56 protein-coding genes (1 of these 56 cut by a window edge) are annotated in these 55,317 nt (G+C 60.7%); 22 read left to right on the top strand and 34 right to left on the bottom strand.

From position 1 onward, the window contains the following. Positions 1-887, bottom strand: partial view of a DUF4344 domain-containing metallopeptidase gene (locus tag C5L12_RS15935; protein ID WP_165924116.1) — the 5' portion only. 19 nt of this gene lie to the left of the window's left edge; 887 of the gene's 906 nt are visible here — the first part of the coding sequence; it begins with the start codon at positions 885-887; the stop codon falls past the left edge of the window. Between the two features lie 239 nt (positions 888-1,126). On the opposite strand from C5L12_RS15935, the gene C5L12_RS15930 reads away from it, so the two are divergent. Then, on the top strand, positions 1,127-2,554 hold the full coding sequence (locus C5L12_RS15930) for an aldehyde dehydrogenase family protein (RefSeq protein ID WP_105373025.1): 1,428 nt from the start codon (positions 1,127-1,129) through the stop codon (positions 2,552-2,554). 25 nt (positions 2,555-2,579) lie between these two features. Here C5L12_RS15930 and C5L12_RS15925 read toward each other — a convergent pair whose 3' ends face one another. Continuing rightward, positions 2,580-3,620, bottom strand: coding sequence for a phytanoyl-CoA dioxygenase family protein (locus tag C5L12_RS15925; RefSeq protein WP_157949060.1), 1,041 nt, complete (start codon positions 3,618-3,620; stop codon positions 2,580-2,582). 171 nt (positions 3,621-3,791) lie between these two features. On the opposite strand from C5L12_RS15925, the gene C5L12_RS15920 reads away from it, so the two are divergent. After that, a complete protein-coding gene (locus tag C5L12_RS15920; protein ID WP_105373023.1) occupies positions 3,792-4,181 on the top strand; it encodes a RidA family protein in 390 nt (129 codons plus the stop codon). On the opposite strand, the gene C5L12_RS15915 is transcribed toward C5L12_RS15920, so the two are convergent. Then, the gene (locus C5L12_RS15915) at positions 4,178-4,753 is read right to left on the bottom strand and encodes a transglycosylase SLT domain-containing protein (RefSeq protein ID WP_105373022.1); all 576 of its coding nucleotides are present in this window, start codon (positions 4,751-4,753) and stop codon (positions 4,178-4,180) included. The two genes, C5L12_RS15920 and C5L12_RS15915, sit on opposite strands and share 4 nt — an antisense overlap. A gap of 54 nt (positions 4,754-4,807) precedes the next feature. Continuing rightward, positions 4,808-6,001, bottom strand: a complete 1,194-nt coding sequence (locus C5L12_RS15910) for a low temperature requirement protein A (RefSeq protein WP_105373021.1) — start codon at positions 5,999-6,001, stop codon at positions 4,808-4,810. A 221-nt stretch (positions 6,002-6,222) separates the two neighbouring features. Between C5L12_RS15910 and C5L12_RS15905 the strand changes: the two genes are divergently transcribed. After that, the gene (locus tag C5L12_RS15905; RefSeq protein ID WP_105373020.1) at positions 6,223-7,509 is read left to right on the top strand and encodes a DUF3422 family protein; all 1,287 of its coding nucleotides are present in this window, start codon (positions 6,223-6,225) and stop codon (positions 7,507-7,509) included. Here the strand turns inward: C5L12_RS15905 and C5L12_RS15900 are convergent. The 6 genes from C5L12_RS15900 to C5L12_RS15875 form a co-directional block, all read right to left on the bottom strand. Next, positions 7,506-8,087, bottom strand: a complete 582-nt coding sequence (locus C5L12_RS15900) for an NAD(P)H-dependent oxidoreductase (protein WP_105373019.1) — start codon at positions 8,085-8,087, stop codon at positions 7,506-7,508. The two genes, C5L12_RS15905 and C5L12_RS15900, sit on opposite strands and share 4 nt — an antisense overlap. Then, positions 8,087-9,493 (bottom strand): FAD-binding oxidoreductase, encoded by a 1,407-nt coding sequence (locus tag C5L12_RS15895; RefSeq protein ID WP_105373018.1) that lies wholly within the window; start codon positions 9,491-9,493, stop codon positions 8,087-8,089. Before C5L12_RS15895 ends, C5L12_RS15900 begins: the two co-directional genes overlap by 1 nt. 1 nt (position 9,494) lies before the next feature. Next, on the bottom strand, positions 9,495-10,808 hold the full coding sequence (locus C5L12_RS15890) for a cytosine deaminase (RefSeq protein WP_105373017.1): 1,314 nt from the start codon (positions 10,806-10,808) through the stop codon (positions 9,495-9,497). Continuing rightward, on the bottom strand, positions 10,808-11,647 hold the full coding sequence (locus C5L12_RS15885) for an ABC transporter permease (RefSeq protein WP_105373016.1): 840 nt from the start codon (positions 11,645-11,647) through the stop codon (positions 10,808-10,810). Before C5L12_RS15885 ends, C5L12_RS15890 begins: the two co-directional genes overlap by 1 nt. Continuing rightward, positions 11,644-12,468 (bottom strand): ABC transporter ATP-binding protein, encoded by an 825-nt coding sequence (locus C5L12_RS15880; RefSeq protein ID WP_105373015.1) that lies wholly within the window; start codon positions 12,466-12,468, stop codon positions 11,644-11,646. The genes C5L12_RS15885 and C5L12_RS15880 overlap by 4 nt, the downstream gene beginning before the upstream one ends. A gap of 167 nt (positions 12,469-12,635) precedes the next feature. Continuing rightward, entirely contained in the window at positions 12,636-13,652 is a 1,017-nt protein-coding gene (locus tag C5L12_RS15875; RefSeq protein ID WP_105373014.1) for an ABC transporter substrate-binding protein, read from the bottom strand. 188 nt (positions 13,653-13,840) lie between these two features. Here C5L12_RS15875 and C5L12_RS15870 point away from each other — a divergent pair, with 188 nt between their 5' ends. Beyond that, positions 13,841-14,818, top strand: coding sequence for a LysR family transcriptional regulator (locus C5L12_RS15870; RefSeq protein ID WP_105373013.1), 978 nt, complete (start codon positions 13,841-13,843; stop codon positions 14,816-14,818). Here C5L12_RS15870 and C5L12_RS15865 read toward each other — a convergent pair. Next, entirely contained in the window at positions 14,806-15,603 is a 798-nt protein-coding gene (locus C5L12_RS15865; protein ID WP_105373012.1) for a creatininase family protein, read from the bottom strand. The genes C5L12_RS15870 and C5L12_RS15865 overlap by 13 nt on opposite strands. Positions 15,604-15,855: 252 nt before the next feature. Here C5L12_RS15865 and C5L12_RS15860 point away from each other — a divergent pair, with 252 nt between their 5' ends. Beyond that, the gene (locus tag C5L12_RS15860) at positions 15,856-16,104 is read left to right on the top strand and encodes a hypothetical protein (RefSeq protein WP_105373011.1); all 249 of its coding nucleotides are present in this window, start codon (positions 15,856-15,858) and stop codon (positions 16,102-16,104) included. Between the two features lie 46 nt (positions 16,105-16,150). On the opposite strand, the gene C5L12_RS15855 is transcribed toward C5L12_RS15860, so the two are convergent. Then, the gene (locus C5L12_RS15855) at positions 16,151-17,038 is read right to left on the bottom strand and encodes a DMT family transporter (RefSeq protein ID WP_105373010.1); all 888 of its coding nucleotides are present in this window, start codon (positions 17,036-17,038) and stop codon (positions 16,151-16,153) included. A gap of 285 nt (positions 17,039-17,323) precedes the next feature. Here C5L12_RS15855 and C5L12_RS15850 point away from each other — a divergent pair, with 285 nt between their 5' ends. Beyond that, entirely contained in the window at positions 17,324-18,622 is a 1,299-nt protein-coding gene (locus C5L12_RS15850) for an adenylosuccinate synthase (RefSeq protein WP_105373009.1), read from the top strand. A gap of 59 nt (positions 18,623-18,681) precedes the next feature. Continuing rightward, entirely contained in the window at positions 18,682-21,192 is a 2,511-nt protein-coding gene (locus C5L12_RS28160; protein WP_157949059.1) for a hypothetical protein, read from the top strand. An 84-nt stretch (positions 21,193-21,276) separates the two neighbouring features. Here C5L12_RS28160 and rpoH read toward each other — a convergent pair whose 3' ends face one another. From rpoH to C5L12_RS15815, 6 genes are all read right to left on the bottom strand, one after another. After that, entirely contained in the window at positions 21,277-22,179 is a 903-nt protein-coding gene (gene rpoH, locus C5L12_RS15835; RefSeq protein WP_105373007.1) for an RNA polymerase sigma factor RpoH, read from the bottom strand. A 203-nt stretch (positions 22,180-22,382) separates the two neighbouring features. After that, complete coding sequence (locus C5L12_RS15830) at positions 22,383-23,168, bottom strand: class I SAM-dependent methyltransferase (RefSeq protein ID WP_105373006.1); 786 nt, start codon at positions 23,166-23,168, stop codon at positions 22,383-22,385. Positions 23,169-23,392: 224 nt separating this feature from the next. Beyond that, positions 23,393-23,707, bottom strand: coding sequence for a DUF1127 domain-containing protein (locus C5L12_RS29125; RefSeq protein ID WP_342588635.1), 315 nt, complete (start codon positions 23,705-23,707; stop codon positions 23,393-23,395). Between the two features lie 78 nt (positions 23,708-23,785). Then, complete coding sequence (locus tag C5L12_RS28425) at positions 23,786-23,947, bottom strand: hypothetical protein (RefSeq protein ID WP_165924114.1); 162 nt, start codon at positions 23,945-23,947, stop codon at positions 23,786-23,788. A 97-nt stretch (positions 23,948-24,044) separates the two neighbouring features. Then, on the bottom strand, positions 24,045-24,878 hold the full coding sequence (locus tag C5L12_RS15820; protein WP_105373005.1) for a helix-turn-helix domain-containing protein: 834 nt from the start codon (positions 24,876-24,878) through the stop codon (positions 24,045-24,047). An 89-nt stretch (positions 24,879-24,967) separates the two neighbouring features. After that, positions 24,968-25,675, bottom strand: coding sequence for a helix-turn-helix transcriptional regulator (locus tag C5L12_RS15815; RefSeq protein ID WP_105373071.1), 708 nt, complete (start codon positions 25,673-25,675; stop codon positions 24,968-24,970). A 106-nt stretch (positions 25,676-25,781) separates the two neighbouring features. Between C5L12_RS15815 and C5L12_RS15810 the strand changes: the two genes are divergently transcribed. Beyond that, a complete protein-coding gene (locus C5L12_RS15810; RefSeq protein ID WP_105373004.1) occupies positions 25,782-26,660 on the top strand; it encodes a DMT family transporter in 879 nt (292 codons plus the stop codon). On the opposite strand, the gene C5L12_RS15805 is transcribed toward C5L12_RS15810, so the two are convergent. Continuing rightward, on the bottom strand, positions 26,657-27,682 hold the full coding sequence (locus tag C5L12_RS15805; protein ID WP_105373003.1) for an RluA family pseudouridine synthase: 1,026 nt from the start codon (positions 27,680-27,682) through the stop codon (positions 26,657-26,659). The two genes, C5L12_RS15810 and C5L12_RS15805, sit on opposite strands and share 4 nt — an antisense overlap. 39 nt (positions 27,683-27,721) lie before the next feature. Between C5L12_RS15805 and C5L12_RS15800 the strand changes: the two genes are divergently transcribed. After that, on the top strand, positions 27,722-28,108 hold the full coding sequence (locus tag C5L12_RS15800) for a hypothetical protein (protein WP_105373002.1): 387 nt from the start codon (positions 27,722-27,724) through the stop codon (positions 28,106-28,108). Continuing rightward, positions 28,108-28,929 carry a TrmH family RNA methyltransferase gene (locus C5L12_RS15795; protein ID WP_105373001.1) on the top strand — a complete coding sequence of 274 codons (822 nt, stop codon included), beginning with the start codon at positions 28,108-28,110 and terminating at the stop codon, positions 28,927-28,929. The genes C5L12_RS15800 and C5L12_RS15795 overlap by 1 nt, the downstream gene beginning before the upstream one ends. A 14-nt stretch (positions 28,930-28,943) precedes the next feature. On the opposite strand, the gene C5L12_RS15790 is transcribed toward C5L12_RS15795, so the two are convergent. Together C5L12_RS15790 and C5L12_RS15785 are read right to left on the bottom strand one after the other, a co-directional pair. Continuing rightward, positions 28,944-30,155, bottom strand: coding sequence for a coiled-coil domain-containing protein (locus C5L12_RS15790; protein ID WP_105373000.1), 1,212 nt, complete (start codon positions 30,153-30,155; stop codon positions 28,944-28,946). Positions 30,156-30,310: 155 nt separating this feature from the next. Then, positions 30,311-30,847, bottom strand: coding sequence for a DUF1134 domain-containing protein (locus C5L12_RS15785; RefSeq protein ID WP_245422930.1), 537 nt, complete (start codon positions 30,845-30,847; stop codon positions 30,311-30,313). A 249-nt stretch (positions 30,848-31,096) separates the two neighbouring features. Here C5L12_RS15785 and chpT point away from each other — a divergent pair, with 249 nt between their 5' ends. Then, positions 31,097-31,744: a histidine phosphotransferase ChpT gene (chpT, locus tag C5L12_RS15780; protein WP_105372999.1), complete on the top strand. Its 648-nt coding sequence runs from the start codon at positions 31,097-31,099 to the stop codon at positions 31,742-31,744. A 105-nt stretch (positions 31,745-31,849) separates the two neighbouring features. Next, entirely contained in the window at positions 31,850-32,212 is a 363-nt protein-coding gene (locus tag C5L12_RS15775) for a response regulator (protein ID WP_105372998.1), read from the top strand. A gap of 130 nt (positions 32,213-32,342) precedes the next feature. Here the strand turns inward: C5L12_RS15775 and ctrA are convergent, their stop codons facing one another. Next, complete coding sequence (gene ctrA, locus C5L12_RS15770) at positions 32,343-33,044, bottom strand: response regulator transcription factor CtrA (RefSeq protein ID WP_105372997.1); 702 nt, start codon at positions 33,042-33,044, stop codon at positions 32,343-32,345. A 425-nt stretch (positions 33,045-33,469) separates the two neighbouring features. Here ctrA and C5L12_RS15765 point away from each other — a divergent pair, with 425 nt between their 5' ends. Further along, positions 33,470-33,820 (top strand): flagellar export protein FliJ, encoded by a 351-nt coding sequence (locus C5L12_RS15765; RefSeq protein ID WP_105372996.1) that lies wholly within the window; start codon positions 33,470-33,472, stop codon positions 33,818-33,820. A 107-nt stretch (positions 33,821-33,927) separates the two neighbouring features. On the opposite strand, the gene C5L12_RS15760 is transcribed toward C5L12_RS15765, so the two are convergent. Further along, entirely contained in the window at positions 33,928-34,206 is a 279-nt protein-coding gene (locus C5L12_RS15760; protein ID WP_105372995.1) for a GNAT family N-acetyltransferase, read from the bottom strand. A gap of 107 nt (positions 34,207-34,313) precedes the next feature. Here C5L12_RS15760 and C5L12_RS15755 point away from each other — a divergent pair, with 107 nt between their 5' ends. Then, positions 34,314-34,781: a paraquat-inducible protein A gene (locus tag C5L12_RS15755; protein WP_105372994.1), complete on the top strand. Its 468-nt coding sequence runs from the start codon at positions 34,314-34,316 to the stop codon at positions 34,779-34,781. A 60-nt stretch (positions 34,782-34,841) separates the two neighbouring features. Here the strand turns inward: C5L12_RS15755 and sciP are convergent, their stop codons facing one another. The 4 genes from sciP to C5L12_RS15735 form a co-directional block, all read right to left on the bottom strand. Then, entirely contained in the window at positions 34,842-35,117 is a 276-nt protein-coding gene (sciP, locus tag C5L12_RS15750; RefSeq protein WP_018327815.1) for a CtrA inhibitor SciP, read from the bottom strand. Between the two features lie 208 nt (positions 35,118-35,325). Then, positions 35,326-35,934: a sugar transferase gene (locus C5L12_RS15745; RefSeq protein ID WP_245422927.1), complete on the bottom strand. Its 609-nt coding sequence runs from the start codon at positions 35,932-35,934 to the stop codon at positions 35,326-35,328. A gap of 253 nt (positions 35,935-36,187) precedes the next feature. Continuing rightward, positions 36,188-37,216: a DUF2793 domain-containing protein gene (locus tag C5L12_RS15740; RefSeq protein ID WP_105372992.1), complete on the bottom strand. Its 1,029-nt coding sequence runs from the start codon at positions 37,214-37,216 to the stop codon at positions 36,188-36,190. Positions 37,217-37,381: 165 nt separating this feature from the next. Further along, on the bottom strand, positions 37,382-38,143 hold the full coding sequence (locus tag C5L12_RS15735) for a hypothetical protein (protein ID WP_105372991.1): 762 nt from the start codon (positions 38,141-38,143) through the stop codon (positions 37,382-37,384). Positions 38,144-38,679: 536 nt separating this feature from the next. Between C5L12_RS15735 and C5L12_RS15730 the strand changes: the two genes are divergently transcribed. The 6 genes from C5L12_RS15730 to C5L12_RS15705 all read left to right on the top strand — a co-directional run bounded on the left by C5L12_RS15730 (position 38,680) and on the right by C5L12_RS15705 (position 44,227). Further along, positions 38,680-39,582, top strand: a complete 903-nt coding sequence (locus C5L12_RS15730) for a branched-chain amino acid ABC transporter permease (protein WP_105372990.1) — start codon at positions 38,680-38,682, stop codon at positions 39,580-39,582. Position 39,583: 1 nt separating this feature from the next. Then, positions 39,584-40,972 (top strand): high-affinity branched-chain amino acid ABC transporter permease LivM, encoded by a 1,389-nt coding sequence (livM, locus tag C5L12_RS15725; protein ID WP_105372989.1) that lies wholly within the window; start codon positions 39,584-39,586, stop codon positions 40,970-40,972. Continuing rightward, complete coding sequence (locus tag C5L12_RS15720; RefSeq protein ID WP_105372988.1) at positions 40,972-41,838, top strand: ABC transporter ATP-binding protein; 867 nt, start codon at positions 40,972-40,974, stop codon at positions 41,836-41,838. Before livM ends, C5L12_RS15720 begins: the two co-directional genes overlap by 1 nt. After that, positions 41,838-42,566 carry an ABC transporter ATP-binding protein gene (locus C5L12_RS15715; protein ID WP_105372987.1) on the top strand — a complete coding sequence of 243 codons (729 nt, stop codon included), beginning with the start codon at positions 41,838-41,840 and terminating at the stop codon, positions 42,564-42,566. The genes C5L12_RS15720 and C5L12_RS15715 overlap by 1 nt, the downstream gene beginning before the upstream one ends. A 39-nt stretch (positions 42,567-42,605) precedes the next feature. Continuing rightward, positions 42,606-42,959: a DUF6867 family protein gene (locus C5L12_RS15710; protein WP_105372986.1), complete on the top strand. Its 354-nt coding sequence runs from the start codon at positions 42,606-42,608 to the stop codon at positions 42,957-42,959. A 140-nt stretch (positions 42,960-43,099) separates the two neighbouring features. Beyond that, positions 43,100-44,227 (top strand): branched-chain amino acid ABC transporter substrate-binding protein, encoded by a 1,128-nt coding sequence (locus tag C5L12_RS15705; protein ID WP_105372985.1) that lies wholly within the window; start codon positions 43,100-43,102, stop codon positions 44,225-44,227. Between the two features lie 495 nt (positions 44,228-44,722). Here C5L12_RS15705 and C5L12_RS15700 read toward each other — a convergent pair whose 3' ends face one another. Then, on the bottom strand, positions 44,723-45,646 hold the full coding sequence (locus C5L12_RS15700) for a response regulator transcription factor (RefSeq protein ID WP_105372984.1): 924 nt from the start codon (positions 45,644-45,646) through the stop codon (positions 44,723-44,725). After that, positions 45,639-49,025: a hybrid sensor histidine kinase/response regulator gene (locus C5L12_RS15695; protein WP_105372983.1), complete on the bottom strand. Its 3,387-nt coding sequence runs from the start codon at positions 49,023-49,025 to the stop codon at positions 45,639-45,641. The genes C5L12_RS15700 and C5L12_RS15695 overlap by 8 nt, the downstream gene beginning before the upstream one ends. A 330-nt stretch (positions 49,026-49,355) precedes the next feature. Here C5L12_RS15695 and olsC point away from each other — a divergent pair, with 330 nt between their 5' ends. After that, positions 49,356-50,189, top strand: coding sequence for an ornithine lipid ester-linked acyl 2-hydroxylase OlsC (olsC, locus tag C5L12_RS15690; RefSeq protein ID WP_425350796.1), 834 nt, complete (start codon positions 49,356-49,358; stop codon positions 50,187-50,189). A 54-nt stretch (positions 50,190-50,243) separates the two neighbouring features. Here the strand turns inward: olsC and C5L12_RS15685 are convergent, their stop codons facing one another. Beyond that, positions 50,244-50,840 (bottom strand): LysE family translocator, encoded by a 597-nt coding sequence (locus tag C5L12_RS15685; protein ID WP_105372982.1) that lies wholly within the window; start codon positions 50,838-50,840, stop codon positions 50,244-50,246. 71 nt (positions 50,841-50,911) lie between these two features. Next, positions 50,912-51,355 carry a DUF488 domain-containing protein gene (locus C5L12_RS15680; RefSeq protein WP_105372981.1) on the bottom strand — a complete coding sequence of 148 codons (444 nt, stop codon included), beginning with the start codon at positions 51,353-51,355 and terminating at the stop codon, positions 50,912-50,914. Between the two features lie 88 nt (positions 51,356-51,443). On the opposite strand from C5L12_RS15680, the gene C5L12_RS15675 reads away from it, so the two are divergent. Next, on the top strand, positions 51,444-52,406 hold the full coding sequence (locus C5L12_RS15675; protein WP_105373068.1) for a GlxA family transcriptional regulator: 963 nt from the start codon (positions 51,444-51,446) through the stop codon (positions 52,404-52,406). 7 nt (positions 52,407-52,413) lie between these two features. Here the strand turns inward: C5L12_RS15675 and C5L12_RS15670 are convergent, their stop codons facing one another. From C5L12_RS15670 to C5L12_RS15660, 3 genes are all read right to left on the bottom strand, one after another. Continuing rightward, positions 52,414-54,075: an alpha-amylase family protein gene (locus tag C5L12_RS15670; protein WP_105372980.1), complete on the bottom strand. Its 1,662-nt coding sequence runs from the start codon at positions 54,073-54,075 to the stop codon at positions 52,414-52,416. 134 nt (positions 54,076-54,209) lie between these two features. Continuing rightward, positions 54,210-54,866 (bottom strand): phytochelatin synthase family protein, encoded by a 657-nt coding sequence (locus tag C5L12_RS15665; RefSeq protein WP_105372979.1) that lies wholly within the window; start codon positions 54,864-54,866, stop codon positions 54,210-54,212. Positions 54,867-54,977: 111 nt separating this feature from the next. Then, complete coding sequence (locus C5L12_RS15660) at positions 54,978-55,286, bottom strand: putative quinol monooxygenase (protein ID WP_105373067.1); 309 nt, start codon at positions 55,284-55,286, stop codon at positions 54,978-54,980. Positions 55,287-55,317 lie beyond the last annotated feature (31 nt).

The raw sequence follows: 55,317 nt of genomic DNA, 5'->3' as shown, positions 1-55,317 counted from the left end.
TTGCCGAACACAAATTTCAGCCCCGGCTTTGCCTCGCCGATTTCTTCTTCGCCGCCCTCGGCATTTTCCCTGAAATACCGGGCGATTGCCTGCGCGTGCCACTGCATCAGTTCGTAGCAATAGGTCACTTCGCGCTCGCTCGGCGACCAATAGGCGTTTGGTTCGCCGCATTCGGCTGCCGTCAGCTTGATGCCGTCGTCAAGCTTGTAGAGGCCGGAGACCAGTTCCTGCAGGATCTCGAGAACCTGAGCCTCCTTCACCAGGTCCGCGTAGTCCTTGAGGTCGTTGTTCTTCGCGGGCTGGTAGGTGATCGTGAACTTGCTCTTCTGGTCGCCGGTCTGCAGATGCGGCTTCAGCACACCGAACCAGCTTGCATGGGCCTTCTGGTATTCACCCACGCATTCCTGCCGACGGCCGGCCGGCAGTTCGAGATCGTCTGCGGATTCGGTGAATTTCTCGGCATCCTTGCCGACCATCAGGCAGACCATATTGAAAGCGCGTTGGCGGTCGAGACCGTGCGCGTCCCAGAGAATTTGCTCATGTTCCGCCGCTTCGCTCGCTTCGGCAGACAATGTCCATCCGTCGACGGAATCGATGAGAGCTGTCTCGAAGACGTCTGCATCCGCCTCCAGAAGCAGGAGGGTGGAGAGCGTATCCACCGCATCCTCCTCGCGGCCAAGGACCGGCAGGTCGAATTCGGAGACCAGCATGTGACCGGCCTCGTGGAAGAGGAAGAACAGCGCGTTGCCGAAGGCGAACTCGACCGTATCGCCGATCTGTTCCTCCGTCAGGCCCTTGAGGTCGTCCTCCAGGGTTTCTGCACCCACATTCGGTGCCGACAGAGCGAGTAGCCCTGCCAAGGCAATTTGAAGAAGACTGCGTCGCATAGGCCCTCGTGACATCGCTGAAAACTGTCTTGATCTGTAACAGGCGCAGTTTAAATCTCAATGAATTCGTATTGTTGCCGAAGTATTAGCGGTATGACGAGAAGTATCGGAGACGCTTCAAGCCCGCTTGATAGGGTTCGGAAGATCCGGGAAATGCCGATGTCGCTCTGCGGCCTTGCGGGGCAAAAATTCATCGCCGATAGTGCTCTTCCATATCCGCCCCGATCCGGAGAGCTTCCATGAGCAACCATCTGAAATTCTTCATCAACGGAATCTGGATAACTCCGGATATTCCCGTCGCGCTCGATGTCGTCGATCCGTCGACGGAAGAGGCCTATACTCAGGTCGCTTTAGGCTCGAAGGCCGATGTGGACAAGGCGGTTGCGGCGGCCAAGGCGGCATTTCCTGCTTTTTCGCAATGGTCCAAGGCGGAGCGGCTGGCGCTCCTGAAACGCATCCTGGCCGAGTATGAAAAGCGATACGAAGACATCGCGCGAGCGGTCTCCCAGGAGATGGGGGCTCCGCTCGCCTTTGCCCGTGATGCGCAGGCCGCGGCCGGCAAAGGGCATCTCGCCGCCACGATCGAGGCGCTCGAAAACTACGAGTTCACCGAGGCGCGCGGCTCAACGATGATCGTCAAGGAGCCGATCGGCGTCTGCGCGCTGATCACACCGTGGAACTGGCCGCTCAACCAGATCGCCTGCAAGGTCGGCCCGGCGATCGCCGCCGGCTGCACCATGGTGCTGAAGCCTTCCGAGATCGCGCCGATCAGCGGCATCATCTTTGCGGAAGTTATGGAGGCGGCGGGCACGCCGAAGGGCGTCTTCAACCTCGTCAACGGAACCGGGCCCGATGTCGGCCAGGTTATGGCCGGCCATCCTGATGTCGATATGGTTTCCTTCACCGGCTCGACGCGGGCCGGCATCATCGTCGCCAAGACTGCGGCCGACACCGTGAAGCGCGTGGCCCAGGAACTCGGCGGCAAGTCGCCCAATATCATCCTTCCCGATGCCGAGTTTGAGAAAGCCGTTGCAGATGGCGTTACAGCCTGTTTCGGCAATTCCGGCCAGTCCTGCGATGCTCCGACGCGGATGCTGGTGCCGGCAAAGCGCCATGACGAAGCTCTGGATATCGCGAAGGCCGCAGCCGAAAAGCTGAAGACCGGCGATCCGCGTGGGGATGGTATCGATCTCGGCCCGGTGGTCAGCCAGACGCAATACGACAAGATCCAGCGGTTGATCGAGGCTGGCATCAAAGAAGGTGCAACGCTGGTCACCGGCGGACCGGGCCGGCCGGAGGGCCTCAACCGAGGCTATTATATCCGCCCGACCGTGTTTGGCCATGTCACCAACGACATGACGATCGCGCGAGAAGAAATCTTCGGGCCGGTCCTTTCTATCCTCTCCTATGAAGACGAAGAGCAGGCGGTGGAGATCGCCAACGACACGCCTTACGGGCTGGCGGCCTATGTGCAGTCCGGAGATATCGGCAATGCCCGCAAGGTGGCCGCGCGGCTGCGGGCCGGTTCGGTGTTCATCAATTATCCGGACTGGGACCTGTTCGCGCCCTTCGGCGGCTACAAGCAGTCCGGCAATGGCCGCGAATATGCCGATTGGGGCATCCACGACTTCCTCGAGATCAAGGGCATCGTCGGCTACGGCGCGTGAAACCGGCGACCACGGGCCTCAGGGATCAGATATGCGGTTCGGAATAGGCGGTGCAGGCTCCAACATCCCTCCAGGTCGGAATCCTGCCGTCCCGTTTGGCTTTTCTGTCCGACAGCGCGAGGAAGATATCCAGCCGACGGTCGCGCAGGCCCGGAACCAGCGCGGTCGCCGAGAGAGGAAGAGGCGCGAACGGATTGCCGCGATGATAGGCATGCAACTCCACCCGAACCGTATGCCGATGGCTGACAGCCCGTGAATGGAATGCGTAGGTATCGGCCACCACGAGGGTGTTTGCGGAAACCACGACCTTGCGTGGGGTAAAATCGCCAAGCGTCGACAATTCTTCGGGCGTGATGCGGAACGATCCTTCGGCATGGTGTGTGCGTCCGTCCGCGCTCGCCACAAGGCTCTGCCGGTATTCCCATTCCAGCCGCTTTTCGGTCAGCCTGTGGCTACCGGGGACGAAGACGAAGGGGCCGTCGTCCGGTCCGACATCATCGAGAAAAAGCCAAGCCTTGGAACTTGAATGGAAGGTATCGGCATGCAGGGCGGTCTGGGGATCGGCTTCCTGGATTGCGGGTTCTGCAATCACGGTCTGGATGAAATACACGGGATCGCCGCCGATACCTCCGACATACCGGATGAGGCCTGCAATCGAGGGATCATTGCTGAACCGCGCCAGATCCGGCAGTTTTCCCAGCGCATTCCGGTTGATCGGGGTCATCCGCGTGACGGTCTGCCCCTGGCGCATCTCGCGAGCCGGCAGAGGCTCATTTTTGAGGTAGTCGCGTATCCGCTGGAACACGTCTGCCGGCAGGGCATTCTCGCGGATCACAAAGCCGTCCCTCTGGAATGCTTCCCGTTCTGCGGCACTTACCGAGACGCCGAGCAGTCGCCGGCGATAGGCGGCCATCCCGGCGGCAAGACGCACGCGTTCCCGATGGAGGCCCAGTTCGTTGAAACGCGGATTGCCGATCACAGGGTTTTTGCGGAAGGATTTTTCGCTTCCTAAGACTCGGAAGGCGTAGCCCGGATAACGCCACCATTGGTCGATAGCTCGCGGCATGGATGGATCCCCCTTTCCATATCCGGAGGATAGGGAGAAACCGTCCCGAGGCAAGAGGGCGCGGTTGGTGACAATCGGAATCATCGGATATCCACGCCTTGAACACAGGCCCGAATGCCGGTCTACTGCTGTCGATTCCAGATATGCCTGAAAGAGAAAGAGGTTGTTGCCATGAAGCGCGTTTTCAACCCACCGGCCGTCCGCAGGCCTTTCGGCGCTTATAATCACGGCCTGCTGGTGCCGCCCGGTGCCAGCCTGCTCGTCACCTCCGGCCAGCTCGGAATATCACCGGAGGATAGGATCCCGCCTGATGTCACGCGGCAGGCGGAGCTTTGTTTCCAGGCGATCGGCGCGATCCTGGAGGAGGCGGGCATGACCTATGCGGATGTGATCCGCATCTCGGGCTTCGTCACCAGCCGCGAGGATTTTCCCGCTTACATGGCGGTGCGCGACCGCTACACGCTCGACCCCAAGCCGGTCTCGACGCTTCTCATCGTCGGCGGATTTACACGCGCGGAATTCCTCGTCGAGGTGGAAGTCACGGCCGCGAAGGTGTTTTAGTAGCCGCAGCGCCTCAGTTGCGCTTCATACTTGGCGGCCATGCCGGCGGACTTCTGCGCTGCCTGCCGGGTTCCTGACGAGAACTGGCCGCGCTCGTATCCCGCCTGGCCGGAATAATAGGCGAGGTAGAGGTTGTAGCTGTCGTTCAACGGGATGCCGTTCTTCACATGGCTCTGGTTGTGGTACCAGCCGACAAAATGGATGGCGTCGCCGAAGTCGGAGCGGCTGGCGCTCCAGCGGCCGGTGTCCTTCTTGTAAGTGAGCCAGGTGCCATCCAATGCCTGGGCGTAGCCATATGCCGTGGACTGACGCTTCCAGGGAATGAAGCCGAGCAGTTTGGTACGCGGCGGGCGGGCATTAGCCCTGAAGCCGGATTCCACATAGATCGTCGCCATCAGGATCGGCACGGGGACGCCGAACTCGCGTTCGGCCTTTTTGGCATCGCGGGCCCAATTGTTGAAGAACCCGTCGCGCTGTTCAAAAACCGCGCAGGCATCGGTAACCCGGCTCGGCGCGGAGGCGCAGGCGGTCAGGGACAGGGCCATGAGGGCGATGAAAAACGCAATACGCATCGCTTAATCACTCGGTTCTGAGAGATTAATAACCGGTAAAATTTAAAGAAAAGTTTAGTGAGCCGCTGCGGGCATCGGAACCGACCGGGTGGCGAGCCAGTTGCGGGCGATGACCCCGAACACCGCGGCCGCCGCGATCCCGCCGATTCCAAGCCCGACCGCGGGTGCAATCAGGCCCAGCAGACCGAAAACGAGGAGCGCATAACGCGCCGCGCCGTTGCAGGCAAAGCGGTCACGCACGAACCAGAGGCTTGCGAAATATATCGCGACCGGAATCCCCACCGCGTAATCGCCGACGATAAGCGGAACCTCGGCATGGTGGGTGATGACGTCGACCAGCACGGCAAAGCCAGCACCCACTGCTGCACCGGAGGTGAAAATGAAGAAATGCCCATAACCCCATTGCAGCGCGCGACTCAGCCTGTGGCTGCCGAGGTGTTCCTGCCGGGCGAAATAGGCCCACCAGAGCGCAAAGACGATAACCAGTGCCGAAAGCGCGGTGTGCACCAGCATCAGATTGAACTCGCCTGTGAACTGGCGGAGCGCGATGGAGCCGGCAAGCAGGGTTTCGCCGAGCACGATGATGTTCAGGAGCCCGTAACGTTCCATGATGTGATGGCGGTGCCAGGGCGTGTTCTTGGTCAGCGGTTCAGCAATGGCGGGAACCGCGAGTTCTAGCAGGGCGCCGAGGGCCCAGAGGGCGTATCCGAACCCGGTCGACAACAGCTGTGTCCCGAGGAAGATCAGCCAGTAGATCTGCACGAGGAAGATTCCCACGGCATAAGCGACATTGGTCCTGCGGTGGGCGGGATCATGGTAGGCAGCGCGCAGCCAGAGCACCACCATGGCGAGACGCATGACGATGTAGCCGAAAACCACCATGGTCAGATCCGGTACTGCGGTAAACAGGAACTGGATGCCGGCCGCCATGGTCAGTGATCCGCCCATCAGGATCATCGTCAAGAGCCGGTAGACGACATCGTCGTTGTCGTAGGCGGACGAGAACCAGGTGAAGTTCATCCAGGCCCACCAAATGCAAAAGAACGCGATCAGGTAGATGACGATACCCTGGCCTGCGTGGTTTTCCGAAATTGCATGGTGCAGCCCCGCGGCGGCGGATGCAATCGCGATGACCGACACCAGATCGAAAAGCAGTTCCAGCGGCGTCGCAGCGCGATGATGTTCGTCGGGATCGCGCGGGAGAAGAGGGCGCAGGATGCGATCTTTCAAGGAATACATGTTGCTCATCTTGCCCCTCCAGCCGAAAAATCCGATCCCCCGTTTTCTGAAGGCAGATCCATCCGATGGCAAGCATGAACCTCGCGACGCTTCATGGGTCTCCGACACACGCTAATCCATTCGGTACCCCCCTCTCTCTTCGTCTGTCTGCGTCAAACGGTCGCTTCGTGCTATGGCTGGCATTTGATAATAGCTAGTTTGCCAGCAGCGCTCATCGGGGGAGAGGGTGCATGACGAGACGCAGCTTTTCGTTTCCAGCCGCCGACATTCGAGCGCGTGCGCTCGGAGAAGTCCATTCGCGTCCCTATACTCTCGTCTCGCTTCCGCGGGTGATCTTCCAGCTCGCCTTCCTGACGGAAGCGAACTTTGAAGCCGATCGGGCGATCCTGGCGGATATGTCGCTGGGGCAGGGGGTGGCGCCACCGGCCGCAGACACCAGCCATCACACGATGAACTGGGGCAACGGCACGCTGCGCTGGGAAAAACATACCGAATTTTCCACCTATTTCTGGGACGCGCCGGCCCCTGTCCTGTTCGGCGGAGACGTTCCGGTCAACCCGTTTGGCGCCAGCTTCAAGGCCCCAGGTCCGTTCATTTCCGGTGTCCGGATCGAGATTCGGCCGGCGAACGAAGACCTCAGCCAGGTGATCGCCAGTTTCGATCCGACCAGCCTCTGTCGAAGCATCGTCGCCGATGGCCAGGCAACCGTCGTGACCGATTTCCGTCAAGACGGCGACGGGCTTACCAAATTTCTCATCCTTGACAACGGAATGACCGACGGCGGTCGTGGCGCCCTGGTCCAGCGCATTCTCGACATCGAGACCTATCGGACATTGGCTATGATGGGATTGCCCCTTGCGCTGACCCTGTCGCCCGAGATCCGCCGGATCGAAACCGGCCTTACGGCCGTGACGCAACGCATGAAGCAGCATGCCCGGCAGGAGGCCGACGCGATGCTTGCGGAGATCACCCGGCTGGCGGCCGAGCTTGAAGCCAATGCGGCGCTCAGCCTCTACCGGTTCGGCGCGAGCCGGGCTTATTACAATATCGTTCTCGAACGCGTCGCGATGCTGGCTGAAAAGCCGGTGTCGGGCAACGAGTCGCTCGGTTCGTTCCTTCAGAGGCGGCTCGCCCCGGCGATGCGGACCTGCCAGTCGGTCGAAGAGCGGCAGGCGAACCTTTCGCGCAAGCTGGCGCGGGCGACCGCGCTTCTCAGAAGCTGGATCGACGTCGATCTGCAGAAGTTCAATACCAAGCTTCTGGATTCCATGAACCAGCGCGCCCATCTGCAGCTTCGCCTGCAGCAGACCGTCGAAGGCCTCTCGGTTGCCGCCATTTCCTATTACGTGATCGGGCTTGTGGGCTATCTCGCGAAGTTTGCCCACAATATCGGGGTCCATATCGCCCCGGAAACGCTGACCGGCGCTGCGGTTCCGATCGTAGTGATCGCGGTCTGGCTGCTGGTCAGGCGTATCCGCAAAAGCCACAAGGACGACCACGTCCAGCCGAACCCCTAAAACCGCTCCATCTCCCGCTTCACCTTGGCAAGGAATGCGGCTCGGGTTTCCGGCGTGCAATTGTTCATGTCGTAGTGAGCAAGGAACATCACCCTGCGAGCCGGATTGGTGGTGACCCGGAGCACGCGCGTAGCAATCTTTTTTGGCGGATTGCCGGCCATGAAGGCCCGCCAACGGGTGGCGCCGTAGGTCAATACCACGCCGACCTTGCGAATATTGGTGAGCTTGCGGGTGAGCACGCCGTCCGCCAGATCGAAGGTTACGCCCGGCAGCCAGACGCGGTCGAAATAACCCTTCAGAATGGCAGGCCAGCCGAAGTTCCAGATCGGGGTGACGATCACCAGCGCTTCGGCAGCCTGCAGCCTCTCCACATAGGAACGGACCGGCTCGATATTGTCCGGCACGTCGTGATAGCCGATCCGCTCTTCGCGCGAGAGGACCGGATTGAAGTTTTCGGCATAGAGATTGCAGTCATCCACATCGTGGCCAGCCCTCTGGAGGCTTTCGCGGGTTGCGGCATGCAGGGCAGCGCCGTAGCTCGATTCGACCGGATGCGAGTGAAGAAGCAGAACCTTCATCAGCCCCCCGCGACGGCAAGGCCGGGGAAGAGGTAGTTCTTGCCCGCCGAAAAATCGAAGTCCGGATTCTCCCAGGCGATCATCTTTCCGGGGTTGAGCAGGCCCTTCGGATCGGTCTCTTTTTTGAAGGCGAGCTGCACCACGTCCGTCTGCTTCATGCCGCCTTCTTCCAGCGTATAGCGGTGCGGGTTAAAGATCGGGCAGCCATTGTCCTGATGTATCTTGATGATCTCCTCCAGACGCTTCCTGGTCGTATAGCGCACCAGCGGCAGGCCGGAGCACTGCATGCGACCGTCGAACTTGATGAATTCCAGGTGGCCCGGCACTTCATCACCGAAAATCTTCACCATTTTCTCGACCTTGGCAACATGGTCGGGTCCCGGATACTGGACCTGCAGATAGGTGAAGTTCGGATCGACCTTCAGCGCGCGGAGCGTCGTATGGTTCCAGGCAAGCTCATAGGCATGCGGGATGCCCTTCATGCTTTCCACCCTGTCGGAACGGAAGAGGATTTCGCCCTTCTGGCGTTCGGTAAAGGCAGTGAAGGCATCCATGGAATGCGGCGCCACCATCAGCACGCAGATCGACTGGCCGCGATGGCGGATGAAAGGCTTGTGGCGCGGGAAGAAGTCGTAGGGGATCGGCGCGGCGATCGGCGCGATTTCCTTGACGAGGATGCCGTTCTTATGGGCGATTTGATCGCCGAAGCGCACGGCATCCATGAAGTCGTCGTATCCGACCAGCACGTCGACCCAATCATAAGCCGGTGCGAGCGGCATCTCCACCTCGACGATGATGCCGTTGGTGCCGTAGGCATGGGTCACCTTCTGCAGGTCCCATGCGGTGAGGTCGAGCACGCGCGGCTCGGCTTCCATGGTGACGACGCGCAGGCGCAGGATATTGCCGAGGTCGCGCAGGCCGCCCCAGTGGATCGAGCCGACACCGCCCGAACCGCCGGCGATGAAGCCGCCGATCGTCGCCGTCTGGGCAGTCGAGGGGTGGAAGCGCAGTTCCTGACCGGAATGGGCCTTGGTCTGGCGGTCGAGTTCGGCGATCACGATGCCGGGTTCGGCAATGACGCGGCCGGGATGAATCTCCTTGATCTTGTTCATGTTGATGAGGTTCAGCACAATACCGCCGGAGAGCGGCATGGCCTGTCCGTAATTGCCGGTGCCGGCGCCGCGCGGGGTGATCGGCACGCCGTGCGCGAAAGCGACTTTTAGAACCTGAATGACCTCTTCCTCGGTCTTCGGCGAGACGACGAGATCGGCGGTGACGGTGTCGAGTTCCTCTTTCAGGATTGGGGAATACCAGTAGAAATCGCGGCTCTTCTGGCGCACCAGCGCCGGATTGTCCTCCACCGCAATGCCTTCGAGCTCTTTCTTGATCTGTGCGTAATCTGCCATCTTATCTTTCCAGAATCGGGTCCAGGTCACGGTAATCCGGCAGGCGACGGTCGATGCCCATGCCATTCCGCATCACGATGCGGTCGGCCTGCGGACGGGAGAGGAATTCGCTCCAGCGGCGGGCGCTGAAGAGCACGAGATCGGCGGGGCCACCTTCGGCGATGACGCCGATATCGGGCCGGCCGAGGATTTCCGCTGGCGTCGAGGTGACGACGCGGGCGGAGGTGTCGAGCGGGTGGTCGAGATGCAGGATGCGTACGGCCTCCCGGAACACCTCGACCGGATCCATGTCGCCATAGGCGTAGAAAGGGTCACGGGTATTATCCGAGGAGACGGCCGTTTTCACGCCGGCCGCGGCCAATTCGTGGAATAGCGTGACGCCGCGCCAGCGGGGGGTGCGGCCGGCGTGGCGATCCTGCAGATACATGTTGCACATCGGCAGCGAGACGACTGAAATCCCGGCTTCCGCGACTTTGTCGACAACGCGTTTGGCGGTGTCGTCATCCTGGCGGGCGAGCGAACAGCAATGGCCGACGGTGACCGAACCTTCGAAGCGGTTGCGGCGTTTGGCGTCGGCGATGGTTTCGAGCGTCAGGACCTGTTTGTCCTCGGTCTCATCCACATGCAGGTCGATGTCGAGGCCGTTGTCGGAGGCTGCCCGGAAGAGGCTATCGAGGATGTTTTCGAAGTCCGGGAGAATGCGTGTGGCACCGCCAAGCAGCCCGCCATAACGTCTCACCGTCGCGACGATGCCGTTGAAGACCGCCTGGTCGGGCACGCATTCCAGCGGCAGGAGAGCTACCGCCTGCAGCGCGATCCGGTCTTTCCACTCCTCGCGCAGTTCGGCAAACAGCGGGAACGAGATATCCGGCTGCGGCGGTATGCTGTCGAGATGGGTGCGGATCAGCTTCGTGCCGTGGGCATAGGCGCTCTTCAGCGAGAATTCGAAGCGGGTGCGGACGTCCTCCGCCGTCCAGTTGGCGATGCGGTCCTCGCGCACGTTCATCAGTGCGCCTTCGAACGTGCCGTCCGGGTTCGGTCTGCGGTCCCAGAAATGGCCCTTGTCGAGATGCGTGTGCATGTCGACAAAGCAAGGCCAGACCATGCCGCCGCGCATGTCCACCTTCACCAGATCGGCAGGTGCGGTGGCGGCCGGAAGTATCCTTTCGATCCTGCCGTCCGAGATGATCAGATCCGCCCCTATCAAGCCTTCCTTTGCCGGTGCGGAAAAACCTTTGACGAGGACCGCCGGCAGGGTGGCGTTGACGAGCGCAAAACGACGGGCATCGGGAAGCGTCATGAATTCGCCAGGCATCAGTTTTCTCTCTTGAGGCTGCTCTCATGCCAGCGATGCAGGAAAGCCCAGGCGATGAAGGAGGTAATCATGAAGATCACCACGCCCAGCACCGAAAGCAGGATCAGCGCTGCAAAAAGACGCGGAATGTTGAGACGATACTGGGACTCCAGCAGGCGGAAGGCGAGACCGGAGCCAGCGCCCGCGGAACCCGCCGCAAATTCCGCCACCACGGCTGCGATCAGCGCCAGTCCGCCGCCGATCCTCAATCCTGTCATGAAATAGGGAAGCGAGGAGGGGAGCTTTAGGTAAAGCAGCGTCTGCCAGCGCGAGGCGCCGTAGAGGTCGAAGAGGTTGAGCAGGTTATGGTCGACGCTCTTCAAACCCTGCACCATGTTCGACAGGATTGGAAAGAAGGCGACGAGGAATGCGCAGATCAGAAGCGCGACCTGGGTCGTCGGCGCGTAGATCAGGATCAGCGGCGCGATCGCCACGATCGGCGTCACCTGCAGGATGACGGTAATCGGATAGAAGGCCGTCTCGATCCATTTCGACTGGACGAGGAAAATGGCGATGCCGACGCCGCCGATCAGCGCCAGCGCCAGCGCCTGCAGGGTGATCTGCGTCGTGACCCAGAGGGCGGGCCAAAGCGTGCCCCAGTCGTTATAGAGCGAGTTCGCCACCGCCAGCGGCCCGGGCAGAATATACTGCGGAATGCCGTTGACGCTGATGATGAACTGCCAGAGCAGGATCAGGCCGACCACCACGCAAATGGGGATCAGCGTGCGCAGCAGCGTCTCCCGGTTGCGAGCGAAGAGGCCCGGCTTCAGAGGCGTAAGGATCGGATCATCTGCCATCAGTGTTCCTCCCCGCCGATCGCTTCCAGGAGCATGTTGGAAACCTTTTCACAGGCCTGCCGGTATTCTTCCGACGTGCGGTAATGCGCATCGCGCGACATGCTCGTCTTCAGCGGGAAGTCCGCATGAACCCGGCCCGGCCGTGCCTTCATCACCACGATGCGGTTCGAGAGGTAGGCGGATTCGAAGACGGAGTGGGTGACGAAGATCACGGTGATGCCCGTTTCGTGCCAGAGCCTCAACACATCGTCATTGAGTTTCTGGCGGGTGATTTCGTCCAATGCCGCAAAGGGCTCGTCCATCAGCAACAGCTTCGGCTTGGTGACCAGCGCGCGGGCGATCGAGACGCGCATCTTCATGCCGCCGGAAAGCTCGCGGGGATAAGCATCGGCGAAATCCTGAAGGCCGACGGTTGCAAGCGTCTCCATGATCTCGTCGCGGGCGGCGGTTTTCGAAACCCCGCGCAGCTTAAGCGGCAGGTGAACATTGCCGAATACCGTCTGCCACGGCATCAGCGTCGGTTCCTGAAAGACGAAGGATATGTCGCCTTCGGGCAGACCCTTGGAATTGATGCGGGAACTCGGCCAGTCGATCGTGCCGGCCGAGACATCGCCGAGCCCCGCGATGATCCTGAGTGCCGTCGACTTGCCGCAACCGGAGGGACCAAGCAGGCTCACGAACTCACCGCCCTCGACAGTCAGCGACATGTCGGACAATGCGAGCGTGCCGCTCGAAAACATCTTGGAGACGCTGCGCATCACGACCAGCGGGCGTTTGCGGCTGTCTCCGGGAGCAGGCATCAACGGGGCTTGGGACGTGGTCATGCTTCACTCGATCAGAAGGGCGGCATTCGCCGCTGGGTGCCCGGCGGCGCGCGAGGTTAAGTCCCCCTTGTGGGGAACGGTTGGAGAGGGGGCTCTTGCGCGGAAAACCCTCCCGCCTGCCGGCACCCTCCCCGCGAGGGAGGATTAAGTATGCCGCACCGTCTACTCTACTTCTTAAGCGCCATTCCGACGCCCTTGCAGACGAATTTGGTCGAATAGGCCTTCTTGTAGTCGAGGTCGGCAGGCTGGACGTTGATTGCCACCATCGAGTCGAAGAACTTCTTGTAGCGCTCGTCGGTGATGCAGCCGATGCCCTTGGTCTCGGCATCGCCGGAAACCACTATTCCGTATTCCTTCATCTTGGCGATGGAATAGGCGATCTGACCGTCCGTCATTTCCGGATTGTCCTTCTTGATCAGATCGTTGGCGGCTTTGTTGTCGCCGTAGAGATAGTTGTACCATCCTTCGATCGACGCATCGACGAAACGCTGCACGACCTCAGGCTTCTTGTCGAGCATCGGCTGCGTCGTGGTGATCATCGTCGAATAGGGGCCGTAGCCGGCATCGGCGATGAGGAACACTTTCGGCGCCCAGCCAGCCTGTTTTTCGATCTCATAGGGCTCGGAGGTCAGATAACCTTGCTGTGCGGACTTCTTGTCGGCGATGAAGGGAGCCGGATTGAAGGTATAGGGCTTGTACTGTTCATCGCGGAAGCCCTTGAAGTTCTTCTTCATCCACTCGAAATACGTGACATAGCCTTCCTTACCCATGAAGATCGTATCGAGATTGGCAAGGTCCTCGAACTTTTCGACGCCCGCGTCGGGATGGGCGAGCAGGACCTGCGGGTCCTTCTGGAAGATCGAGGCGACGCTGACCAGCGGAATGCCCTGCTTGACGGCATCCATGTCCCCGAGCGGCCCGCCCATGTAGAAATCCACCTTGCCGGCGATCAGAAGCGCGCGGTTGGCAGCGTGCGGGCCGCCCTGGATGATCGTCACCTTCAGGCCATGCTTCTCATAGGTCCCATCGGCCACGGCCTGGTAGAAGCCGCCGTGCTCTGCCTGGGCCAGCCAGTTGGTGCCGTAGGATACTTCATCGAGCGCCGCTGCCGGAGCCGCTGCGAGCACCATCGCAGAGAGGCCGAGCGCCGCCAGAAAACTCTTCATAGTCAATGAATTGGACATGTGGTTTCGTTCCCCTGTTAAACCCTGCGGCATCGTGAGAGTATTTCTTTTCCAGCATTTGTACGGTTGCGTTGCTCTTTGAAAAGCATCAAATTTCGTCCGCATTGATGCCTTTCCGGCATCGGTCGAAAAATGACATGCCAAATTGTGCGGCATGGTCAAAAATGATGCAACGGGGGTGATGTAAAATGCTGCATTCGCGAAAGCTGCTTTATATCGATGAGATCGCCCGTTGCGGATCGATCCGCAAGGCGGCAACCCGTCTGAATGTTGCATCGTCGGCGATCAACCGGCAGATCCTGGCGCTGGAGGAGGAGTTAGGGGTGCCGATTTTCGAGCGCATGCCTCGCGGGCTGAAGCTCACCGCTGCCGGAGAATTGTGCATTGAACACATCCGCGAAGTTCTCAAAACCTATGAGCGGATGGAATCGCGCATCCGCGGTCTCAAGATGCCGCAGGCCGGCAAGGTGGCGCTGGTGGCGACGGTGGGACTGGCGGCGGGACCATTGCCTGATATCATCGCGCGGTTCGTCGCCGAGCACCCGCGTGTGCGCATACACTTGAGGAACGACGGCCCTTCGAACACCATTCAGCCGGTGGTAAACGGCGAGGTCGACATCGGTATTGGTTTCAACATCCCGGCGACGCCCGGCATCCGGACGCTCGCCAATTTCGATATTCCGATCGGGGTGGTTATGCCGCCGGGACACAGGCTGGCGGGCGAGGGCGCGGTCGATCTGGCCGAGGTGGTGCAGGAGCCGCTGGTGCTTTCGCAGCCGGGCACGAGCCTGCGCAACGTCATCAATCTGGCGCTTTCGCCCTTCTCGATTCCGGTCGAGCCGATCGTGGAAACCAATGCCTCGGAAATGCTGAAGCAGCTCGTGAAGGCAGGCACCGGGTTGACGCTCCTCAATCCACTCGACGTGCTTCAGGAATGCCGGCGCGGCGAACTGGTTTTCCGGCCGCTCGCCAATCCGCATGCACGTCATCAGCCGATGAAGCTCTTTGCCCGCTCGCGCGCCACGCTCGATACCGCCACCAGCCTATTCGTCGAATTTCTCTTGTCGGAACTCTCAGGCCTCGTCGGAGAGCTGCAGGCGAAGGGGCATGTGCCGCCTCAGCCACAGGCGAGGGATGTCCAGCGGGAGCAGGATCAGCGCGAGTAGAGATTGTCGAGCGAATATGCTGCGAAATCGCGCAGCATCTCGATAAAACGGGCAACCTGATGGCGGCAGATCGAAGCGCCCTTTTCGGCCGTGCCTTTCGATGCGTCGCCCACCACGCCGTTCGGATTGAGGTCATGGGCAAGCCATGCGAGCGCATGCGGGGGCGTCGGCTGGATGAATTTCGATTGAGACTTCATCCATTCCGCCTTGGAAACGAAATTCTGAGCCTTGTCCATCCGCACCAGATCCGGGCGGAAATGCAGCATCAGCGAGGTTTCGACTTCGCCGCCATGGATGCCAAATTTCTGCTCATGCTCGCCGATCAGCCCTTCCGGATTGCCGAAGCGGCCCCACTGCGTGCCGATCACCGCCATCTGGTAGCGGACGCGCAACTCGCGACCGACAATGCTCATGATATCGACATTGCCGCCATGGGAATTGACGATGACGAGCTTCTTCACGCCGGCTTCTGCTACCTTGGCGCCGATGGCCGTCCACATCGGAATGAGGAGTTCGGCACCGAAGGAGAGGGTGCCTGGACCATAGACGTGTTCGTTGGCCTTGCCGATTTCCTGGGTGGGCAGGATCAGGAAATCGAGATCCTCCGGCCGCTGCGCCTTCAGTTCCGCAAGCATACCGTTGGCGATCACCACGTCGGTGGCGATCGGAAGGTGCGGACCGTGCTGCTCGGTCGAGGCGATCGGCAGAATGGCGATGGTTTTTTCGGGCGAAAGCTGCGCGAAATCGAGGGTATTGAGTTCGTTCCAGTAAAACGGCTTGCCCATGCTGCCCCTGCCTTTCCTGATGTTTGTGACAGGGTTAGGAGATCGGGCACGTCTCGAAAAGCATCAATTTCCGCCCAGCGCGTTGCCTTTTTGAGCGCAGACAGGGAGGCCGGCTGTGCCATGGCAAGAAAAAGGCGGATTTCAATAAAATTGCATCTATCCGCTTAATCGCGCCGAGAGCCCTGCCGCATATGGTTGTGCCATAAGAGACAAGACGGCGACCAAGCCGCTCGACAAACGGGGTGCAGCGCAATGATCAAGAAGCTCATTATTTCCGCGGTCGTTCTGACGGCCCTCATTTCCGGCAAGGAAGCCAAAGCCGCCGGTGCGGGTGGTTTTGCCCGGGCGCTCTCTTCCGTGCCTGTCGTTCAGGTTCCGGCTGTCGAAAGCCGGTCGATGGGAACTGAGGAGCGTATGGTGGACGAGGCATTGATCTTCGATCCGTCGGACAGCCGGGCCGCGCAAGGCCAACTGCCTCCCGCAGTTTACCACAACATCTGATTTCGACAGCCTCAACTACCGGCAACCGACTTGCCCGTCTCCACCATTATGCGGAGACGGGTTTTCCCCATTCGGCGATTGCGATCCCGCCGAGGGCGAGCGCCAGCGCGACGATGTGGAAGACCTGCAGGGCTTCGCCGAGAATGGCGACCGAGAGCAGCGTCCCGAAGACGGGAACGAGATTGATGAACAGGCCGGCCCTGTTGGCGCCGATCTTCTGGACGCCGACGATATAGAGAACCTGTGCGATCAGCGAGGCGAAGATGCCCGTATAGAGCACGATCAGCCAGCCCCTCGTATCGGGCCAGATCAGCCGGTCGGCGGAATATTCCCAGAAGACGAGCGGTGTCGTGAAGATGAGCGCAAAGAGGGCGGGGAATGCCATCAGGGTGCGCCAATTGACCTGCGGCCGCCATCTGAGCGCAACGGTGTAGATGGCGTAAGCCATGACGGCGATCATCATGATTGCGTCGCCGAAATTGACGGTGAGCGTCACCAGCGTGCCGAGATCTCCGTGGACGGCGGTAATCACGCCTCCGAACAAGGTGAGGGTGAAGCCGAGGATCTGTGCCCAGGAAACCTTCATGCGGAACAGCAGGAAGTTGATGACGAAGATCAGCATGGGGATGACAGCCTGCTCAACCGTTACGTTGATCGCCGTCGTGTAGTTGACGGCGGTATAGAGCGCGGCGTTGAAAACGACATAACCTATGACGCCCAGGAAGATGAGAATCGGCAGGTTCTTCCTGACGATCGGCCAGTCCTTCACCAGTTGCGGCACCGAGATCGCGAAAATGATTGCAACGGCGGCGAACCAGCGCCAGAAGGTCAGCATCATCGGGCTGACATGGCCGACGGCGAGCTTGCCGGCCACCGCATTGCCGCCCCAGCACAAGGTGGCAATGACGAGGGAAAGATAGGCCTTTTTGTGCAAAACAATTCTCCGGCACCGGCCGTAGGGCGCCGGTATCAACAGTCGGGGCCGGGAAATAGCCCGCCGCTCACGCATTTGTCACGTAAAAACCGCGAGCGAGTCACAAACAGGTCGCTTTCCTTCGGCCAAGGCATTATAGATGCGCGCGTTTGCACTGTTCGCGGATATCCTTATCCGGAAACGGAGCCTAAATCTAAGTGGCGCATCGACCCGTAGGTCAAAAACGATCTACGGTAGGTGCGCGTATGGTCGTGTGGGGCTTTGCCCGCAGTACAGGAAGCAGAGATGACGAACGTAGTCGTGGTTGGTTCGCAATGGGGTGACGAAGGCAAGGGCAAGATTGTCGACTGGCTTTCCGAACGCGCCGATATCGTCGTGCGCTTCCAAGGCGGTCACAATGCCGGCCATACGCTCGTTATCGATGGCGTCAGTTACAAGCTTTCGCTTCTCCCGTCCGGGATCGTGCGGGGCGGCAAGATCTCCGTGATCGGCAACGGCGTCGTTCTTGATCCGCATGCTCTGGTTGCCGAGATCGACAAACTCGCCGGACAGGGTGTGAAGGTCACGCCGGAAAATCTCCGCATCGCCGACAATGCGACGCTCATTCTCTCCCTGCACCGCGAACTCGACGGTCTTCGCGAAGATGCCGCCTCCAACAGCGGCACCAAGATCGGCACCACCCGCCGCGGCATCGGTCCTGCCTATGAGGACAAGGTAGGCCGCCGTGCCATCCGTGTCATGGACCTGGCCGACATGGACACGCTGCCCGGCAAGGTCGACCGTATCCTCACCCACCACAATGCGCTTCGGCGCGGCCTCGGCGAAAAGGAGATCTCGCACGAGGCGATCATGCAGGAACTCACCTCGGTCGCCGCGCGCGTACTGCCTTTCCGGGAAACCGTCTGGGAACTGCTCGACAAGGAACGTCGCAAGGGCGCCCGCATCCTCTTCGAAGGCGCTCAAGGGTCGCTGCTCGATATCGACCACGGCACCTATCCCTTCGTGACCTCATCCAACACCGTCGCCGGCCAGGCTTCGGCCGGCTCCGGCATGGGGCCGGGTACGCTCGGCTATATCCTCGGGATCACCAAGGCTTACACGACTCGCGTCGGCGAAGGCCCGTTTCCGACCGAACTCAAGGATGAGATCGGTCAATTTCTTGGGGAAAAAGGCCATGAATTTGGAACGGTTACCGGCCGTAAGCGCCGCTGCGGCTGGTTCGATGCCGCGCTTGTGCGCCAGTCGGTCGCGACCAACGGGATCACCGGAATTGCGCTGACCAAGCTCGATGTGCTCGACGGCCTGGACGAATTAAAGATCTGCGTTGGCTACAAGCTCGACGGCGTTCAGATCGATCATCTCCCGGCAAGCCAGGGCGCGCAGGCTCGTGTCGAGCCGGTTTACGTCACGCTGGAAGGCTGGAAGGAATCGACGGTCGGCGCCCGCAAATGGGCCGATCTCCCGGCCCAGGCCATCAAGTATGTCCGCCAGGTGGAGGAATTGATTGGCGCGCCCGTCGCGCTACTTTCCACCAGTCCTGAGCGGGAAGACACCATACTTGTGACCGACCCATTTGAAGATTAAAGTCAAAAATTGGTTACCATTCGGCTGATCTTCGGATTGGCGATCATGAGAAAGTGCTGATGGCTGATTTTGTTGCGGTTATCCGCCGCGCGGTTGACGGACTGGCGAGCAATACGCCGGAGATGCGCGCGAAGGTGTATGATAAGGCTCGTGGCGCCGTGCAGCGGCAGCTCGAGAACATGAAGCCGCGCCCACCGGAAGACATGCTGCGCCGGCAGATGGAGAAGCTCGAGGCCGCGATCGTCGATGTCGAGAGTGAGCATGCCGAAGCGCTGGCGCCCGTCGTCGACGAGGCCCCGGCGGGGCATCCAGCCGAAGAAGCCGTTGTCGAACCGGTCGCCGCCGAGCCGGTGGCCGAAGCCGGCGAAGAACCTGCTGCGCAAGTTGCCGAGACTGTCGAAGGAGAGGCTGTCTCTCCCGAACAATATGCGCAAGAACAGCAGATCGCTGTGGAGGAGGCCGCCGAGCCTGCACCGGCACCGGCCGAATACGAATCGGCACCGGTTTTCCGGGAGGACGACTACCAGGCGCCCGAAACGGTTACCGTCGTAGAGGAGCCGGCACCAGCCGAGACAGAACAGCAGGCCGTGGAAGAGACGGCGCCGGTTGTCGAGCAGCCCAGCTTCCATGAAGAGCAGGAAGTCGCGGCTGCACCAGCTGACGAGCCGGCCGCAGGCCACCAATACGGCGATTGGCGCGACGACATGCCACCGGAAGGGGCTCCTTCAGCCCCGACGGTTTTCGATTACGACGAGCCGGCGACTGAGGCGGTGCAGCCCGCTGTCTGGCCTGACGAGCCGCCTCCACTGGAGCCTGAGCCCCTGTCGGAGCCGGCGGCCGCCGAGCCCGTCGCCGCCGAAGACGATTTTCCATATCCCACCCGGAGCGGAGAAGACCAGCGTCCGAACGAGCCTGAATTCGCTCAGGAATGGGCCGGCGAGCCGCATCCCCTGGAACCGGAGCAGGCCGCGGAAGAACCTCCGAAGGCTGAAGAAGATTGGGGATGGGCACCGTCCCAGCCTGAGGCTGCGCCGGCCGCCGGTGCCGCCGCGAATGTCGCTGCCGTATGGAATGAAGTTCCCGAACTCGTGCCAGCCGGTCCTGCCGGCCACGAATTGACGGCTACACCGGTCGAGGCGCATTTCGATTCGGAAACCCACGTTTCGGCCGATACGGTCCGGATGCCTCCGGTCTCCGACCTCCCCGTGGCGAATGCGGCGGTCGCAGCGGCAGCCAAGGACCCGATCGCAGACTATCTCGATCCGCAGTCGAAGCCGGGAGAGAAGACCGCGGAAAGCGATCCCTGGGCCGATCTGGAAGAACTGATCGGCTTCAACAAGGACGCTCCTCTACCGGGAGGCACCTCCCGCAGCAGCACTCTGCACAGCGAGGCGGATGCGGACGATCTGATGCCTGCGCCGGCCCGGCCCTATCGGGTGACCCCGGTGCGCAAGCGGAATTATGCGGGCATCATCCTTGCCATCGTCGGCCTGGCTCTCGTGGGTGCCGGCGGTTACGCGATCTGGCTGAACCGAGATTCGCTGAACGATATGGTGGATGGGCTGTTCCAGTCGAGCGCGCCGACGACGCAGACCGCAGAGCAGACGCCGGCTCCCGCACCCGCGACCCCGGCACCGAGCCAAACGCCTCCGCCGGCACCGCAGACCAATGCCGCAGCGCCCGCCACTCCCGCGACGCCAGCCACTCCCGCCACTCCCGCTCCGGCGGACGGATCCACCACGACGACGAAATTTACCCAGCGCCTGATGGCAGACGGCAGCGAAGTCGACGATGGGCCGGGCGGCACGGGCGGTCTTGCGCAGAATGCAGAGGGGCAGTCGGTCGCTCAGCTCAATACGCCGCCGGCCGCTCAGGCCGCGACGCCCGAGCCCGGCGCACCCGCAGGTGCCGCACCTGCTCCGGGTGCCGGACCAACCGAAACCCCGCAGGCTACGCCGGATCAGGGTGCTGCCGCACCGTCCGCCAATCCATCCGACGCCCCGGCGCTCGCCGGGGAAAAGATGTTCCTCTACGAGGAGCGGATCGGCCAGACGGCGCCCACGGCGATCGAAGGCGCGGTCTCATGGTCGCTCCAGCGCGAGCCGGGCGCGAACGGCCGACCGGAGCCGGTTATCCAGGGACGGATCAACATTCCGGGCCGCGGCCTGACGGCGCTCGTCACCGTCAAACGCAACGGCGATCCATCGCTGCCAGCCAGCCATCTCGTGGAGATCGTCTTCGCGGTGCCGCCGGATTTCGAAGGCGGCGCGATCGACAGCGTGCAGCGCATCGCCATGAAGCAGACGGAACAGGATCGCGGCAATGCGCTCATCGCCGTGCCGGCCAAGATCACCGATGACTTCCACATGATCGCGCTCAACGATTTCCCCGACGCCCGCACCACCAATCTGGAGCTCTTGCGCAGTCGCAACTGGATCGACATTCCCGTTGCCTATCGCAACGGCCGCCGCGCGCTTTTCACCCTCCAGAAGGGGCCGGAAGGCGAGCGGATCTTCGCCGAAGCTATCAGGGAATGGGCCACGCTCGGGGCACCCGCCACCGGGCAGTAAGGATTTTCGGCTTAAAACGAAAAGGCCCGGCAACGACGCCGGGCCTTTTTTGTATTTATTTCGGTGGCGCCGGTCCGGCTGCTGTTAAGCGTCGACCACGCGCAGGGCGTTTGCCTGGGCAAGCGCTTCCTTCTGGACGGCCTCCTGCACCTTCTCGAAGGCGCGGACCTCGATCTGGCGCACGCGTTCGCGGCTGATGTCGAACTCCGACGACAGCTCTTCCAGGGTGACCGGCTCGTCGGCGAGGCGGCGTGCTTCGAAGATACGGCGTTCGCGGTCGTTCAGTACGCTCAGGGCCTTGGAGAGCATCCGGCGGCGCGTATCCAGTTCGTCCTGCTCGATCAGCACTTCTTCCTGGCTGTCGCGGTCGTCCACCAGCCAATCCTGCCACTGTCCCGCTTCACCTTCGCTGGCGCGGATCGGCGCATTTAGCGAAGCGTCGCCGGACAGGCGGCGGTTCATGGAAACCACTTCCTCCTCGGACACATTGAGCTTGGTGGCGATTTCAGCAACCTGATCCGGCTTCAGATCGCCTTCGTCGATCGCCTGGATCCGACCTTTGAGCCGGCGCAGGTTGAAGAAAAGCCGCTTCTGGTTGGCGGTGGTGCCCATTTTAACGAGCGACCAGGAGCGCAGGATATATTCCTGGATCGAGGCCTTGATCCACCACATGGCATAGGTTGCCAGGCGGAAACCGCGTTCCGGGTCGAACTTCTTGACGGCCTGCATGAGGCCGACATTGCCCTCGGACACGACTTCGCCGATCGGCAGACCATAACCGCGATAGCCCATGGCAATCTTTGCGACGAGGCGCAGATGGCTCGTCACAAGCTTATGGGCGGCATTGCGGTCGCCATGTTCGGCGTAACGTTTCGCCAGCATGTATTCCTGCTGGGGCTCCAGCATCGGAAACTTGCGAATTTCATCGAGATAACGGTTGAGACCGGCTTCGCCGGCGGTAATTGAAGGCAGAGTATTGCGGGCCATAAAGCACCCCTTTCCGATCGTTGTCGGCTCCCTCTTACGTGTGGCAATCTTCAAGGTGTTAATGCATGCTGAGGCGAGCCAAGGCCGCACGGGTCATTTCCGACCCCGCACCAACCCACGTAACAAATAAGTACGGCAGAACCGTGGTTCAAGTGATCACGGCGGCGTTATATCATTACAATGTGGTAATGTTCCCGGGCTTCTCACCGATATACGCGTTCGGAAAACTTCCGCATTCCGGACCGGATCATCAATTCATATACCATCCGGCGGCTCATGGGATTGTGCAGTCTTGCCACCTTCGAGCCGAGGAATTCAGTCTCCACGTGACGGAAGGCGAGCAGATCCGAAGCCTCGGTGATCGCATTGTAGTAGAATTCATGGAACTGCCTGCGGCACACATAGGTCTTGTATTTTGTCATGCAGAAGGTCGAGAACGCGCTCTTCTGCTGCCGCAGGAAATCGGCGACGCCGACCGTCACCTCCGGCCAGGCCGGATTGAACGTGTCGTCGAAGGCAATGACGCCGTGGTCGGCGAGCGTATCCATCGCGAGCGTGCTGTCTGCGGTGATGTGATCGAGCATGTGGCCGCCGTCGATGCTGAAGAAGCGCGGCCGGCCGATCCTGGCGATGATGTCTTCCGCCTGCAACCCGGTGCTGTCTGCCTTGATGATCAGGTCCTCATCGACGGGAACGCCGAGCCGCTGACCGTTTTCGATGAAGCGTCGGTATTGCGTGGCAGAGCCGTCCGCTACCTGGCCGATATCGAAAAGATCGATCCCGAGAACTTTGTCCCCGTCTTCGCAGATCTTCTTCAGCAGAAAATAAGAACGCCCGTAAAACACCCCGATCTCGGCAAGTCCTCCCTCCATCCCCTCTCGCTTCTGGGCCTGCAGAAGCGAGAGGAAGACCAGCGCGTCCGGCGGGTCGATATATCCCTCGACTGTCTGAAGGTCGTGGAAAATGAACTTCCGGAGGGTTGAGTTCATGCCTTGCTCGTTCCTCGGTCTGTAGTTGTCGAGCCGACGTTTTGAGATCACGCGATGTACATCTCCCGCCCTGGTTGAATTTCGCCGGACGATATTTTGCATTGCAACAAGTAAGACAAATGGAGCAAAAATTTGACGAGAGCCTAATCCGATTGATCTATGCGCAATGCTCACTTCCAGCTCGAACTATATTGGCGACGTCTGGACCTCGTCTCGCATAATGCCTACAGGCATTTTCGTTCTAGAGGGTGCGAACCGCTCCGGCGATATCGGCTGTAGTCGCCATAGGCCTGGCTCCTCGAAAGGCCGACATCCTTCAGTTGATCATCCGTCAACTCCAGGAGTGCCATCCGGTTTCGATGCTCACGGAATTTTCTGACGACCAGCATGATGAGCCGTGAAAGCATCAATCCGAGACGATGTGTTGAGGCGTTGTCTGTATCCTCCAGAGGCTTGCCGTCGTCCCGGTGCGGCAGTTGAAAGGCAAAGTCGCATGGCTCCGGCATGCGGTCGAAGACCGCCCGGTTCTCGTTCTTCATTGCTGTTCTCCTTGTAATTGTCTGCCGGTGCCCGGCAGGATGCGAGGCGGGCTATCATCCGCCTCGCGGTCCGACCGGCTACTTGGCGCCGGCTTGCGCGGTGCGTGCTGCCGCTTCGGCCTCGCGAAGGGCTTCGGCACATTCCTCGCAGCAGACCTCGACCGTCTTGCCGCCGATCTTCACGGCAATGCGCGTTGAATCGAGTTCGCAATCGCAGGCGGCGCAGGTGTTCTCTTTCATGGTGTCATCTCCCGATGTTGGCTTTTTACGGGAGAAGGAAACCATGTCGGCCGACCGGCCGCTGTCAGAATCTTTAGCGACTTTCGGAAAGGGTGCTCTACCGCAATCCCGCAAAGCGCTGGAATTCGGCGGGTGTGCGGCCATAGGCCTGACGGAAGGCGGACGAGAAATGGCTATGGCTTGAGAAGCCCAGTTCCAGCCCGAGCTGGGTCAGGTCGTCATAACTGCCGAGCAGATCGAGCGCGCGGGCGAGCCGGAGGCGAAGCTGGTAACGGTAGAGCGGGGTGCCCTCGACCTGCTGGAAGACTTGAGTGAGGTAAACGGGCGAAACGCCCGCCTCCCTCGCTATTTCTGCCAGCGTCCAGCGGCGGGTCAGATCTGCGGAAAGGGCAAGCTTGGCGCGGTCCACCAGCTTCTGCCGTCCCGCGCTTGCGCTCGCGGCATGGGCGGTTCGTTCGCCTACCGCCCGGCGCACCAGCGTCAAGCCCAGCGTTTCCGCCTCCAGCGTCTCGGCAGTGCCGCGAAGCAGGCTGTGGCGCAGCAGCGCCACAAGCGCCTGGGCGCGGGCGTCTATCCGGAGGCGCTGCTTGTTGAAGACGAAGCGGGAGCCTTTCGGATTCCGATGTTCGCTGGGGACCAGTTCTTCCAGCATGGATTCGGGAACATCCATGCTGAGACAGGCATCGCCGCCTTCGACCGGATGGCTGATCTGATAGCCCTCGTCGCAGTTGAAGAAGAGCACCTGATTGGCTTCGGCCACCGTGTCGTCGCGGCCGACGTGGCGCATGAACACGCCGCGATAGGGAAAGACGAGGCTTGTCGCATGCGAGCACTCCTCGCCGCTGCGGTGACGGCACTCGCCATTGCACATGACGTCGCGGACCGTGATCAGGCCGGTATCGAGCAGTTTTTTGACGGCGAACTGGCTCATGTGCCTCTCATCTGTTGAACGCAATATAAGCCTTGACGGCCCCGACAGCCACCCGTTTCGACACCTGCGCAGGAGGCGGCTGCCGCGTCTTAGGGCGAGTTTTCTCCGTCCTCGTAATGGAAAAGCTCATGCGAGCTGCGCCACATCCGGCGCAAGGCGGCACTTCGGCCCCTGAACTCCGCATCGAGAGTTTCGCATTTGGAAATACGGTCGTGGCGGAAGTGGCGAAAATCCTGGCGCAGTTCGCAAAACCCGGCAAGCAGCACGCCGTCGATATAGTAGACGACGGCAAGAGGGCAGACCGTCCTCTTTGTCTCATGACCGGTTCCATCGCGGTAACAGAAGCTCAGCTTGCGTTCTTCGCGGATGGCACGACGCAACAGGCGCATGTCGACCGTCGAATCCGGTATCGCATGCCAGGAGGAGACCAGAAGATGGGTTTCGCCGATCGGCGGCTGGGAGGAAGGCAGGACCGAATTGATCTTGGCCATCGCGGCGCTGCCCGCATCTTCCAGGCTGCGATCGCCGGTGCGCCCGATGAGCGACAGGCCGACGGTTATCGCTTCCATCTCCTCCGGAGTGAACATCAGGGGAGGGAGATCGAAGCCGCGCCGCATCACATAACCGATGCCGGCGGCACCCTCGATCGGCACGCGGGTCGCCTGCAGTGCCGCAATATCCCGATAGACCGTCCGTTTCGTCACCTCCAGACGGGAGGCAATCGCTTCGGCCGTCAGCGGCGATCGGGAGGCGCGCAACATCTGGATGATCTCGAACATGCGGCTCGAACGCGCCATCATTGCACTCCAAGGTGATCTCAGGCGATTGAACACTGCTGACAGGCTGCTGTCAGCACCAATCTGTTAGTCCGGCTTCAATCGCACCCAGCCTTCGGGACAGCCAATGAAATCTTCGCCCTATGTCGCCGGCCTTGTCATCATCCTGTTTTCCACCATCGCCCTCAGCACGGCGGGACTGATGGCGCGACTGGTATCGCTGGACAGTGCGACGATCCTCGTCTGGCGTGGTCTTGCCGGGGGCGCAGCCCTATTCCTGTTCTTCCTGATCACGTCGCCGCAGCGCAAGCTTCATGGACTTGGTCGCCTGGGCTGGCCGGGGATCGCGATTGCCGTCGTCTCCGCGGCCGGCATGGTTCTGTTCATTGCGGCGCTGCTTGAGACGAGCGTTGCGCATGTCTCGATCATTTTCGCGACATGCCCGTTCGTCTCGGCTGGCCTCGGTTTCCTCCTACTCGGGGAACGGCCGGGGCGGAGCGCGGTGGCGGCCAGCGTGGCGGCCGTGGGCGGGGTTGTCGTGATGGTCGGGACAGGGGAGGCCGGCAGCCTTTTCGGAGATTTCCTGGCTCTGGGGATGACCGTTTGCGTGGCCCTGATGACCGTACTGATGCGCCGTTACCCGGCTCAACCGGTTCTTCCCTCTGCCGGGCTCGCAGCCTTCCTCAGTGCGCTCGCCGCATTGTCATTTGCATCGCCGTTCTCAGCTTCGCTGGGAGATATCGCGAGCGTCGCCTTCTTCGGCATCCTGGGGTTCGCGCTCGGCATCGGCCTGCTGCTTCATGGATCCCGTCTTCTGCCACCCGTCGAGACGGCGCTGATCGGCGCACTCGACGCGCCGCTCGCACCCCTCTGGGTCTGGCTGTTTCTCGGCGAAAGCCTGGACGAGGCAACCGTGATCGGCGGCAGCATCGTCATGGCGGGGGTCCTCTTCCACGTGCTGTGGGATCTGCATCGGCGTCAAGTCGGGATCGAAGTCGGCCCTTAAGCCTGCAGCGCCTCGACCAGTTCCTGCATGTCCTCCGGCATCGCCGCCTCGAATTCCATCACCTCGCCGGTGCGGGGATGTTCGAAGACCAGCAGATAGGCGTGCAGCGCCTGGCGCGGGAAACTGTTGACGACGGTCTTTGCCGCTTCGGGCAAAAGGTTCGCCTTGGTCCTGAAACCCGCGGAATAATCCGGGTCGCCGATCAGCGGGTTGCCGACATGCGCCATGTGGACGCGGATCTGGTGGGTCCGGCCGGTTTCCAGCCGGCATTCGATCAGGGATGCCAGCGCCGTGGCGTCCGGTTTTTCGTGGAAGCGCTCGATCACCTCGTAATGGGTAACTGCCTCGCGGGCGTCGTCGCTGTCCTCGCGCTTCACCGCCCGCTTGGTGCGATCGGCACCGGAGCGGCCGAGCGGAGCATCGATCGTGCCCCGCAGCATGGCGGGGCGGCCCCAGACCACGGCCTGATAGGCGCGCTCCAGCGGACCGGAGCGGCCATGGTCGGCGAACTGCTCGGCAAGATGGCGGTGGGCGATGTCGTTCTTGGCGACGACCATCACACCGCTGGTATCCTTGTCGAGACGATGGACGATGCCGGGACGGCGGACGCCGCCGATGCCGGAGAGGCTGTCGCCGCAATGATGGATCAGTGCATTCACCAGGGTGCCGGTCCAGTTGCCGGCGCCGGGATGCACGACCAGACCGGCGGGCTTGGCGATGACGATCAGGTCGTCATCCTCGTAGAGGACCTCAAGCGGAATGTCCTCGCCCTTGGGTTCGGGATCCTCCGGCTCGGGAAGCGTGATTTCCACCGTGTCCCCCATATGGATCTTCTTCTTCGGCTCCGTCACCGGTTTGCCGTTCAGAAGCACAGCGCCCTGTTCGATCAGCGCCTTGATGCGGCTTCGTGAAAACTCACCTTCCAGGACGGTGGTCAACCAGGCGTCGAGCCGCCCTTCGGCCTCATCTCCGGCAGTGAGGACTTTCCTCGGGCGCTCTATCTCGTTAAAGGGATCGTTCATTTAATCTTTCCGGTAGCAATCCGACGCAAGGAACTCCCCATGCCCCAGCCCGATATCGAGGAACAGGAAGAGCCGCTTGATCCGGCAATGGAGAGAATCCGCCGGAAGATGGTGCTTCTGCAACTCGTTTCGGGCGGGATCTTGTTCGTCTGCTTTATGGCCGTCCTTGCAGCGGTTGTCTACAAGGTAGCGCAACGGCCCGATACCCCGGCGCCGGCGACCTCGGCAGGCGGCTTTGCCGTTCCCGCGGGCCAGCCGCTTGCAGCGACGGCCGAACTGCCGGCGGGTTTCAACATTCAGTCGGTATCGCTTTCCGGCGGCCAGATCCTGTTCTACGGTCTTCTCGACGGCGACCAGAAGATATTCATCTTCGATCTCTCGGCCGGCCGCATCGTTGCCGACGTGGCGGTCGGCGTCCCCCGATAGTGGCGCCGATCCGAATCGGCGATGCGGACGATCCGCGGATCGCCGAGTTCCGGTTTATCCGTGATCGCGACCTGACGGGCCGGGAGGGGCGGTTCATTGCGGAGGGGACGGTGGTCCTCAGGATGCTCGCAGCCGCCCACCGCCAAGGAGGGGCGTTCGTTGCCGAAAAGATCCTGCTGCTGGAAAACCGGGTGGCGGGGCTCGCCGACATCCTTTCCGCTTTTCCCCGGGACATTCCCGTCTATGTCGCGTCCGGCACCGTGCTTGACGAGATCGCAGGCTTCCATCTGCATCGCGGGGTGCTGGCGCTCGGCAGGCGGCAGCGCGATCCCTCCGCAGCAGAGTTGATGGCCGCCCTGCCGGAAAAGGCGCTGGTGGTCGCGGCATTCGGCATTTCCAACCACGACAATATCGGCTCCATCTTCCGCAATGCCGCTGCTTTCGGTGCGGACGCGGTGCTCCTCGACCAAAGCTGCTGCGATCCGCTTTACCGCAAGGCGCTCAGGGTCTCGGTCGGCTCCGTGCTCTCCGTGCCCTATGCCCGCAGCGGCAGCATGGCCGAAGTCCTGGCAGCCCTCATGGAAAACGGTTGCGCCGTGTGGGGGCTTTCCCCGGCCGGTGCCGTGGAAATGCGGTCTGTTCCGGCTTCCGATCGCATGGCCCTGATTACGGGCACGGAAGGTGAGGGCCTGCCGGCGGATGTGCTCTCGCGCATCCATACCGCAAGGATTGCCCAAACGCCGGGCCTCGACAGTCTGAACGCGGCGACGGCGACCGGCATCGCGCTCTACGAGATCGCCATGGCGCAAGGCCGGCTATAGACGTTTTGCTCCGGCTAGCCGGCCGCGTCCTGCGCGGCCGCCAATCTCTTCTTCGATTTTGCCGCGAGGCTCTCCCGGTTGCCGTTGCCCGACTTGCCGGAGAGGATCTTGTGGATGGGCGACGACGAACCTTCGCTCAGTGCCGTCAGCGCCACCATATCGGCGGCGATCGAGGCAAGCTCGTCGCGAATGGCCTGATCGCTGCCGCCTTTGTCGCTCTGAAGCCGCTCCGACAAGGCCGTTGCGTGATTGCGTACGTCTTCGGCCATATCTGCGATCATCGGGTCGGCGTCCGCGTCCTGCGCGAGCAGGGATTGTCCCGGCATCGGTGCGTGGGGCAGTTCGCGCAGAACGACGTCCTGCGCCGTTATCTTCTTCTTGGGAACGGGTGGTTTCATCTCTGATTGGGTCAGGGCTGCATCGCGAAGCGCCCGGCTTGCGCCTCGAGCCTCCGCATTTGCAGCTTTCAGTTTTTCCCGCAGGCGGCTGATTTCGGCGAGCCGCCGTTCGAGCGCATTTTCCTTGTCGGCGCGGTCGGCGATCTCGCGCGCCAGCTTTTCTTCCAGCCGCTGGACGCGATGCTCTTCCTGGCCCAGCCGGTTTTCGGCGTCCCTGGCTCGGGCCGCCTGCGCTTTCAGATCGTTGCGCAGCGTATCGCGCTCGTCTCGCAATGCGGTGATCCGGAATTTAAGGTTCTCCACTTCCGTATCCCGGGTCGACAGGTCAATCCGGAAATTGTCGGCTTCGGCGATCTGCAGCAGTTGGCGCTGCTGAAGATTGTCGATTTCCAGATCCCTGGCCGCGATCTTTTCTTCTGCCGCCTCCATTGCCGCCTTCAGCTGCTGGATATAGCTGTCTTCCTGGCGAAGACGGGAGCGCGCCTCGGCTGCCTCGACGTCCAGGTTCTCGATCTGGATGCGCAGTTCGATTGCCTCGCCCTGCAGGCGTTTCACCTCTTCTGACAGGGAGTCGTTCCGAAGCTGCAGCGAAATCGCCTTCTCTCGCTCATGAACCAGCTCCTGCTGTGTCCGTGCGTTTTCGGCCGCATAGACGGCGCGTGCCATGTCGCGCTGGGCGCGCACTTCCTGCGGGCTGATCGGCAGTGTCGCCTTGATGCGGTTTTCCGTATAGCGCACGATCCGCCCATGGATCGCCGGCGCGACGAGCATTGCGAGAAGTGCGGCGCTCAGAAAACCCAAGCCGAACAGGAGAGCAAATTCGATCACGACGAGGCCGTTTCGCAGGCTGGACGGGAATGACGATGTTTAAGCATGCACGGATGCAACCGGCAAGCACCCTTTGGGCGATTGCCCGATCCATCGGTCGCTCTGGTCGATTCCATGAAAGTCCCTCCGATCTCCGGAGGGAAGAATGCCCGGCCTCAGAATGGGTTCCAGGTGGGTGCGCGCGTAAGCTTCAAATACCCGACATTGATGCCGAGGCGGGCGCCGAGCCCGGTGCGGATCGGCACCAGGATCACGTTGTTGTTGCGCAGAACGGTCATGCCGACGCCAGCCACCACGAAGGCCGAGCCCGAAACGCCGCCGAAGCGGGCATAGAGCGCGTCCACCGAGGGGAGGTCGTAGACGAGCATCATCGCCCGCGTCCCCTGTCCGCCGTAGTCGATGCCGAGCGAAGGGCCTTGCCAGAAGGCCGGGTGCTGGCCGGCATTCTTCGTGTAGAGCTCGCCCTCTCCGTAAGTCAGGCCGGCGATGAAGGCGCCCGAACCTTCCTGGCCCAGGATATAGCCGTTCGGAAGGCCGTATTTCTGGAAGGCGTTTTCGACGACTTTGGCAAGCCCGCCGCTGGCGGAGCCGAAGAAGCCATGGCCGGCATCGATGATCTCCTGCGCCGTATACTGGTTCGAACCCTGCTGGGCGGACGCGGTGCAGGTTGAGAAGAGCACGGCTGCGATCATCGCAAACAGCGTCGCGGCAAACTGTGCGAAGGCGGAGGATGTGCGGATGCGCATAGTCAGATCCATCGATTGTATCGTACGGGGTCGGGCCTTTTACATCATGCTTAAGGCTTGGCTATTTTGGAGGCATGGTCTTAATAATCGGTTTACCAAATATGGTGTCATTATGGCCGCCATCATAGCACCATCTCCGCGCAATCTTGGCGTGGCAGAGCAACCTCGGCGCAGATCGCAAATCAGGAGACTCCCATGCCGAAGAATCCGAATCTCACCCTGAGTGGGCCAGATCTGGCGGCGCTTCTGTGCAGCCGTGTCTGCCACGACGTCATCTCACCGGTCGGCGCCATCAACAACGGTCTCGAATTGCTGGACGAGGGCGCCGGCGACAGCGATGCGCTCGATCTCATCCGTACCTCTGCCGTCAACGCTTCCGTCCGCCTCAAGTTTGCGCGCCTTGCCTTCGGCGCCTCCGGTTCGGTGGGAGCGTCCATCGATACCGGTGAGGCGGAGAAGGCGGCAAAGGATTTTGCCATCGCCGAAAAGAAGACCGAAGTCTCCTGGAATGGCCCCAGGGCGATCATCGCCAAGAACCGGGTCAAGCTGCTGCTCAACCTCTTCCTCGTCGCCTATGCAGGCATTCCGCGCGGCGGTTCGGTCGATGTTACGCTGGAAAACCCGGAATATGATGCAAAGTTCGTCATCACGATTAAGGGCCGCATGATGCGCGTGCCGGCAAAGTTCGTCGAGATCGCCAACGGTACTCTGGAAGAGCCGATCGACGCCCATACGGTCCAGCCCTACTACACGGTCCTGCTTGCCGAAGAATGCGGTATGGATCTGAAGCATGTGGTATCGGAAGACAAAATCGTCTTCATCGCCGAAGCTGTGGCGGCCTGAGACGATCCCCCAAAAATCGCTGTTCCAGGTAACCATTCGTTAGCGCCGTGCCCGTAATGATAATTGCTCACAGCCCAGCGAGGCTGCAGCATCAAGGGAAGCACGATGCAGCGTTTGATGATTGCTGATTCGTCGGACGTCGTCCGCAAAGTCGGCAAACGGATCCTTTCGGAATTGGGTTTTCTCGTCGCCGAAGCTGGCAGCGCTCGCGAAGCGGTGCTTCGCTGCCAGACCGATTTGCCGAATTTCCTCATCGTCGACGCGACACTCGATGATGCGCTTGGCTTGATCGCTTCCGTCAGGGCAATGCCGAACGGGAAGAGCGTGCGCATCTTCTATTGCGTCATCGAAGCGGACCTCAAGAGGATGATGGCAGGCAAGCGCGCCGGTGCGGATGACTTCCTCCTGAAGCCGTTCGACCGCAAGATATTGACCTCGGTCTTCTCCGGCTTCGCCCAGGCCGCCTGATCCCAAATCCGCCTTTTGTGACCGTTCTGATTTTTCGCAGAGCTGGCTCCCGTTCGTTGACGTCAGCGGCATAAAAAAGCGCCCGCCGGACGGGCCGGCGGGCGTTCTCGAAAAGGGGAAGGTCAGTCTGTCAGGCGGTCTCGGCGTATTCGGTGCTGTCCGGCTCGCGCAGCACATAGCCTCGGCCCCAGACGGTTTCGATGTAGTTGGCGCCGCCTGCGGCATTGGCGAGCTTCTTGCGCAGCTTGCAGATGAAGACGTCGATGATCTTCAGTTCCGGCTCGTCCATGCCGCCGTAGAGGTGGTTCAGGAACATTTCCTTGGTGAGGGTGGTGCCCTTGCGGAGCGAGAGAAGCTCCAGCATCTGGTATTCCTTGCCCGTCAGGTGGACACGCTGGCCGCCGACTTCGACGGTCTTGGCGTCGAGGTTCACGATCAGTTCGCCGGTGACGATGATCGATTGAGCATGGCCCTTGGAGCGGCGGACGATGGCGTGGATACGAGCGACCAGTTCGTCCTTGTGGAACGGCTTGGTCATGTAGTCATCGGCGCCGAAGCCCAGCCCGCGGACCTTGTCCTCGATTCCGGCCATGCCGGACAGGATGAGGATGGGAGTCTTGACCTTTGAAAGCCTCAAAGTGCGGAGCACTTCGTAACCCGACATGTCGGGGAGATTGAGGTCGAGAAGGATGATGTCGTAGTCGTAGAGTTTGCCGAGGTCGACACCCTCTTCACCGAGATCGGTGGTGTAAACGTTGAAGCTTTCCGATTTCAGCATCAGCTCGATGGACTGGGCCGTCGCGCTGTCATCTTCGATGAGTAGAACCCGCATATTTTTCCCCTTTACCGCCGCGTAAGGTACCTGATTGCCCCCTTACTCGTTACGGATCCAGACTGAGCCTGATTTGGAAGCTGCCACTAAATGGTTAACAAATTATGATTCCCTATGGCAAGGTACATCAATTCGTTAAGCAAAATTAGTAGCAGCCTGTTTTCCCTTATGGATTGGCCATCACCAAACTTGAATCAACGGATGAGGAAATTCCGCTAAGTGATTCATACGACTCTTACATCGTCGCGGCCAAATCAGGCCCTGGCATTTACCGACCCTTAAACGATCGGGATTATCATTAATGATGCCCGTAAACGAAAGGTTAACGCGGCGGCGAATTTATTAACGCCGCGGAAATTTTTTGGTCCGGAGTGTAACAGAGCGGATACACGGGCCTGGGTCTCGCTATCCACGGAGTATTGCGTATGAAGTCGCGTGACAGTCTGGTTCGCCTGAAAGGATTTCAGGTTAACGAAAAACGTCGTCAGCTGCAGCAATTGCAGATGATGATGGCCGAATTCGAGCGAATGTCTAAAGAGCTCGAGCATCAGATCACGGTCGAAGAGAAAAAATCCGGGATCGCCGACCCGAATCACTTCGCCTATCCAACCTTCGCGAAGGCCGCCCGCCAGCGTGCGGACAATCTTCAGGTTTCGATTCGCGAGTTGAAGGTTCAGCAGGAAGCTGCCGAACTGGCGCTCGAGGAGGCGGAAGCAGAACTCGCCAAGGCCTCGGCGCTTGAAGAGCGCGATGGCGGCATGCGCGCCCGGGCCTGATCAGCCGGGCGTCCCGTCGCGGAGTTTGTAAAAGGGGCGGCGCCTTGGCGCCTGTGCCCCATTTCCGTTTGTAATCTCGTTCAGAGACGGTCCCCGCACTGCAGGGCCTATCGCAGGATATCCTGCCAATCCGGATGGCGCTCCACCTGGCTCTTGAAAAACGGGCAGAGCGGAATGATTTTCCATCCGCCCTTGCGGGCCTCTTCGACCGCATGCAGCGCCAGGGCCTGCCCGACACCCTTGCCTCGTAACTTATCGGGTACGCCGGTGTGATCGATGATGATCAGTTGGGGCGAGGCACGGGAATAGCTCATTTCGGCGTAATGGCCGCCGAGTTCGGCGATGTAACGCCCGCCCGATCGTGTTTCCTCATGTGCGATATTCATGCTGGCTCCGTTTTTTCCTTGCAACGCATGATGTAATACGCAGGAGATGAGAGGGAAACAGCGGTTCGCGCTCCGAAAGGGAGACGCACCGTCAACCGGAGCATGGGATGATTTGGCTGCGGTCGCTTCTTCTAATCCTGGCGGCCAGCTTTCTGGCGCTCGGCCTTTTTCTGCCGATCATCCGTTTCGATAAGCTCTACTTCTTCAGCGAGGCACCTTCGCTGATCGAGCTGGTGGCGGCGCTTTTTCGAGAGGGAGATATTGTGCTGTTTCTGGTGGTCGGCCTGTTTTCGATCGTTTTCCCGATCGTGAAGCTGATCGGTCTCGCAGTGCAGCTTTTGAGCCGGGCCGGGGAGGCCGGGCTTTTCCGCCGCGCGATGCCGCATCTCTCCAAGTGGTCCATGATGGATGTGATGCTGGTGGCGATCGTCGTTTTCGCGGCGAAAAGCAGTGGTCTGGCAACGGCGGTTTCCCAACCCGGCCTGTGGTTCTACGCAGCTTCCGCCGTCATTGCCGGTCTGCTGCCCACTTTGGCCGGGACCGGCAAGAAAAGCGTCGCGCGCCGAACAAACTGAAAGGTGCCGTTGCATCTCTTGCAGCGGCACCTTGTTTTCGGCGCGGTAAAACGAATTCTTCTAGTGGCGGTATTGCTGGATGCGGGTCGTCCGCAGGCCCGCCAAGCCATGATCATTGATGGAAGACTGCCAGGACAAAAATTCCTCGACGGTCAGGGTGTAACGCTCGCAGGCTTCTTCCAAGCTCAACAGGCCACCGCGAACCGCCGCGACAACCTCAGCCTTGCGACGGATCACCCAGCGGCGCGTATTGGCCGGCGGAAGGTCCGCAATCGTAAGCGGGCTGCCATCGGGGCCGATGACATATTTTACTCGGGGACGGATCATTTCGGTCATTGGACTCTCTACACAACACAAGACCACGTCGGAGAGCCTAGCGCCGCAGTTTTAACATTTGACTAAACAGCCGCGCGCATTTGTTCCTAGACGTCAAAAGGCGTGCTGGCGCGCATTTTCCGGCGCGGCTGGATCTGTCAGGCGCCGGAAAGGAGCGCGCGTCAAGCGCCGTTACCACCTCGCGGGCGGAGAAAAAGGATGAGCAAAATCAACATGCTTTGCCGCCGCGGACCTCGGCGAGGATGGTGCCGAAGATGATGCGCAGGTCGAGCAGCAGCGAAAAATTATCAATATAATGGAGATCGCAGACAATGCGGGCGCGGGCTTTCCCGGGACTGTCCGCTGGCCCGCGAAGGCCGCGCATCTGTGCCAAACCGGTCATGCCGGGCTTGACCAGGTGGCGACGGTGGTAGTCCGAAACCAGCTCCTCATAGGGAATGCCGGCCGCCAGCATGGCGATGGCGTGGCAGCCAGGACCAACCAGGGACATCTCGCCTTTCAGGACGTTGAGGAGCTGCGGCAGCTCATTGATATTGGTCTTGCGGATGATTGAACCTATCCGGCTGACGTGGGGATCGCCCCCGACCGTCTTGGCAACGCCAGTCGCGTCGGCGAGACCGGTGCGCGTCGAGCGAAACTCGTAGACGCCGATCCTGCGACGGTCCTTGCCCCAGCGGACCTGGGTGACCAGTGCCGGGCCCGGGCTGTCGAGCCGGATCAGGAGCGCCACCATCAGCATGAGCGGCAGAAGCGTGACAAGGGAGGTCAGAGAGACGGCGATGTCCAACCCGCGCTTGACTGCCAATTGGGGTCGCAAGGCGGCATTCCGTCCATGAGGAGACGAGGCCGTCCCAAGATCGGACGCTAGCTTCCCCGCATCGTGGTCTCTTACCCCCACATAAGCGGTTTCTCCATGCAGATCAGGAACACGCAACCCCTTCGCCCGCATATTCACCCCCGCAGCCCCCTGCCGGTTACTAGGGTTTCTAAATATTACACCTTCCTGCGCGAGTCATCCGCCAAGTTAATATCTGGTTAACGATGAATAGAACCTTTCTCGCTTTCCAGTGTCAAAGCATTGTCAAAAACAACTCGGTTTTTCCTGGCCCCAACGCGAGTTCTGCATTTCCCTCGTGGCCGAGCGTGAGATAATCGCCTGCCGACAGGGAGAAAACTCCACAGGCAGACTGCATTTGGGCTCCGCCCGCGAGACCGGCAATGGAAATAAGGGTCTGTGAACCGTTGAGCATCAGGCTGGTTGTATGGCCCGAAGAGGTCTGCACTGCGATATTCACACCGACCAGGTAAAGGCCGGCGGCAGGGACCAGCACACGGTTGCCGCCGGCGGACACTGCGGCGCCGAGCGCTACTCCGCCCTGCGCAAGCGCCAAAGTCGTGAATCCGCTCTGCTGCCCGGAGGAGGGAGAGAAGCTGTTGCCGGTGCGGTGGGCTCGGGCAGCGGGCTGATTGGGCTTTGCGACATGCCCGGCTGCGGAAATGGTGAGGCCGGTGTTCCAGGTGCTGCCGTCACTTACCTTCACCGAGAAGCCGTCGTTGCCGGCCAGGCCCATTTCGGCATGGCCAACCCAGTTGGTCTGGAAGAGCAGCGAGGCGGTATCGGTCGCCGCGGCCTTGTTGATCTTGATCTGATGGCCGGAGCCGGCATGGTTGAAGAGGCTCGCCGGAGAAGAGACAGCGAGCCTGTTCGTGCCGTCCGGGGTGGTGCTGATGCCGAGTTGCTCAAGGCTGCCGCTCGCCGGCAGAGGAATGTCCTGCCACTCGACGCCGGTGAAGACCTTCAGTCTCGAGTTCACGGCGAACCATGCCCGCCATCCGATTTTCGGTTGAGAGAAAGCCCAGTAGCCGTCCTGCCATGATGCGATCTGCGCCTGCCTGCCGGTCCAGGCACCGGTCGGGGCGGCCGCGACAAGATAACAATCGCCTTCCGCCGGAGAACCGGGCGGCATCGCCTGTTCGGCGACAATCGCCAGGTGCACGAGCGCGTCCAGTTTCAGCAGCGCTTCGTTATGGGTGACGTGTTTCTGCGCCTGCGAAGGCAGGATGAAGGGCATTTCCAGGTTGGCGGTGGTATCGGCCATAATCTCTCTCCGTTCTCGTTCGAAACGGAGCTTAAGCTTTAGGGGGAGGGTGGGGAGATGGATTGGCCCAAGGCCTTGATAAGGCTCGATCCCGATCGCCGGTTGTGCCTCATTTCTTTTGCCGATCCGGCATCAGCCGGCGCGAGGCAACTGGCGCCGGGTGCACTACTCCTGATGCTGCAAGAAGACCACGCCGTCATAGCTGAGCGAGAAGTTCGACAAGGCATACGTCCCGTCATCCCGCTGCTTTACGAGATCTCCCGACACCGAAACGATGCTGTTCAGGCCTTCGGATAGGTCGAGCAGGTTGCCCTTGAAGCGCTCCACCCAGCTCTCGTTAAGAGCCTGAAGCCAAGCCGGCTTGTCGTGCGTGCTGTTCACGCGTTCCTGATACATGTTCAGCTGCTCGACCGTCTGCTTGATCCTCCCGACGATATCCTGAGCCTGCCCCTTGAAGGAGTTCGCGACGAATTCGGGATTTTCCCGTTTCATCCTCGCCATCATCTGGCGGGTCACTTCGGCCGCCTCATCTCGCGTTTCTCTCTGGCGCAAGATGGAGGCCACGGTATCAGGAGCATAGACTTCAGCGAGTTCTTCTGGCGTGGCATTAAGCCAAAACTGGTTTTCCTCATGGACGCTTTTGAACTGAGCGCCTGTCGGTCCAGGCTTCTCCGTCGACGGTTCGGCCAATTTACCTGCCCGGTTGTAGATAAAACTGTCGGTGTCATCATGATCCCCCGCAGCCAAGGCCTGGGAAACCGCTTCAACTTCCGAAACGCTGAGGTTTCCGACAGCAGATGAGGCGGCCGGGCTCCCCACATCTTTTGCCACCCCGCCAGCAGCCTTATCGCTACTCTCGGACCGCAGACCTTCGATATAGGTCTTGAGCGTTAAGCCATAATAGGATGTTGACCCGATCGTCGTCATGAGTGCCTCTTCTCATTGTTTCCCTCTCTGATTGCATGTCATCCTTGCCTGGAACTAGCAGCATCATCGCGTCGTGGAGCTTCGGAGGTGTAAAAGAGAGTCCCCAAGAGATTTCTCCTGTCGTCCCTGGATTTGAGGCAGACATTCTCTTCAACTGAGTGGCACACGGACGCACATCCGACCGCGCCTTTTTCGGGCTGGCCTAAATGGAGGCTTCTAAGCAGATGCGGGCTCGCCGGAGAGATGCCGGATCGAGAGAGCAGGATTTCGGCTTTAACGTTAACGGCATCACGATGTTAAATTGCGGTAAGCGTCGGGTTTGGCTAATTTTTTGACAGAAGCTGCCGGTTTTTTGGAATATCTGGTCTTTGCCGCGCCAAATTGTTGAGAAGTGCCGCGTTTTTGACCGGCCCACGGCTTTTTGTCTTCACATTTCTTGCGAAACCGGTATGGAATGCGGTCAAGAACGTAAGAACCCGCAAGGGGCGTAATACAAGAGATGCGGCCGTCTAAAGATCGCATCCGGGGGAAAGTATATGGAGTATTTTATCCAGCAGCTCATAAACGGGCTGACTCTTGGATCCATCTATGGCCTTGTGGCAATCGGCTATACGATGGTTTATGGCATCATCGGCATGATCAACTTCGCCCATGGCGATATTTTCATGCTCGGCGGCTTTGCTGCCCTCATCGTTTTCCTGATCCTCACGTCCTTCTTCGCCGGCATTCCGGTGGCGTTGCTTCTGCTGCTGATGCTCGTCATCGGCATGCTGATGACGGGGTTGTGGAACTGGACGATCGAGCGCGTGGCCTACCGGCCGCTGCGCGGCTCATTCCGGCTCGCGCCGCTGATCACAGCGATCGGCATGTCGATCGTCCTGTCGAACTTCATCCAGGTGACGCAGGGGCCGCGCAACAAGCCGATCCCGCCGCTGGTGACCGATGTTTTCCACGTCGGCGGCATTACTGTCTCATTAAAACAGATCCTCATCGTCGTCATCACGGCGGTGCTGCTGTTCGCCTTCTGGTACATCGTCAACAAGACGCCGCTCGGTCGCGCCCAGCGGGCGACCGAACAGGATCGCAAGATGGCGGCGCTGCTCGGCGTCGACGTCGACCGGACGATTTCGATCACCTTTATCATGGGGGCCGCTCTCGCAGCCGTCGCCGGTGCCATGTATCTGATGTATTACGGCGTCGCCTCGTTCAACGACGGCTTCATTCCGGGCGTCAAGGCCTTCACCGCGGCCGTTCTCGGCGGCATCGGCTCGCTGCCCGGTGCGGTTCTCGGCGGGCTGCTGATCGGCCTCATCGAATCGCTGTGGTCGGCCTATTTCTCCATCGCCTACAAAGATGTCGCCACGTTTGCGATCCTCGCTTTCGTGCTGATCTTCAAGCCGACCGGCATTCTCGGCCGGCCGGAAGTGGAGAAGGTGTAACATGGCAGCTTCCACCGAAACCGGTCATCCGAACGTGCTTGGCAAGGCCGTCCGGGAAGGCGTGTTCGCGGGCGTCGTCGCCTTCCTCATGTTCCTGCTGTTCGTCGGCATCGAGACCTATCAGGACATCAACAACGCGCTGGTCTGGCGCACTCGCTGGGGTCTTCTGGCCATCTTCGTGCTGGTGGCGGCGGTCAGCCGTTTCTTGAGCGTCGGCTTCATCAAGCCGCATATCGATCGCCGCAAGCTCGCCAAGGCAAAGAGCGGCGTTCTCGAAATCTCCGAGCAGAAGAGCTTCTTCCACCGCCATTTTCTCAAGATCGCGCTGGTCTTCCTGCTGGTCTATCCCTTCCTGTCGCTGCTGATCGTCGGCAAGCAGGGATCCCTCAAATATGTCGACAATTTCGGCATCCAGATCCTCATCTACGTGATGCTCGCCTGGGGCCTTAATATCGTCGTCGGCCTCGCCGGTCTGCTCGATCTCGGCTATGTCGCCTTCTATGCGGTCGGCGCCTATTCCTACGCGTTGCTGTCCTCCTATTTCGGCTTCTCCTTCTGGCTGCTCTTGCCCATGTCGGGCATTCTGGCCGCGCTCTGGGGCATCATCCTGGGCTTCCCGGTTCTGCGTCTAAGGGGAGACTATCTCGCCATCGTGACGCTCGCCTTCGGGGAAATCATCCGCCTTGTGCTGATCAACTGGACGGACGTGACCAAGGGAACCTTCGGGATCTCGGGCATCGCCAAAGCGTCGTTCTTCGGCATCTGGTCGTTTGATACTGGCAGCGCCAACAGTTTCGTTAAGGCGTGGGGCCTGTCGGCATCCTCGGTCTATTACAAGATCTTCCTGTTCTACGTGATCCTGGCGCTCTGCATGCTGACCGCCTATGTCACGATCCGGCTTCGGCGCATGCCGATCGGCCGGGCCTGGGAAGCCCTGCGTGAAGACGAGATCGCCTGCCGCTCGCTCGGCATCAACACGGTCACGACCAAGCTGACCGCCTTTGCGACCGGCGCGATGTTCGGTGGTTTCGCGGGCTCCTTCTTCGCCACCCGCCAGGGTTTCGTATCACCGGAAAGCTTCGTCTTCCTGGAATCGGCGGTCATTCTGGCAATTGTCGTTCTCGGCGGCATGGGTTCGCTCACCGGCATCGCAATCGCCGCGGTGGTGATGGTGGGGGGCACCGAAGTGCTGCGCGAAATGTCCTTCCTCAAGGTTGTGTTCGGGCCTGACTTCACGCCGGAACTCTACCGCATGCTGCTGTTCGGTCTGGCGATGATCATCGTCATGCTGTTCAAGCCGCGCGGCTTCGTCGGATCTCGAGAACCGACCGCCTTCCTCAAGGAGCGCAGAGCCGTCTCGGGTAGCTTCACCAAGGAGGGCCACGGCTGATGGCTCTCGGAACGACGACAATGACGAATGACACGATCCTCAAGGTCGAACACCTGTCGATGAAGTTCGGCGGCCTGATGGCGATCAACGACCTGTCGCTGGAGGCCCGGCGCGGCGAGATCACCGCGCTGATCGGCCCGAACGGCGCCGGCAAGACCACGGTGTTCAACTGCATCACCGGCTTTTACAAGCCGACAATGGGCATGCTCACCCTGCAGCGCAAGGACGGCAAGGAATACCTGCTGGAACGCCTGCGGGACTTCGAGATCACCAAAGTGGCGGGCGTCGCCCGCACCTTCCAGAACATCCGGCTGTTCTCGGGTCTGACGGTTCTCGAGAACCTGCTCGTGGCACAGCACAACGCGCTGATGAAGGCGTCGGGCTATACGATCCTCGGTCTTCTTGGCCTGCCGGCTTATCGCAAGGCGGTCGATGCCTCGATCGAGAAGGCGAAATACTGGCTCGACAAGGCCGATCTGACCGATCGCGCCGACGATCCTGCCGGCGATCTTCCCTATGGCGCACAACGGCGGCTCGAAATCGCCCGCGCAATGTGCACCAATCCGGAACTGCTGTGCCTCGACGAACCCGCCGCCGGCCTCAACCCGCGCGAATCGGCGGCGCTCAACACGCTGCTGCACCAGATCCGCGACGAAGGCGTGTCGATCCTGCTGATCGAGCACGACATGTCGGTGGTCATGGAGATTTCCGACCATGTCGTGGTGCTCGAATACGGCCAGAAAATTTCCGACGGTTCGCCGGACCATGTAAAGAACGACCCACGAGTGATCGCCGCTTATCTCGGCGTCGAGGATGACGAGGTGGAAGAAGTGATTGCGGAAGAACTCGATGGGGGCACGCGCTGATGGCAGCTGAATCCCTTCTGAAGGTCCAGGCTGTCGAGACCTATTACGGCAATATCCGCGCGCTCGCAGGCGTCGATGTCGAAGTCAACAAGGGCGAGATCGTCAGCCTGATCGGTGCCAACGGCGCCGGTAAATCCACGCTGATGATGACCATCTGCGGCAGTCCGCAGGCTCGCAGCGGACAGGTGATCTTCGACGGCGAGGATATCACCCGCCTGCCGACGCATCTGATCGCACGCCGCCGCATCGCCCAGTCTCCCGAAGGCCGCCGCATCTTTCCGCGCATGACCGTCTACGAAAACCTCCAGATGGGGGCAGGTCTCGACAACCTCAAATATTTCAATGAGGATGTCGAGAAGATCTTCACGCTCTTCCCGCGGCTGAAGGAACGCCAGACGCAGCGCGGCGGCACGCTTTCGGGCGGCGAACAGCAGATGCTGTCGATCGGGCGTGCGCTGATGGCACGGCCGAAGCTGCTTTTGCTCGACGAACCGTCGCTCGGCCTGGCGCCCTTGATCGTCAAGGGCATTTTCGAGGCGATCAAGAAGTTAAACCAGGAAGAGGGGCTCACCGTCTTCCTCGTCGAACAGAACGCTTTCGCAGCGCTCAAACTTTCAGACCGCGCCTATGTGATGGTCAACGGCAAGGTGACGATGAGCGGTTCCGGCAAGGAACTTCTTGCCAATCCGGAAGTGCGCGCCGCCTATCTTGAAGGCGGACGGCATTGATCGCAGAGGTTGTTATTTCGACAGCCGGGGGAATTTAAGATGCAGGGACTGTTTTTCGAAAGCGATACCGGCGTCCGGTACCTTTTGCGTTTCCTCGTGCTGGTCATCGGCTTCTGGACCGCCTGGCGGGCCGGGAAGGCGGCCGCCGAGGGCTGGAACAACTATCTGACGGTGGTGGTCTATACGCTTCTGCTCGGCGTGGTGATGCGTTTTCTGCATTTCGCGCTGTTCCAGGGGCCATTCATCGACGCCTTCTATTACATCCTCGACGTGGTCATCCTGCTCGTCTTTTCGAGCGCCGGATACCGCATTCGCCGGACGCGTCAGATGGTGCAGAATTACTATTGGCTCTATGAGCCGACTTCGGCTTTCTCCTTCAAGAAGAAAGATTGACAGCCGCTCTTTTCTGTCCTCAGATTAGCCCCGGGTTGAAACAATAAGTAACCTAGAGTGGAACAATTCCGGCGCAGTGATGGTGGGTATTGCGCCCGGTTTCGAAAAACCTGCTCACCTAAAAAATTGGGAGTAACTCGATGAAGAAGTCTCTTCTTTCTGCGGTTGCGCTGACGGCCATGGTCGCCTTCAGCGGTAGCGCATGGGCCGACATCATTATCGGCGTCGGCGGTCCGCTCACGGGCCCGAACGCCGCCTTTGGTGCGCAGCTCCAGAAGGGCGCCGAACAGGCAGCAGCCGACATCAATGCCGCCGGCGGCATCAACGGCGAAAAGATCAAGATCGTTCTCGGTGACGACGTTTCGGATCCGAAGCAGGGTATCTCGGTTGCCAACAAGTTCGCGTCCGACGGCGTGAAGTATGTGGTCGGCCACTTCAACTCGGGTGTATCGATCCCGGCTTCCCAGGAAGTCTATGCCGAAAACGGCATGCTGGAAATCACCCCGGCTGCAACCAACCCGGTCTTTACCGAGCGCGGCCTGTGGAACGTCTTCCGCACCTGCGGCCGCGACGACCAGCAGGGCGGCGTTGCCGGCGCATACCTCGCCGACAAGTTCAAGACTGCCAAGATCGCCATCATCGACGACAAGACGCCTTACGGTCAGGGCCTTGCCGAAGAAACCAAGAAGGCGATGAACGCCAAGGGCGTCAAGGAAGTCATCCGCGAAGGCGTCAATGTCGGCGACAAGGACTTCTCGGCCCTCATTTCCAAGATGAAGGAAGCCGGCGTTTCGATCATCTACTGGGGCGGTCTCCACACCGAAGCCGGCCTGATCATTCGTCAGGCCAAGGACGCCGGCCTCAAGGCAACGCTCGTTTCGGGTGACGGCATCGTCTCGAACGAACTTGCCTCGATCGCCGGCGACGCCGTCGAAGGCACGCTGAACACCTTCGGCCCGGATCCGACGCTGCGCCCTGAAAACAAGGACCTGGTTGCCAAGTTCAAGGCTGCCGGCTTCAACCCGGAAGCATACACGCTCTACTCCTACGCTGCCGTTCAGGTCATCGCTGAAGGCATCAAGGCCACCGGTTCGGCCGATGACGCCGAAGCCGTTGCCAAGACGCTGCACGAAAAGGGTCCGTTTAAGACCGTTCTCGGCGATCTCGCCTTCGACGAAAAGGGCGACCCGAAGCTTCCCGGCTACGTCATGTACGAGTGGAAGAAGGGTCCGGACGGCAAGTACAGCTACTTCCAGCAGGGCAGCTAAGCCCTTATCGGCCAAACCGCATTTTCAGGGGAAGCCCGGCCAAAAGCCGGGCTTCCTTGCGTTTGGCCGGTGATTGCGGCAACCGGCAATGGGCCGGTCTTTCGTCTGCTCCGGGGACGATCCATGTCTGCAGAAGATTTTTTCGGCAGGTATTCCAATGCGATGAGAGAGGTCATGGCCCCTTTTCGTCCCCGCATCCTTCGTTTGCGGGACAATCGTCCCGTCATCGGATGGGAACCGGGTTCGCGAACCGGCCTCCTTCTCCTCGGGTTTTCGGCTCGGTTCCGGTGATGGTCGATGAAGTGGTCTGACGAGGGCTGGGAAATCCTCCAACGATCACCGAAGCGGCCGGGGCAGGCAGACCAAATCTACCTAACACCCCACATACTCCTGCCTGCCCCGTTCCCAACCATGCCGGCGCCGCCGGCGTGGCTAAACGTGTTGGCGGCCGTTATCAGGACGCTGCCTTTTTCTGTCTTGCCTTGAGCCGAAGCCCTACTCGCCGTGCAGCACATGCGCGGCCTTGACCGCGGCCGACGCGCGGTTTTCGACGCCGAGCTTCACATAGATCTGTTCCAGATGCTTGTTCACCGTGCGGGACGAAAGACCGAGGATATCGCCGATGTCCCGGTTCGACTTGCCCTTGGCGATCCAGAGCAGCACTTCGGACTCGCGCTGGGTCAGCGGAAAATGCCGGCGCAGCACTTCGTCGTCGGGTCGTTTGTTGGTGGCCGTCAGACGGAAGAGGTGTTCGTCCGCTCCGATTGCGCCGAGGAAGGAGAAATGCAGGCTCGCCTGGCCGTCCTCCATGAGGGAGAAAGCGGCATCGCGGGCAAAACTCGGCCTGTCCCGTTCCGCCATCCAGGCGCTGATCCGCTGGGCAACGATGTCGAGGCCGTCGTCGCTGCCGGTCGCGGCGTTGATCAGCCGCGTCGCCTGCGGCGTCGACCAATGGATGGCACCATTGGCCTTGACCGCGAGCAGGTGGCGGCCGGCGGCGTCGAGCGCCACGCGGGCGCTCTGCGCCGAGCGGGCATTGGACAGATGCACGCGAATGCGGGCGCGCAGTTCGTCGATGTTGATCGGCTTCGTCAGGTAATCCACGCCGCCGGAATCGAGCGCGTTGACCACATGTTCGGTTTCGGTCAGGCCGGTCATGAAGATGACCGGCACCTGAGCCACGGCGCCGTTGATCTTGAGCCTGCGGCAGGTTTCGAAGCCGTCCATGCCGGGCATGACAGCATCGAGCAGGATCAGGTCCGGCGTGATGCGCTCGACGATGTTCAGCGCCGCCTGGCCGGAGGTGGCGATCAGCACCGAAAAGCCGGACTTTTCCAGCGCTTCGGTGAGGAAGCCGAGCGCTTCGGGGCTGTCGTCCACCAGGAGGACGATGTCGCGCGGCAGGGCAGTCTCAGCCATCACTCGTCCTTTCTGGGGCAAGGCGTGTCAGGAAATTCATGTAGCCGGCAAGATCGAAGGCCTGCACGTAGGTGCCGAGTTCTTCCGCGAAGGATTTGTGTTCCTCCTGCTTGGCGAGATCGGCGAGCTTCGCTTCGATACCGCGGACGTAGCCGATTTCGCCGAGCCGCAAAAGGTCCTCGATATGGTTCGTCCCCGGACTTTTGATCGGCTTCCTGAGGCTTGTCGGAACGGCAAGCGAAGTATCGCTCTCATAAACCCAGACAAGGCCGAGATGGGCAGCCAGCTTGTCTGCGAGACGGCGGATGTCGACGGGCTTGGCGATCGCATCGTTATGGCCTTCGTCGCCGGAGCTTGCGCCGGAACTGTCGCCGATATTTGCCGAAAGCATGACGATCGGAGCTGTCTGGCCGATCTCGCGGAGCCGACCGACGAGCTGCCAGCCGCTCATGCCTGGCATGGAGATGTCGACCAGGAAGAGGTCCGGCGTCACGCCCTCGATCAGCGTCAGGCAATCCGGCCCGCTGTTGGCCGTCAGCACCACGAAATCCATCGGCACGAGCAGTTCGCGCATAAGGTCGCGGTGATCTTCGTTGTCGTCGACGACCATGATGGTGCGCCGCGGGCCGGTATAGGAGACGATCTTCTTTTCCGCGGCCGGCGCCGTGTTGGGCCGCTCGACCGCCGACAGCATCAGCCTCACCTTGAAGATAGACCCTTCTCCCTTGGTGCTGGCGACGGCGATTTCGCCGCCCAGCGTGTTGGTGAGGAGCTGGGTGATCGTAAGCCCGAGGCCAAGCCCCGGCATCGGGCGGATGCTTTCGGCCTCGCCGCGCTGGAAGGGTTCGTAGATGCGGGAGAGATCCTTCTCGGCTATGCCGCGGCCGGTATCGGAAACGGTGAAGGTCGCGACCTGGCTGCGGTAGGCGACCTCGAATCTCACCTTGCCTTCGTCGGTGAACTTGATCGCATTGGAAAGCAGGTTGACCAGGATCTGCCTCAGCCGCTTTTCGTCGGTGCGTACATATTGCGGCAGGGAGCGCGCCCGCTCGTGCTCGAACTCCAGCCCCTTGGCCTGCGCCTGCAGCCCGAACATCTCGACGATCTGGTCCAGAAAGTCCTGGATATTGATCTCGTTGGAATAGACCTGCAGCCGGCCGGCCTCGATCTTGGATATGTCGAGCAGCCCGTCGATCAGGCCGGAAAGGTGATCGGCGGAGCGCTTGATGACCTTGATCGCCGATTGCCGCGGCGGGGGGATTGTTTCGTCGCGTTCGAGGATCTGCGCATATCCCAGCACGGCGTTGAGCGGCGTGCGCAACTCGTGGGACAGACCGACGACATAGCGGCTCTTGGCGCGGTTGGCGGCCTCGGCCGTCTCCTTGGCGTCCTGAAGTGCCGCGTCCGTCTTCTTGTGGGCGGCGATTTCCTTGAGGAGCAAGGTGTTCTGACGGGAGGATTCCTCCTCGGCCACCACCCGGCTGTCATGGGCGAGCACGTAGAACCACGAAACGATGCCGGCGATGATCGCGAAGACGAAGAAGACGATCGTCACCGTCCCATAAATAACCTCGGCATTGGCGGGTGTGGCCCGGCCGACCTGGTGGGCGATCATCGCCAGGATCGCGCCAATCGCAGAGACGGACAGCACAGCGGTGGTTGCGTAACGCCCGAGGCGGGTGGTGAGCCGGGCGATGACGCTTTCCGGCAGGACCGTGCGGGCGACGCTGCCGATCTGGGTATTGAGCCGGGCGCGCGGCTTGCACATGTCGTGGCAGCGGCTGTCGAGCGAGCAGCAGAGCGAGCAGATCGGTGCCGCATAAGCCGGACACCAGGCCATATCCTCGTGCTCGAACGGATGCTCGCATATGGAGCAGGTGATCGAGCCCATGGCTTTCCAGCTCTGCCGCGGTTTTCTCGCGAGGTAGAACTTGCCGCGGGTGGCGAAGGCGATTGCCGGAGAGATGACGAATGCGATGAGCGTCACATAGGTGGCGAGCGAGGCCATCAACGCGCCGAACAGGCCGAAATGGGCGGCCAGCGCCACGCCGGCGGAGCCGAACATTGCGCCGAGCCCGACGGGATTGACGTCGTAGAGATGGGCGCGCTTGAACTCGATGCCCGGAGGCGCAAGACCAAGTGGCTTGTTGATGAAGAGGTCTGCCGAAATGGTGCAGAGCCAGGCCATGGCGACGATCGAAAAGACGCCAAGTGTGGCTTCCAGCAGCCGGTAGATGCCGAGCTCCATCAGCAACAATGCGATCAGCACGTTGAAGACAAGCCAGACGACGCGGCCCGGATGGCTGTGGGTCAGCCGCGAGAAGAAATTCGACCAGGCGAGCGAGCCCGCATAGGCGTTCATCACGTTGATCTTGAGCTGCGAGACGACCACGAAGGCGGCCATCAAAAGCAGCGCCGCGGTTTCGTTCGGGATCATGTAGCCGAACGCCGCCAGATACATATGGGCCGGGTCGGCGGCCTCGCCGATCGGCACGCCTGTCGAGAGCGTCAGGACGGCCAGGAAGGAACCCGCCAGGAGCTTCGGCACCCCGACGACCACCCAGCCGGAACCTGCAAGGAAAACAGCGAGCCGATGGCGCCATTTCCGCAAGCCTTCCGGGGGCAGGAAGCGGAGGAAGTCGACCTGCTCGCCGATCTGCGGCATCAGCGCGAGGATGACGGCCGAGGCGGCTCCGAATTCGAGGAGGTCGAAGGGCGCCGCCCCGCCAACTTCGGCATTCGAATGATTAATTCCGGCAAAGGCGCGCCAGAGGTCGAACTTTTCCCAGTCCAGAAAGGCGATGAACACGAAAGGCAGGACGTTCAGCACGATCCAGAAGGGCTGCGTCAGCAGCTGGAAGCGGGAGATCAGCTGCACGCCGTAGATGACGAGCGGGATCACCACGGCGGCGCTGATCATGTAGCCGATCCAGGGCGGAATGCCGAAGGCAAGATCGAGCGCGCCGGTCATGATCGAGGCTTCGATCGCAAACAGCATGAAGGTGAAGCTCGCATAGATCAGCGAGGTGATGGTCGAGCCGATGTAACCGAAGCTCGCGCCGCGGGTCAGAAGATCGATGTCGACCCCGTGGCGGATCGCGTAGCGGCTGATTGGAAGGCCGATGACGAGCATGGCGATGGCGGCAGCGACGATTGCGAAGAAGGCGTTCGTGGTGCCGTAGGAGAGGGTGATCGCTCCGCCGATCGCCTCGAGCGCCAGAAAGGAAATCGCCCCGATCGCCGTCTGCGAAATACGGCTGGAGGAAAAGCGGCGGGCGCTTTTGGCGGTGAAACGCAGCGCATAGTCTTCCAGCGTCTGGTTGGCGACCCAACGATTGTATTCCCGTCGGACCGGGATGATGCGTTGCCGCGCTGCCATGCCTAATTTCTAGCACCTTGAGGGAGAAGACTGTCTATTAGGCACTTTCAGCTGTGGCGCAACGTTTTGCAAGCAGGCTTTCGCATTTGCGAAGCTTAGGTTCACTTCCACCGGCTGTTTTCGGACGTGCTGATACTTGTTTATTGATTGTGAGGAGAACTGCGGACCTTCTGCCACAGCCGTAGCTATAATGTTCCAGGCCGCCACAACTGCGACACAGACGCTTGCAAGCTGGAACATGACATCCCATGTCAACAAACGTTAACCCAGGCGGAAGAGGTATGGCGGCAAGTGCCTTTAACGCTTTACATCAACCAAATTGTCAGGCGCATTTCCGTGAAACCGTCATCCACCACCATCCCTGAACCTGAACAGAGTTTCGGTACCTCCGGCATTGCGCCGATGGAGCGTCCGAGCCCGGTCACCCGTTTCTTCATGTCGATCGTCGCCTGGGCGGAACGATTGAATTTCAAGTACGCAAAACTGGGCAATCCGCCGGTTTACGACAACGCCACGTTTCCCTGGGCTGCAGAAATCGAAAAGGCGGCGCCGGCGATCCGCGCCGAGCTCGACCAGATCCTTGTTCGCAAGGACGAATTGCCGACCTTCCAGGACATTTCCACCGACGTGAAGACGATCTCCACCGACAGAGGCTGGAAGACCTTCTTCCTGCTCGGTTTCGGCGTGAAATCCGAACAGAACATCCGGGCCTGCCCTGAAACCTGGAAGGCGATGCAGAATATCCCCGGACTGACGACCGTGATGTTCTCGATCTTCGAGCCGGGCAAGCACCTGCCGCCGCACCGCGGCCCGTATAACGGCGTTCTGCGGCTGCATCTCGGCCTGATCGTTCCCGAGCCGCGCGACAAGCTGGCGATCCGCGTCAAGGACCAGGTCTGCCATTGGGAAGAGGGCAAGGCGCTGATCTTTGACGACGCCTATGAACATGAGGCGTGGAACCATACGGACAAGACGCGGGTGGTGCTGTTCGTGGACTTCGTCAAGCCGCTGAAATTCCCTGCCCGGCTGGTGAACTGGCTGCTGATGCACATGGCGATCTTCACGCCCTTCATCAGGGAGGGCCTCGATAACCACAAGGAATGGGAAAAGAAGTTCTACGCCCAGGCGGAAGCATGGCGCAATCGCCCCGACGCGAAAGACTGAGCGAGCTCGCGTGAATCTCGGCAATGCCGTATGTAGTCCATGCGGCATTGCCACCTAGCGCATCAGCGGCCAGAGCGTCGCGGCGAGCAGCAGGCCCATCGTGATGTTGAACCATTTGAGTTTTTGGGGATCGGACAGGAAGCGTCGCAGCATCACACCGAAACCCGCCCAGATGGACACGGTCGGCAGGTTGACGACCGCGACCACGAGCGTAACCAGCGTCACCGAGAGAAACGGGTTTGCCGCATTCGCGTAGGCCGCCATGGCCGTCAGCGCTGCGATCCAGGCCTTTGGGTTCACCCATTGGAAGGCGGCAGATTCCAGGAACGTGAGCGGCCGGGCGGCTTCCGCATTGCCGTTTGAGACGGCCCGCGACATGCCGATGCGCCAAGCGAGATAGAGCAGGTAGGCGCCCCCTGCTATCTTCAGCCCCAGGCCGAGCGGCGGATAGGCTGTCATCAGCGCTCCCAGTCCGAAACCGACCGCCAGCAATACCGAGGAAAAGCCGATGGTGATGCCGAGGATCTGCGGCACCGTTCGCCAGAAGCCGAAATTCGTGCCTGAAGCGAGCAGCATGAAATTGCTCGGTCCAGGCGTCACCGAGCCGACAAGCGAGAAAAGTCCGATTGCGAGCATGGTCTCATAGGTCATGGCAAAATGCTCCCGTCGCGGGAGAGGGCCTCCCTGCGGTGTTCAAAGGTTCGGATTGCAGATCGGTCGGATCAGAGGTGCCGGATGCTCAGCCTGCCGCCCCATTTGCCGTTCAGGTAGTCGCAGACGAGCCGCCGATGGCAGTGATGCGGCTTGTCCTCCGAACAGAGCAGACAGGAGCCTTCCAACTCATCCGGCTTCAAGTGACTTTCCACCTTGCGTTCCGCCATCAAGCTCATGAAATCGTTCTGGAAGATGTTCCAGTCACCCTTCTCTTTCTTGAAGAAAGTCATGAGCTCTTCGGTCGGCGCAAGCAGGGGCTCGTGCCTGTAGGCCGCACCGCAGATCGTCCTCAGGAAGAAGGCGAGGTCATCGGATTTGGCAAAACCGGCAAGTTGCGAGGTGTTGTGAAGCCGTACGTCGATCATTCTTTCTACCCCGGCGCTTTTGATCCGGCCAAAAAAATCCTCGGCCGTCGTCTTGGTGAAACCGATCGTGGTGACGTCTATGCTCATGCCGGTGCCCCATGCCTTTGTGCCATCATGGCGGAACGCGGTATCTCCTGCTATTGTCAATATTGACATTCTGGATATGGATCTTGCCATGAAGCTGCAGGTGCTTGCTTTGGACGGTGTTTTCGATACCGGGCTCTCGGCCATCCTCGACGTCTTCACGACCGCCAACGAACTTGCCGCGATGCTGTCTCTGAACGTGCCGCCGTTCGAGGTCTCCGTCGTCGGGATGCGGAAGAAGGTTCAGACCTCGCAGGGTTTCGTCGTGCCGATTTCCGATCCGGTCTGTACAGCCGCAGGCGGGTGGCTCGTTGTGCCTGCGCTCGGTTACAAGGTGCCCGATCTGCTGCTGCCTGCGCTGGAGCGGCCGGACGTTCGGGATGCGACCGCAGCGCTCCGCGAGGCGAGGGACGGTGGCGTAAACATTGCCGCCGCCTGTATCGGTACGTTCGTGCTTGCCGAATCCGGGCTGCTTGACGGACAGAAGGCAACGACCACCTGGTGGCTCGCGCCGCTCTTTCGCCAGCGTTACCCCGCCGTAAATCTGGAAGACGGAAGCATGCTGGTTAAGTCCGGTCCGCTCGTGACGGCAGGTGCCGCGCTCGGCCATCTGGACATGGCGCTCTGGTTGGTACGGCAGGCGAGCCCCGAGCTTGCGGGCCTGGTTGCCCGCTACCTCATCGTCGACAACCGGCCGGCGCAGTCGACCTATGTCATTTCCGACCATCTAGCGCATGCCGACCCGTTGGTGGAGAAGTTCGAGCGCTGGGCTCGCGCCCGGCTTTCGGAAGGCTTTTCGCTTGACCAGGCGGCCGATGCCGTCGGCGCCAGCAAGCGCACGCTCGCCCGCCGCCTGGAGCAGGTGCTCGGCAAAACGCCGCTCTCCTATTTCCAGGACCTGCGTGTCGAACGCGCCGTGCATCTCCTGAAAACCAGCGGCAAGAGCCCGGATGAGATCGCTCCACTGGTGGGTTACGCCGACGGCGTGACGCTTCGGGCGCTGCTGCGCCAGAAACTCGGTCGCGGAGTGCGTGAACTGCGAATGGCCGAGTGACGGTTCGTCAGATTTCCTCGCGCTTCAGCAGATAGTCCAGGCCGCCCAACCGGAACCAGCGGTAGTCATAGGCATCGAGCAGAAGGCGGTGGCGGCCTTTCCCGTCGGCGCGGCTGTTGCCGCCATCGGCGATGTCGATCAGCAGATGCCCTTCCGCTCCGATGCCCGCGTCGAAGTGAATTTCTGCTGGCCTCGACAAGAGGTTATGCACCGTCAGAACCGAGTTGTTGCGCCAGTCAAATCGGAGCGCCAGCACGCCGTCGTCGCCGGTATCCACCACCGTGCATTCGCCCCAGCCGATTTCGGGCGTCTCCTTGCGCATGCGGATCAGCCGCTCGGTCCAGTTGAGCATGGACTCGGCCTCCCGCTTCTGATCGGCGACGTTGACATAGCAGTATCCGAAGGGACCTTCCTTGATGACGGGCAGTATCGGTTTGTCGCTCTTGGTGAAGCCTCCGTGCGGTTCCGGGGACCATTGCATCGGCGTGCGGGCGCAGTTGCGCTCGGGCAGGCTAAGGTCGTCTCCCATGCCGATCTCGTCGCCGTAACGGATGACCGGCGTGGCCGGAAGTGAGAACATCAGGCTGTAGGCGAGTTCGAGCCGGCGGCGATCGCCCTCCAGCATCGGCGCGAGCCGGCGTCTTATGCCCCGGTGATAAAGCTGCATCTCCTTCTCGGGTCCGAATTCCTCAAAGACCTTTTCCCGCTGCTTCTCCGTCAGCCTGCCCAGATCGAGTTCGTCGTGATTGCGCAGGAAGATGCCCCATTGGGCTGTGGCGGGTTTCTCACGCGTCGCATCCAACGCCTTGGCAAGCGGGCGCGAGTCTCCACTGGCCATGGCATAAAACAGCGCCTGGTTGACGTGAAAGTTGAACATCATCTGCATGCGGTCGCTGTCGTGGCCGAAATACTGGAGATTGGTCTTCGGCACGACATTCGCTTCCGCCAGGAAAATCGAATCCCCAAGCCGCCACTGCAGGAATTCGCGGAAGCCGCGCAGCATCTCGTATTGCGGCTGAGGCCGCTTCACCTCCGCTCCCTTCTGGGCGATCACGAAGGGCACGGCATCGACCCGGAAACCGGAGACGCCAAGCTGAATCCAGAAGCCCATGATCTTCAGGATTTCCGCCTGAACCTCCGGATTGGACGTGTTGAGGTCGGGCTGAAAATGGTAGAAGCGATGGAAATAATATTGCTTCGCCTTCTCGTCATAGGTCCAGGTGGTTTCCTGCACGCCCGGAAAGACCATGCCCTCGTCGGCATTGCCCGGCTTTTTGTTCGACCAGATATACCAGTCGCGGAAAGGCGAGTCCGGGCTGCTTCGCGCCTGCTGGAACCAGGGATGCTGGTCCGATGTGTGGTTGACGACGAGGTCGATCAGCACCCGGATGCCGCGCTGCTTGGCGCCGTGGGTGAATTCAACGAAGTCACCGAGCGTGCCGTAGCGGGGGTCGACGTTGTAGTAGTCCGAGACGTCGTAGCCATCATCCAGTCCAGGCGAGGTCTGGAACGGCATCAGCCAGATGGCATTGACGCCGAGGCCGGCAAGGTAGTCGAGGCGCCGCTCCAGCCCCTCGAAGTCCCCAACACCGTCGCCATTGGCGTCCATGAAGGTCTCAACGGAAAGGCAATAGATGACGGCGTTCTTGTACCAGAGATCGTTGATCACGGTGCGCTCCTCGAATGGGCTGGTTCGGGGAGGGCAATTGCTCAGCGCGGGAATTGTTCCAGGCGTAGGACCAATGCCGCATGAAAGCGGGCCTTATGGCCCCGTCCTCTCAATCGCTGGGGGATCGAACGCGCCTATTCGATCAAAAGTAGGCCCCGCTTGCTGTCGCCGTCAAACGTGTTCATCGCCGAAAACAGACGTTCCGTCTCGACCAGCCAAGGCTTGTAGTTCTCGTTGACATCGAGAACGAACACCATGTCTTGCGCCTCAAGATATCCTCCAACCGGAGAATGATGGCCGGCACCTGCGCCGAAGATTTTCTCTCGCGTGAAGTTGACGATGTAGCGGCGGGCGGGGTCGTTTGCCCGCTTCATATGCTCGCGAAACTCGTCGGCCGTCAGGTTGCGCAGAACCGTGACCTTCCGCTGTGTTTTCATCTTCGCAAGACCAGCGAGCTCATCCAGCGTCAGCCCCATTATGCAAAGCCCGGTCCAGCACAGGCCGGTTCCATCCAGAACCTCGGCCTCGGTCTTTTCCTCTTCGCCGACGGAACGGAACGTGTTGGCGATGCTCGCCGGCCCGCACCGCGATGCATTTGTTTGCCAGGCGATATTCCGATCAAATGTTGCCGCCACAGGCAGCTTCCAGGCGGTCTCGATCAGTTCCGGAACACGGATGACCGAGGATTGGATCGCTTCCGGCGGGACTTTGGTCTGGCTGGCGATGAAGCCTGCGGTGCCGACGAGCACACCGGCGGCGGCAACTATGCCAAGAAAGAAGGCGCGCTTCATTTCGATGCTCCCGAAGCACGGATGGTCACCGGACAATGAGCCTGGAGACAGCCGCCATCAAGATATCCATACGGCGGATGAGGGATCGCAAACTCGTACTGCGGAGTGAATTCACCCCGCGCGGTCGCTGCGGATCGGATGCCAGATCGAAATATCGCGAGGACCGGCGAGGAGTTCGGGAAGGGCCGCGTGCCATGCCTCCCGATAGGGGCGCTGCAATTGCACGTCCAATACGTCCTGATGATCCTCCCATGTCTCGTAAAGCATCATCCGGTTTTCGTTTTCTGGATCGGCATGCAGCACCGCCTGGTGAAACATCGGCTCGTGCCGCATCGCGTCCAGCACGCCGTCGAGCAGCGTCATGAAGCGCTCGCGCTCGCCCGGAAGAATATCGAAACGGATGACATAGGTGACAGGCATGGCTGATCCTTTCTTTTTTCTACGACCGGAA

The sequence above is a fragment of the Neorhizobium huautlense genome, assembly GCF_002968575.1.
GTDB classification, from domain to species: Bacteria; Pseudomonadota; Alphaproteobacteria; order Rhizobiales; family Rhizobiaceae; genus Neorhizobium; species Neorhizobium huautlense.
This window is presented reverse-complemented; position numbering and strand designations above follow the sequence as displayed.

Bases quoted from the DNA above. Each gene is read 5' to 3' on its own strand.
- C5L12_RS15930 (WP_105373025.1), top strand. From the start codon at position 1,127: ATGAGCAACCATCTGAAATTCTTCATCAACGGAATCTGGATAACTCCG.
- C5L12_RS15925 (WP_157949060.1), bottom strand. From the start codon at position 3,620: ATGCCGCGAGCTATCGACCAATGGTGGCGTTATCCGGGCTACGCCTTC.
- C5L12_RS15920 (WP_105373023.1), top strand. From the start codon at position 3,792: ATGAAGCGCGTTTTCAACCCACCGGCCGTCCGCAGGCCTTTCGGCGCT.
- C5L12_RS15915 (WP_105373022.1), bottom strand. From the start codon at position 4,753: ATGCGTATTGCGTTTTTCATCGCCCTCATGGCCCTGTCCCTGACCGCC.
- C5L12_RS15910 (WP_105373021.1), bottom strand. From the start codon at position 6,001: ATGAGCAACATGTATTCCTTGAAAGATCGCATCCTGCGCCCTCTTCTC.
- C5L12_RS15905 (WP_105373020.1), top strand. From the start codon at position 6,223: ATGACGAGACGCAGCTTTTCGTTTCCAGCCGCCGACATTCGAGCGCGT.
- C5L12_RS15900 (WP_105373019.1), bottom strand. From the start codon at position 8,087: ATGAAGGTTCTGCTTCTTCACTCGCATCCGGTCGAATCGAGCTACGGC.
- C5L12_RS15895 (WP_105373018.1), bottom strand. From the start codon at position 9,493: ATGGCAGATTACGCACAGATCAAGAAAGAGCTCGAAGGCATTGCGGTG.
- C5L12_RS15890 (WP_105373017.1), bottom strand. From the start codon at position 10,808: ATGCCTGGCGAATTCATGACGCTTCCCGATGCCCGTCGTTTTGCGCTC.
- C5L12_RS15880 (WP_105373015.1), bottom strand. From the start codon at position 12,468: ATGACCACGTCCCAAGCCCCGTTGATGCCTGCTCCCGGAGACAGCCGC.
- C5L12_RS15875 (WP_105373014.1), bottom strand. From the start codon at position 13,652: ATGTCCAATTCATTGACTATGAAGAGTTTTCTGGCGGCGCTCGGCCTC.
- C5L12_RS15870 (WP_105373013.1), top strand. From the start codon at position 13,841: ATGCTGCATTCGCGAAAGCTGCTTTATATCGATGAGATCGCCCGTTGC.
- C5L12_RS15865 (WP_105373012.1), bottom strand. From the start codon at position 15,603: ATGGGCAAGCCGTTTTACTGGAACGAACTCAATACCCTCGATTTCGCG.
- C5L12_RS15860 (WP_105373011.1), top strand. From the start codon at position 15,856: ATGATCAAGAAGCTCATTATTTCCGCGGTCGTTCTGACGGCCCTCATT.
- C5L12_RS15850 (WP_105373009.1), top strand. From the start codon at position 17,324: ATGACGAACGTAGTCGTGGTTGGTTCGCAATGGGGTGACGAAGGCAAG.
- C5L12_RS28160 (WP_157949059.1), top strand. From the start codon at position 18,682: ATGGCTGATTTTGTTGCGGTTATCCGCCGCGCGGTTGACGGACTGGCG.
- rpoH (WP_105373007.1), bottom strand. From the start codon at position 22,179: ATGGCCCGCAATACTCTGCCTTCAATTACCGCCGGCGAAGCCGGTCTC.
- C5L12_RS15830 (WP_105373006.1), bottom strand. From the start codon at position 23,168: ATGAACTCAACCCTCCGGAAGTTCATTTTCCACGACCTTCAGACAGTC.
- C5L12_RS29125 (WP_342588635.1), bottom strand. From the start codon at position 23,707: ATGAAGAACGAGAACCGGGCGGTCTTCGACCGCATGCCGGAGCCATGC.
- C5L12_RS28425 (WP_165924114.1), bottom strand. From the start codon at position 23,947: ATGAAAGAGAACACCTGCGCCGCCTGCGATTGCGAACTCGATTCAACG.
- C5L12_RS15820 (WP_105373005.1), bottom strand. From the start codon at position 24,878: ATGAGCCAGTTCGCCGTCAAAAAACTGCTCGATACCGGCCTGATCACG.
- C5L12_RS15815 (WP_105373071.1), bottom strand. From the start codon at position 25,675: ATGGCGCGTTCGAGCCGCATGTTCGAGATCATCCAGATGTTGCGCGCC.
- C5L12_RS15810 (WP_105373004.1), top strand. From the start codon at position 25,782: ATGAAATCTTCGCCCTATGTCGCCGGCCTTGTCATCATCCTGTTTTCC.
- C5L12_RS15805 (WP_105373003.1), bottom strand. From the start codon at position 27,682: ATGAACGATCCCTTTAACGAGATAGAGCGCCCGAGGAAAGTCCTCACT.
- C5L12_RS15800 (WP_105373002.1), top strand. From the start codon at position 27,722: ATGCCCCAGCCCGATATCGAGGAACAGGAAGAGCCGCTTGATCCGGCA.
- C5L12_RS15785 (WP_245422930.1), bottom strand. From the start codon at position 30,847: ATGATCGCAGCCGTGCTCTTCTCAACCTGCACCGCGTCCGCCCAGCAG.
- chpT (WP_105372999.1), top strand. From the start codon at position 31,097: ATGCCGAAGAATCCGAATCTCACCCTGAGTGGGCCAGATCTGGCGGCG.
- C5L12_RS15775 (WP_105372998.1), top strand. From the start codon at position 31,850: ATGCAGCGTTTGATGATTGCTGATTCGTCGGACGTCGTCCGCAAAGTC.
- ctrA (WP_105372997.1), bottom strand. From the start codon at position 33,044: ATGCGGGTTCTACTCATCGAAGATGACAGCGCGACGGCCCAGTCCATC.
- C5L12_RS15765 (WP_105372996.1), top strand. From the start codon at position 33,470: ATGAAGTCGCGTGACAGTCTGGTTCGCCTGAAAGGATTTCAGGTTAAC.
- C5L12_RS15760 (WP_105372995.1), bottom strand. From the start codon at position 34,206: ATGAATATCGCACATGAGGAAACACGATCGGGCGGGCGTTACATCGCC.
- C5L12_RS15755 (WP_105372994.1), top strand. From the start codon at position 34,314: ATGATTTGGCTGCGGTCGCTTCTTCTAATCCTGGCGGCCAGCTTTCTG.
- sciP (WP_018327815.1), bottom strand. From the start codon at position 35,117: ATGACCGAAATGATCCGTCCCCGAGTAAAATATGTCATCGGCCCCGAT.
- C5L12_RS15740 (WP_105372992.1), bottom strand. From the start codon at position 37,216: ATGGCCGATACCACCGCCAACCTGGAAATGCCCTTCATCCTGCCTTCG.
- C5L12_RS15735 (WP_105372991.1), bottom strand. From the start codon at position 38,143: ATGACGACGATCGGGTCAACATCCTATTATGGCTTAACGCTCAAGACC.
- C5L12_RS15730 (WP_105372990.1), top strand. From the start codon at position 38,680: ATGGAGTATTTTATCCAGCAGCTCATAAACGGGCTGACTCTTGGATCC.
- livM (WP_105372989.1), top strand. From the start codon at position 39,584: ATGGCAGCTTCCACCGAAACCGGTCATCCGAACGTGCTTGGCAAGGCC.
- C5L12_RS15720 (WP_105372988.1), top strand. From the start codon at position 40,972: ATGGCTCTCGGAACGACGACAATGACGAATGACACGATCCTCAAGGTC.
- C5L12_RS15715 (WP_105372987.1), top strand. From the start codon at position 41,838: ATGGCAGCTGAATCCCTTCTGAAGGTCCAGGCTGTCGAGACCTATTAC.
- C5L12_RS15710 (WP_105372986.1), top strand. From the start codon at position 42,606: ATGCAGGGACTGTTTTTCGAAAGCGATACCGGCGTCCGGTACCTTTTG.
- C5L12_RS15705 (WP_105372985.1), top strand. From the start codon at position 43,100: ATGAAGAAGTCTCTTCTTTCTGCGGTTGCGCTGACGGCCATGGTCGCC.
- C5L12_RS15700 (WP_105372984.1), bottom strand. From the start codon at position 45,646: ATGGCTGAGACTGCCCTGCCGCGCGACATCGTCCTCCTGGTGGACGAC.
- C5L12_RS15695 (WP_105372983.1), bottom strand. From the start codon at position 49,025: ATGGCAGCGCGGCAACGCATCATCCCGGTCCGACGGGAATACAATCGT.
- C5L12_RS15685 (WP_105372982.1), bottom strand. From the start codon at position 50,840: ATGACCTATGAGACCATGCTCGCAATCGGACTTTTCTCGCTTGTCGGC.
- C5L12_RS15680 (WP_105372981.1), bottom strand. From the start codon at position 51,355: ATGAGCATAGACGTCACCACGATCGGTTTCACCAAGACGACGGCCGAG.
- C5L12_RS15675 (WP_105373068.1), top strand. From the start codon at position 51,444: ATGAAGCTGCAGGTGCTTGCTTTGGACGGTGTTTTCGATACCGGGCTC.
- C5L12_RS15665 (WP_105372979.1), bottom strand. From the start codon at position 54,866: ATGAAGCGCGCCTTCTTTCTTGGCATAGTTGCCGCCGCCGGTGTGCTC.
- C5L12_RS15660 (WP_105373067.1), bottom strand. From the start codon at position 55,286: ATGCCTGTCACCTATGTCATCCGTTTCGATATTCTTCCGGGCGAGCGC.